Genomic DNA, 57,671 nt, shown 5'->3' with positions numbered 1-57,671 from the left:
GATGAATACAGAATTGCGGTTAATGCGCCCACATGATATTTATTTTAGAGCCCAAGTGTTATGTGATTATTAGTCCGACTAACGAAGATCTATAATCAATTCATGTAACCCTACTTTTTCATTAAATTCTTTGACGAGTAAATCATTTCCAATCAGAGGCAAGTCGCCTCCATTAAAAGCAACCTTGATCCGTAAATTGAAAGACATCGTTGAATCCTTTATTCTTCTCATAGAAAGAGCCTAGCCTTTAGTTCACTTTAACTCTACCAAAGGTTGGGCTCTTTTTTTTATAGAAAGATAAATGTACCTCCCAAATGTTTCTTTTAGTTCTTATTAACTGATTTGCTTCTTCTCTTGCTCACGTTTTGGCCACGCTTCTATACCTTTTAAACCTTCAATATCATCAGCATAGAAGACAGGGTCCTGACCTGCTTTACGTTGTTGCATGTAATGGTCCAATGCTTTAAAAGCAATTCTTCCAAGTATTCCAATGGCAATAAGGTTAGTTAATGCCATAAATGCCATTGCAAGATCTGCAAGATCCCAAACAATCTGTAAGCTTGCAACAGAACCAAATACAATCATACTAAGTACCAGTAAACGATAAACCAAAAGTGCTGTTTTGCTGGAATGAATAAACCCAATATTTGCTTCTCCATAGTAGTAGCTTCCAATGATAGAGCTAAAGGCAAATGTTAAGATCGCAAAGGATAAGAATATTCCAGCCCAAGGACCGAAATGTTCTCCCATAGCGGCTTGCGTTAGTGCAATTCCCTCTAAACCAGAACCATAAGAATCAGATAATAAAATGATAAACGCAGTCGCTGAACATACTAATATAGTATCAAAGAATACCCCTAATGCTTGGACAAAACCTTGCTTTACTGGATGGGACACGGATGCAGTTGCAGCTGCGACTGGCGCACTACCAATACCTGCTTCGTTAGAGAATAACCCACGTTTTACCCCCATCATGATGGCAGCGCCTATTCCACCACCAACAGCTTGCTCAAGTCCAAAAGCACTTTTTACAATTAAACCTATAACAGCTGGAATTTCTGTAATGTTTGTAATTGAAACATACAAAGCTAAACCAATATAAAAGAACGCCATGATTGGTACGATTACAGATGAGAAATTTGCAATGCGTTTAACTCCACCGAAAATAATGATGGCTGCTAATATGGCTAATACTATTCCTACTACTCCTCCTTTAATTCCGAACGAAGAATTGAATGCTTCAGCAATCGTATTACTCTGTACTGCATTAAAAGTTAAACCAAAGGATGCTATAATCGTAACTGCAAAAATAGTACTCATCCATTTCTTTCCTAATTGTTTTTTCATATAATAACCAGGTCCGCCCTTGAATCCTACTTTATCAGGCACCTTATAAATTTGCGCTAAAGTACTTTCGATGAAAGCGCTCGCGCCACCGAGCACGGCAACAACCCACATCCAGAAAACCGCACCAGGTCCACCTAAAGCAATGGCCATCGCAACTCCCGCAACGTTCCCTGTTCCAATACGAGTTGCAGCACCAATAAAGAATGCTTGAAGTGAAGAAATTTGTTTTTCGCCTTTCTGGGAAATCGTATTTTTATCTTTTAAAATACGGAACATTTCGCCAATATGACGTATTTGAACAAATTTACTTCCAATCGTAAAATAAATTCCTAAACCTATTAATAAAGCAATTAAAATATTCCCCCATAAAAGTGTATTGGCTTGTCCAACTAGAGTATTTAAGAAATCCATACTTAGCCCCCAAATATATTATTTAAAAATCTATTAACTTTTGTTACCGTAAAGTTCAAATTATTTTTCAATGAATAAAATGGTTTAGGGTTAAACAACTAGGACACTTCTTCCTAATGATTAAGACAATGGTTAACAATTAGAATCTCTTTAAAAATCCATTTTTCTTTATATGATATTTACCTAAATTATAAAACTTTTCTATTAAAGCTTAATTGAAAGCTTAGTTGGTTTATCAGATCTCATTTACCTATTTTGAAAGATCGATAAAAAAGCAGAGCACCTGAATGATTCATAGAGTTTCTATAATAGGGTTAATCTTTTACTTGCAATAATTGTGCCAAACATAATAAGTGTTGTTCTATGATATTAACTGTAATGCTAGACAAAAGTGTATTGAATTATGTCTACCTATTTAGAATATTGACACAAATGAAACAAGGTGGGAACTAGTCGTTCTCACCTTGTTTATTCTTTTAAATTACGCTTTTTAATTTTGTTATATAAAGTCGACCCTTGAGATACCCAAAATAACTATGCTGCTGCTGCTTTATTTCCAAACGTTATTTGTAATGCAGATTGAATTTCTTTTTCACTTTGACCGTTTACATGTATGTCTATGTTGGATTCATTATAGACGGAATTGACTAAAAATTGTATATATTATTCTTTACCTGACTGCTACTTAGTTGTTACAAAGTTAAAATAATCAGGTTTGTTTAGCATGACTTTTATTCTTTTTTTAAAAGATAGTTAGATCATTGATTTCTTTATTAATTTGGGCTAATTACAATATAATTGCGTTTACAAGTGTGTCTAAAATGGACATGTAATGAACAAATATGTGTGGGTAACTCTAGGCATTTCTATTTAATAAATACCCTGAACAACCTTATAAAATGAATTGGCATACGTTTTGCATATAGAAGGGTGGTAAGAAAAAATTCTAGGCTGAATATTGGAGTGATCAAAATGATTTTACATCAACCAATGAAAATCTTCTTTATGTTTCTTTCACAAAGTAAAGCAATGAACGTTGCTGCAAAAAAATGGGGGTTGAAAATAGGGGCATCTCAAGTAGTGGCAGGGAAAAACATTGAGAGTGCAATTGCTAGAGTAAACGAATTAAATAAACAAGGATTAACGTGTACACTTGACCATTTAGGGGAGTTTGTAGACAGTAAGGAAGAAGCACTAGAAGCGACGGAATATTGTATTAAGACCTTAGACTCCATTGCATCTTCAGGTGTTGACTGCAATCTATCGCTTAAAATGACACAGCTTGGTTTAGATATTAGTGAAGAGTTTTGTTTGGAAAATATGCGGCGTATTGTTGGCACTGCAAAACAGTATAACAACTTTGTAAGAATTGATATGGAGGATTACTCACACTGCCAACAGACATTGGATATTTTAAAAGAATTAAGAAAAGATTATGACAATGTTGGAACGGTTATACAAGCTTATTTAAAGAGAGCGAAAGAAGATATTAAAAACCTAAAGGGTACTTCGTTAAGACTAGTAAAAGGTGCGTATAAAGAATCTCACGAAGTAGCCTTTCAAGACAAATCCAAAATTGATGAAAATTATTTCAATATCATCAAAGCCCATTTACTAAGTGGGAGTTATACGGCGATTGCATCACATGATCATCAGATTATTGAAAAAGTAATAACGTTTGTAAAAGAGAACCAAATCGAAAACAGTCAATTTGAATTTCAGATGCTTTACGGCTTTAGGACTGATTTACAACAAGAATTAGTAAAAAAGGGATACACTATGCGTGTTTATGTACCATTTGGTCAGGATTGGTTTGGATATTTTATGAGACGTATGGCTGAACGTCCGCAAAATGTGGCATTTGCATTAAGAGGTTTACTTTCAAAATAGACAGCCAGAAATGCTTTTATTTGAGAATCGTTTTCTAGTAATCATTCGAGGTGAATAAAATGAGTCTGTCGATAAAAGAAGAAGATCAGTTAGAGGAAGTAAATCTACAGAAACCTTAATCATTTAGAGTCGACACAAATAATTATTAAAGAAGCTTTGAATACATTGGGGTATACGAGTGAAGTATTTGAACTGCTTAAAGAACCACTTCGGATGCTGAGTGTTCGCATACCTATTCGCATGGATAACGGCAAAATAAAAATATTTACCGGATATCGCTCTCAACATAATGACTCAGTAGGTCCGACTAAAGGAGGGGTTCGCTTTCATCCAGACGTAACAGAAGAAGAAGTGAAAGCGTTATCTATTTGGATGACTTTAAAATGCGGGATTGCCAATCTCCCATATGGGGGAGGAAAAGGCGGCATTATCTGTGATCCTAGGGTGATGTCTTTTGGTGAACTAGAACGATTAAGTCGAGGATATGTAAGAGCAATTAGTCAAATTGTTGGTCCGACAAAAGATATTCCCGCTCCCTATGTATTTACTAATGCACAAGTAATGGCTTGGATGATGGATGAGTATAGCCGGATACGCGAGTTTGATTCACCAGGATTTATTACGGGAAAACCTCTAGTTTTAGGGGGATCTCATGGCAGGGAAACAGCTACGGCAAGAGGAGTGGCAATTTGCATAGAAGAAGCAGCAAAGAGTAAAAATTTAGAATTGAAGCAAGCGAAGATAGTCATTCAGGGTTTTGGAAATGCGGGGAGTTACTTAGCCAAGTTTCTTATGGAGTCAGGAGCAAAAATAATAGGTATTTCTGACGCCTATGGAGCACTTTATGATGAAGATGGACTAGATATAAATTATTTATTAGATAAACGAGATTCTTTTGGAACCGTAACTAATTTATTTAAAAATACGATTACCAACCAGGAGCTACTTGAACTTCCATGTGATATCTTAGTGCCTGCAGCCATTTCAAATCAAATTACAGTTAAAAATGCAGCTAATATTAAGGCCTCCATTGTTGTTGAGGCTGCAAATGGTCCAACAACAATGGAAGCAACACAAATTCTTAGTCAACGAAACGTATTACTTATTCCTGATGTGTTAGCTAGTTCAGGAGGGGTTATTGTCTCTTACTTTGAATGGGTCCAAAACAATTTAGGGTATTATTGGTCGGAAGAAGAGGTTTCCATAAAATTAAAAACAAAATTAGTAGAAGCTTTTAACCATGTTATTGAAACAGCTGATCTATACAAAGTCGATAATCGGTTAGCCGCCTATATGGTTGGATCTAGAAAAATGGCTGAAGCTTCAAAATTTCGCGGATGGATTTAAGGAGGAGTTATTTGTGAATACTTACTGTGCAGTTGCAAGTGTGTATAATGGAACGATTGATAAAGTGTTCGTAAATGAAGGGGCCTATGTACATGAATGGGAGCCTTTATTTCTACTGAAGACGAATGAGGGTGTACTGAAAAAGGTAGAGATGGGGGTAGGTGGGAATATTATATCTCTAAATGTGAAGCCGGGTGATAGAGTCATACATGATATGACGTTAGCTATACTAAAAGAAGATGATCAACCTAGTGGTTGTGATTAACATTGGTACCTATATCTACGAGTATTCAGCGAAAGAATTAAAGAAGAACTGAATGAAAAAACAGATGACAGTATTAGATCGAATACGAAGATTAATATATCATTTGGTTTTTTAAAAAGAAGTCATCTTAATGAACAAATCTATACATCAATTAGTAGAATTAGATAAACAGCATTTTCTTCACCAGACATTACCGATTCAACAACAGCAACAATATAGTTTTCAGGTAACTCAAGCTGAAAAACAATTTAGTAGCCTGTGGTGTGTCACTGTAATCTTATGGAGCCTTTTATCAACGCCTCCAGTGGGAACGGATGGCCTACGAATGGACCAATCTGCAGCTCATATTCCCTTTTATTAATATGAACTTGTTTCAGGCTTCTTTCTTTCCTTACTATCTATTCTTATTTTTTCTGAAATTGACTCTACTCCAAGTAAAGAAATGATAGAAGAATTTGATTAGTTAAAACGAGTAATATCTAATAGAGATAGACAGAGAAATTGTGTTTTATCAACACTCTAATTTATGTTTTTTGAAAATTTTAATTTTTGGATTGGCTGCTTAAGTGCCTGCATTGCTTTAGAAATTACTTATATGTTTTAGGGAGATGTGCAAATTGGAAACAAAATACTGCAGAGAATCACGAGTTATACGAACAAGTCGTATATTCCCAAACGATGTAAACAATCATACATATGACTTAATGAATAGAAAAAATAAATGATAAATTGATAAATTGCCATTCTATCTGCGACAACTACTGAAGCCAGGTGGAATGTGTGGCGCAGATCATTTTAAAAGAAGAAGCAGGTTCCCGATAAGGGATTACCTGCTTCTATTCATTTGTTGGAGCCGAGAATCGGTAGTGAATTGTAAGGCTTCCATCTTCAACACATTAATAGAGTTTAATAATAATAATGTATGTCTTAAAAACCCTTACAATCAAAAACTTTTTATTTAGCAATTTGTTGGTTACTTGAAGAAATTAAAGTGTTTGGTATTACAATTTTCATAATAGAATCTTCAACAATCGAGCGCAATCATCAAATATAAATTAAATTTGACTCCCTTTATCATAATTCTACTTATTAACTGAATAAGATGACAGTAAGCCATATTTTTATCAGGTCTTGATCTATCGCCATTGTAGGGGGGAAGCAATGTTAAACTACGTATTTCCTGAGTTATCCTCTGATCAAATGCTTTCAATCATTAGAAATGGACTTGAAAAAACGAAAATTCCCAAGAAGATTATTATTGTTGGTGCTGGTATGGCTGGATTAGTCTCGGCCTCTTTACTTAAGCAAGCTGGGCACAATGTTACTGTCATTGAAGCTACCGATAGGGTGGGAGGGCGGGTCTATACGTTAAGAGGTGATTTTAGGGATGGACAATATCTGGAAGCTGGCGCAATGCGTATTCCTCATACTCATTTGTTGACTTTGGAATATATAAACAAATTCCAACTCCCGGTTAATAGGTTTATCAATTCAACTCCAAGTGACATCATCCATGTAAAAGGAATCAAAGCTCGTTTTAGAGTATATGAACAAAATCCTGATATGTTGCGTTTTCCTGTATACCCACATGAAAAAGGTAAAACCGCTACGGAATTGCTTCAATTAGCTATAAAACCGGTGACCGATTTAATTGAAGAAAACCCGAGAAGAAATTGGCCATGGGTCATACAAGAATTGGATAAATACTCGATGGACAGTTATTTGAGATACAATCGGTTTGGAGTAAGATTATCTCCGGGTGCGATCGAAATGATTAAAGTAATTCTTACGCTAGAAGGACTTACAGAGCTTTCTTTCTTAGAACTGTTACGTGAACTATTAGTTCTATTTACTCCTGATATCCGTTTTTATGAAATCACCGGTGGTAATGACCAACTTCCTAAAGCATTTACGACTCAATTAAAAGATGAAATATATTACGGGCATAAGGTGAAGAAAATTGTGCAGCACGATAACCAGGTAACGATTCATTCTGTCCATAAAATCTTAGAGCCATTTCAAATTACCGGCGATCTTGCGATTGTGACTATACCTTTTTCTGTTTTACAATTTGTAGAAATTGTACCGCGTCATTCTTTTTCCGAAAACAAGTGGAAGGCAATTCGGGAACTTAACTATGCTGGCTCTACGAAGACCGGCGTCCAGTTTAAAAACAGATTCTGGGAAAGACAAGGTTTGTATGGTGGTCAAACTGTTACTGATCTCCCTATTAAATATGTTCAATATCCGAGTCATGACCTCGGTGCACAAGGATCCGGTGTTATTTTGGGTAGTTATACATGGGATGATGATGCGGTACCTTGGGACAGTTTGGAAAATGAAGAGCGCTTAGAGTATGTATTAAAAAACTTGGCTACTATTCATGGTGAGCAAGTGTATCGTGATTTTCAAGGAGGAGTGAGCCACAGTTGGGTTCGATATCCGTATTCTGCTGGAGCTTTTACGATGTTTAAACCTGAACAAGTAAAAGAATTATCACCTTATATTTCCACTCCTGAAGGTCGGGTTCACTTTGCTGGTGAACATGCCTCAACTACCCACGCTTGGATCCAAGGTGCAATCGAGTCAGGAATACATGCTGCATATGAAGTCAATGACTTACCAAGAACATTTTTTCAGCGCTAATCAGAAATTAAAAGAGGGTATCGGTATAGAAATATTACATGATCATCAACCCTGAAGAGTTATTGAAAAAAGAAAGAAGTATTTTCAATTCAATAAGGAGAAGAAGCCCAATTTATAGTTGACCAGACTCGAAACATGTCGAGTGCTATGAGTTACTTGTAAGGGAAGATTTATAAAAGGTGTAACAGTAAGCGACACCTGAAAAAATTGTTTCATATAATCCAGCCAATAAAGATGAAGTGATTGGAATAGTTACAAAAGCAAATTCTGACATAGCTGAAAAGGCGATACAAGCTGCAAGTGAAGCTTTTGAATCATGGAAAAACGTATCGGCTGAAGAGCGTGCTAATATTATTATTCGTGCTGCATCTATTGTTCGTCGTCGTAAAAATGAGTTTTCCGCATTGCTTGTAAAAGAGGCAGGGAAACCTTGGAAAGAAGCGGATGCAGATACGGCAGAAGCCATTGATTTTATGGAGTACTATGCCCGTCAAATAATCGCTTTAAGATGGAAAACAGATTAATAGTCGTGAAGGCGAATAAAACAATTATATATATACACCAACAGGGGGGGCAGTCGTTATTTCTCCGTGGAATTTTGCCTTTGCTATTATGGGCAGGAACTACGGTGGTTGTCGATAAAGATGCTGATCTTGACCTTGCTGCTGAATCGATTGTTGTATCTGCGTTTGGTTTTTCTGGTCAAAAGTGTTCTGCTGGTTCTAGAGCAGTTATCCATCAGGATGTATATAATGAGGTGTTAGAACAAAGGAACTGACTGTGGGGGATCCTGCTTCTGGAGAAAACTATATGGGTCCTGTTGTTGATCAAAAAGCCTTTGATAAGATAATGGAATATATCAATATCGGAAACGAAGAAGGCCGTTTAGTAACAGGTGGTGAAGGAGGTGGCTCAAAAGGTTATTTTATTCAGCCAACGATCATTGTTGATTTAGATCCAAAGGCGCGTATTCTGCAGGAAGAAATCTTTGGTCCAGTAGTATTACTCAAGGAAGAGCAACTAAGAAAAGAAGGTTGCGCCGTTTTTCTTAGAAGTTAGATGACCTATAGAAAAGCATTTGCCAATACACCTATGTTTAAATGATTTCAGACCTCCTTAGAGAACGGCAAAGAATTCACAACAGGATCAGAAAAAGGTAGACGGACGTGAGGAAAATCACGGTCCATCTACCTTGATGTTTATATCGAAAGAGCTAAACATAGCCCATTTCTATCTTTATTGTTCTATACAGATTTGTTATACTCTTGTTGTTGCTTACTTGAATGGCTAACTGCTAGATTAAATTCCTCTTTAATTTCAAAGGACGGATCTTTATCAATAAGGCTAACGATGACAATGGCAATCCAAGCTAGGATGAATCCAGGAACAAGTTCATATAGGCCTATGCTATTTAATACATTAATATTTCCCCATAGAATAACAGTTAAAGCACCAGATAGTATACCAGCAAGAGCTCCATTTTTCGTCATTCGTCTCCAGAAAAGAGAGAGGATAATAACGGGGCCAAATGCTGCTCCAAAACCAGCCCATGCATAAGAGACAAGCTCTAATACATTTCCTCCACTTTTAGCTAATATAACAGCAAGAATTGAAATGAAAATAACAGAACCTCGACTGACCCATAGAAGTTCTTTTTCACTAGCATTCTTTCTGAAAATCTGCTTATAAAAATCTTCAGCGACTGCACTTGAAGAAACTAATAATTGTGAATCGATTGTACTCATAATGGCTGCTAGAATGGCAGCGAGTAAGATACCTGCTATCCAAGGATTAAACAAGGTTTGTACTAGGAGTATAAATACACTTTCAGGATTTTCTAATGGCACATTGAATTGTGTGATTGCAACGAGTCCTACAAATCCTGCGCCAATAAGGGAGAGGACAACCCATATGACAGCAATAAGCCTAGCCTTCGGAATTTCAGCAACACTTCTAATACTCATAAATCGAGTAAGAATATGAGGTTGTCCAAAATATCCAAGTCCCCATGCTAGTAATGAAATGGTTCCAACCATACTAAATGAAGTTGCGTTAGTTATCCATGTGCTATCTTCAATTCCAACAGATTTCATAATATCTAGTAAATCAACGTTGACTTGTCCGATGCTGTTCCATAGTCCTGTTAAGCCTCCGAGTGAAACAAGAATTAAAGCAGGCACAAATATTAAAGCACATAACATTAAAATTCCTTGAACAAAATCTGTTAAACTTACAGCTAGAAACCCACCGAGAAAGGTATAAGAAACGATGACGATAGCTCCTATAAATAATGCCAAGTCATAGTCAATACCAAAAGCTTGTTCAAACAAGACAGCTCCCGCAACCATACCAGAGGATGCATAGAATAAAAAGAAGACAATAATCGTTACCGCAGAAATAACACGTAACGTCTTAGTCGAATCTTTGAATCTATTTTCAAAATAGTCTGGTATAGTAATTGAATTTACAACTTCAGTGTATTTTCGTAATCGTTTTGCAACGAACTGCCAATTTAAATAGGTACCAACCGCTAATCCGATGGCGATCCACATTCCATTTAAGCCCGATACATAGATAGCACCAGGAAGTCCTAAAAGCAACCAACCACTCATATCAGAGGCCTGTGCACTCATGGCTGCTACCCAACTATTTAAACTTCTTCCTCCTAAGAAATAATCAGAAATGGTATTTGTTTTTCTGTAGGTCCATAAACCAATTCCTAACATTCCGATTAAATAAACAATAAATGTAATAATAGTGGCTGTATTCATTCAGTTCTTCACTCCTTTTCGAAAATAATTGTTAAAATAGATAGACCGATGATTCCTACAAATGGAATAAAGATCCAAAGCCATGTGGCAACTGAAAGGCTATAATCCATCAGTATACACTCCTTTCCCTTGAAAGCGTTTTCTTGGTGATGGTGTTTACCTCTTACTTGCAATAATTATGCCAATAATTATAAGGGCGTTTTACAATAGTTGCTGCATAACATAGACAAAAGTGTTTTAAAAAAATGTCTAAACTGTTTAGAAAATTGACACAAATGAAAAAGGTGAGAACCGGCCGTTCTCACCTAATCTATTTTTAAATCATACTTCTTAAGTTTGTTATATAAAGTGGCTCTTGAAATACCTAATAACTTCGCTGCGGCTGCTTTATTTCCAAACGTTTTTTGTAGTGCATACTGAATCTCTTCTTCACCTTGACCGTTATGTTTCTTTATTTCTTCGAATTGAATGTTTAGAGTAGGAGGATTATTTTCCTTAACAAAATTCTTAGGAAGATGATGGGGCTTAATCACTTCGTTATCGCTTGCTAAAATGATCATGCGTTCGATAATATTACGAAGCTGCCGGATGTTTCCTTGCCATGGGTGTTGAAGAAAGGTATACATCACTTCTGGATCGATCTTGGGAATCGGCATCGTGTATTTAAGAGAGAATTCCTTTAAGAATAATTGGATCAACTCAGGAATGTCTTCGATACGATCCCGTAACGGAGGAATAGATATTGAAATGACATTTAAACGGTAATATAAATCCTCCCGAAAACTTCCTTCATCGATCATCTTTTCTAGATCTCGATTGGTAGCAGCAATGATCCGTACGTCGGTTGGAATTGCTTCATTTCCACTAACGCGATAATAATGCTTTTCTTGTAATACACGTAATAACTTAACTTGTAATTCAAGAGGCATTTCCCCAACTTCATCAAGGAAGATTGTACCTCCTTTTGCAGCATCAAATTTCCCCTTTTTACCTCCTTTTACCGCTCCGGTAAAGGCTCCTTGTTCATACCCGAAAAGTTCGCTTTCAAATAGCGCGGCAGGGATAGCACCACAGTTAATCGCAACAAAGGGATGGTTAGATCGTTTTCCGGCATTATGAATTCCTTCAGCAAACAATTCCTTCCCAACCCCGCTATCTCCAGTAATTAATACCGGGGCATCTGTTTTGGCTACTTTATTGGCTAGATTAATAGCGTCTTTTAAAACAGGGCTTCTGCCTTTAATTTTGTTAAAAGGAGAAAGATTTTGTTGGCTTTGATTTGTGCTTTCTAAATCATGTAAATAGGCGGTCGTTGAAGACAACTCATCATTTAATTTAACCATCTCCGTGATATCTCTTTCAATTGAAATTCCTCCAACAACTTCTTTATCAACATAGACAGGAGATGTATTAATTAACACATGAACATTAGGGTGAGGCTGGTTGTATTTGTTTGTAACTCCTTGTCGTTCTTTCATCGTTGACATTAAAACAATGGCCTCTTTTTCGAAAAATTTTGTAATAGACTGGCCATACACCTTGTTTAGTGAAAGCCCGTACATTTCTTCTGAGTTAGGATTCAAAAATGTGATATTCCCTTTATAATCAACAGTTGTTACAGCGGCTTCAACCGAGTTAAGAACAGCATTATAATAAGCTTTTGTAAGTTTCCACTGTTTGAAAATTTCTCTCATAAGTGTTGAATAAGGAATCCATCCGCAAACTTCATCATTTGCCCCTTTTAAAGCAATATCTCTACCTTCTTCGATATTGTTAATGTCCGATAAAAGATTGGTAGGACTGTATATTTCCATTTTTTTAATATCTAGATCGCATTTCCATGGCATTGCTAGTGTTTCAAGAGTCATATGGTGTTGCAAATTGAAGACCTCCCAACAAAAATAAGATTCTGTAAAAAAGTTTACATTTATGTCTATGTTGGTTTTATTATAGACGGAATTGACTAAAAATTGTATATATTTTTTCTTTATCTTTATTAGACTGTTATTTAATAGTTACAAAGTTAAAATAATCAGAATTGTTTAGCATGACTTTTATTCTTTTTTTAAGATAGTTAGATCATTGATTTCTTTATTAGTTTGGGCTAATTACAAATGTGATAGCGTTTACAGATGTGTCTAAAATGGACATGTATTGAACAAATATGTGTGGGTAACTAGGCATTTCTATTTAATAAATACCCTGAACAATCTTATAAAATGAATTGGCATGCGTTTTGCATATAGAAGGGTAGTAAGAAAAAATTCTAGGCTGAATACTGGAGTGATCAAAATGATTTTACATCAACCAATGAAAATCTTCTTTATGTTTCTTTCACAAAATAAAGCAATGAATGTTGCTGCAAAAAAATGGGGGTTGAAAATAGGGGCATCTCAAGTAGTAGCAGGAAAAAACATTGAGAGTGCAATTGCTAGAGTAAACGAATTAAATAAACAAGGATTAACGTGTACACTTGACCATTTAGGGGAGTTTGTAGACAGTAAGGAAGAAGCACTAGAAGCGACGGAATATTGTATTAAGACACTAGACTCTATTGCTTCTTCAGGTGTTGACTGCAATCTATCGCTTAAAATGACACAGCTTGGTTTAGATATTAGTGAAGAGTTTTGTTTGGAAAATATGCGGCGTATTGTTGGCACTGCAAAACAGTATAACAATTTTGTAAGAATTGATATGGAGGATTACTCACATTGTCAACAGACATTGGATATTTTACAAAAGCTGAGAAAAGATTACGACAATGTTGGAACGGTAGTTCAAGCTTATTTAAATAGAGCTGAAGAAGATATTAGAAACCTAAAAGGCGTATCTCTAAGACTAGTAAAAGGTGCGTATAAAGAGTCACCTGAAGTGGCCTTACAAGACAAAGAAAAAATAGATGAAAATTACTTCAACATTATTAAAGCCCATTTACTAAGTGGGAGTTATACGGCGATTGCATCACATGATCATCATATTATTGAAAAAGTGATAACGTTTGTAAAAGAAAACCAAATCGAAAACAGTCAATTTGAATTTCAGATGCTTTACGGCTTTAGGACAGATTTACAGTTAGAATTAGTGAAAAAAGGCTACAAAATGCGTGTCTATGTACCATTTGGTCAGGATTGGTTTGGATATTTTATGAGACGTATGGCTGAACGTCCGCAAAATGTGGCATTTGCATTAAGAGGGTTACTTTCAAAATAGACAGCCAGAAATGCTTTTATTTGAGAATCGTTTTCTAGTAATCATTCGAGGTGAATAAAATGAAGCTGTCCATAAAAGAAGAAGACCAATTAGAGGAACTGCATCTAAAGCATTCGAAACATCTTAATCAACTAGAGTCAACACAATTAATTATTAAAGAAGCTTTGAATACATTGGGGTATACGAGAGAAATTTTTGAACTGCTTAAAGAGCCACTTCGGACGCTGACCGTTCGTATTCCTATACGCATGGATAACGGTAACGTAAAAATATTTACCGGATATCGCTCTCAACATAATGACTCAGTAGGGCCGACTAAAGGAGGAGTTCGCTTTCATCCAGACGTAACAGAAGAAGAAGTGAAAGCACTATCTATTTGGATGACTTTAAAATGCGGCATTGCCAATATTCCATATGGGGGTGGAAAAGGCGGCATTATTTGTGATCCCAGGGAAATGTCCTTTGGTGAAATAGAACGATTAAGTCGAGGGTATGTAAGAGCGATTAGCCAAATTGTTGGTCCAACAAAGGATATTCCCGCTCCCGATGTATTTACTAATTCACAGGTAATGGCTTGGATGATGGATGAATATAGCCGAATACGTGAGTTTGATTCACCAGGATTTATTACGGGAAAACCTCTTGTTTTAGGTGGGTCTCATGGCAGAGAAACGGCTACGGCAAGAGGAGTGGCAATTTGTATAGAAGAAGCAGCAAAGCACAAAAATATAGAATTAAAAAAAGCGAAGGTTGTGATTCAGGGTTTTGGAAATGCGGGAAGTTACTTAGCCAAGTTTCTTAATGAGTCAGGAGCAAAAATAATAGGTATTTCTGACGCCTATGGAGCACTTTATGATGAAGATGGACTAGATATAAATTCTTTATTAGATAAACGAGATTCTTTTGGAACCGTAACTAATTTATTTAAAAATACGATTACCAACCAGGAGTTACTTGAACTCCCATGTGATATCTTAGTGCCTGCAGCCATTTCAAATCAAATTACTGTTAAAAATGCAGCTAAAATTAAGGCGGAAATTGTGGTTGAGGCTGCAAATGGTCCAACAACAATGGAAGCAACACAAATTCTTAGTCAACGAAACGTATTACTTATTCCTGACGTGTTAGCTAGTTCAGGAGGGGTTATTGTCTCTTACTTTGAATGGGTCCAAAACAATTTAGGGTATTATTGGTCGGAAGAAGAGGTTTCCAGCAAATTAAGAACAAAATTAATAGAAGCTTTTAACCATGTCATTGAAACAGCGGCTCTTCACAAAATTGATAATCGGTTAGCCGCCTATATGGTAGGATCCAGAAAAATGGCTGAAGCTTCAAAGTTTCGAGGCTGGGTTTGAGGAGGGAGGAGTTAATTGTGAATACTTACCGTACAGTTGTTAGTGTGTGTAATGGAACGATTGATAAAGTGTTCGTAAATGAAGGGGCCTATGTACATGAATGGGAGCCTTTATTTCTACTGAAGACGAACGAGGGTGTATTGAAAAAGATAGAGTTAGGGGTAGGTGGGAACGTTTTTTCTCTGAATGTGAAGCCGGGTGATAGAGTCATACATGATATGGCTCTAGCTATATTAAAAGAAGATGTTCTTCCGAGTGGTTGTGATTAATATTTTGTTCTTAATCTTACTAACTCACCTTTGAAAATTAACCTTTGTGTAATTCTTCCTAAGCTTTAGATTTATAAACGGTGTTGCATAATGAGTGTTTATAAACAAAGAAAAAGCACCTCCTTCTTTGGTAAAGTGCAATAGTCAAAAAAACAATGCCACTACAAGAAGAGGTGCTTTTACTAAAATAAAAAAAACACTCAAATGAGCAATTACCCACTGAACTTTCAGCTGCAGTTTCTGTATTGAATTTTTCGCAACACCTGAGAAATGAATGTATAAAATTTTTCCATTGATTATAGCAGCACCTGTAAACGTAACTCTAATGAATGAAGGCAAATAAGGGTAAACATTATCTACATATCAAAATGACATGCTGATCGGCCAACGATCAGCATGTCATTTTTAAACTTGAAAATCTAAGAACAGGCCAACCTACAGAGGGTACAATAATTAGCATAAGCAATCCTTTTAGGATAAAATGGTTGTTAGTCGATCTAGAAGATTACGTATTAAATAAGGAGAAAATAATGAACAATTATAAATTAACCATTCAGTACGACGGCGCACGCTATAAAGGTTGGCAGAGACTCGGGAACGGTGAAACGACCATTCAAGGGAAAATAGAAAATGTTTTGTCGGAAATGGTAGGAAAACCAATTGAAATTATTGGCTCTAGTCGAACCGACGCTGGGGTACACGCTCTCGCTCAAATAGCCAATGTGAGACTAGGTGGTGACCTGACTGAATCAGAAGTCCAAACATACCTGAATAAATATCTCCCTCATGATATTAGCATTACCGCTGTCCAATTAGTTCCTGAACGGTTTCATGCTCGTTATAACGCCAAGGATAAAACGTATTTATATAAAATTTGGAATGAGGCATATACCAACCCATTTATGCGAAAGTACAGTACGCATGTGGAAAAGAAATTGAGTGTTTCAATGATGGAAAAAGCAGCTAAGCACTTTCTCGGAGAACATGATTTCACCGCTTTTTCAAATGCGAAATCAAAGAAAAAATCAATGGTTCGGACGATCTATGCGATTGATATTGAAGAGAATGCGGGCTTTATCGAGATCAGAGTCAGGGGAAATGGTTTTCTTTATAATATGGTGAGAAAAATGGTGGGGACGTTGATTGAAATCGGATTAGGTGAAAAAGAGGTAGATCAAGTGCCAAGCATCTTGCAATCAAAGGATCGAAGTCAAGTCGGTTTTGCGGATGCAACAGGGCTTTACTTGGAAAAAATTGATTTCTAACACTCGCACTTTTATAAAAAAGGACAAGAGATATGACATTTGTCATATCTCTTTGTTGACGTTCATGACTTCTTGGTATCCTCAAGTTCCATTATCATAGAGTTAATTAGTTTTTTACAAATGATAAATTCGGATCCTTTCAAGGAGGAAATTATGAGTAATCAAAAATTAGCTCAACTTAAAAAAAGTGTGGCACCATTTGAAAAGTCAGATGTTAAAGCGAGCATAAAGCAAATTATAAATACAATCCCACCATTTTTCTTATTATGGTTTCTAGCGTACCAGAGCTTAACGGTCTCAGTCTGGTTAACTCTTGCCTTAGCCGTAGTAGCAGCTGGGTTTGTAGTTCGAATCTTTATTATTTTCCATGATTGTACACATGGATCGTTCTTTAAAAACAAAAAGGCAAATAGTATCCTTGGTACAATTACGGGGATTATTACATTATTTCCATATGAAAAGTGGAAGCGTGAGCACTCGATTCACCATGCAACAAGTGGTAACTTAGATAAGCGTGGTGTTGGTGATGTATGGATCATGACGGTAGATGAATATGCGAAAGCACCTTTTAAAGAAAGATTGGCTTATCGCATTTATCGTAATCCAATTGTGATGTTTGGACTTGGACCGCTTTATTTATTTTTAATTACAGGTCGCTGCAATCGTAAAGACGCAAGAAAAAAAGAAAGATTAAATACGTATTTCATTAATGTTTCTGTTGTAGTCCTTTACTCTTTAGTCATCTGGATTATAGGTTGGCAAGCATTCTTGCTCATCCAAGCACCGATTCTATTCGTAGCGGGTGCTTTGGGCATTTGGTTATTTTATGTGCAGCATCAGTTTGAAGACTCTTATTTTGAAGATGAAAAAGAGTGGGATTATGTGAAGGCTGCTGTGGATGGTAGCTCGTTTTATAAACTACCAAAACTTTTACAATGGGTGACAGGGAATATAGGGTATCATCATGTTCATCACTTAAGTCCAAGAGTTCCAAATTATAACTTGGAAAAAGCACATGATACGACACCACCATTACAAAAAGCGACAACGATCACAATGGGTACTAGCCTACAGTCGATTCGTTTCCGCCTATATGATGAGAATAGAAAAACGTTTGTTACTTTTAATGACGCGAAGGCGCTTATTTCAAAATCAAAACCTGGCGTAGAGCTTAAGAGTAGACGAACGAGCTTGCAAGGAAAATAAAGAAATAATTAAATAAAAAACGAAAAACCGTTCAACTTTGGATTGAAGGGTTTTTCGTTGCAAAGAGGGGCTTTTTTTAATGAGGTATAGGAAGATAATGGATAAAAGTGTATGATAAAGAAAAATGGGCTCATTTTAAGATTATAAAAAAAGAGAGGAGGCTATTATGCAAAGTTGGTATAATATCTTTCCCAAAAATACAGGGTTAAGCATTTATGTCTGGATTATATTTTGTTTATTGCCCTTCTATTTTATATTTAGATCCTCTTCCGCTATGGAAATTATTTTTGGGATTATCATGATTTTGATATTTTTTGTTGCCTATCGATTATCCTTTATTTCCAAAGGGTGGCTCGTTTACTTATGGGTAGGAATTGAGATGGCTATTAGCATAGGAATGACTTTATTTTACGGATATGTCTATTTTGCCCTTTTCCTAGCTTTTTTCATTGGAAACATCCAAAGTAGAATTGGTTATTTTACGTTATATGTAGTTCATCTGCTTACAACGATTATTGCAGTAAGTTTGAGTTTCTTCACACAAAACGATTTATTTTTTGCTCAGTTTCCTTTTATTATTATTTCTGTAATAGGTGTCATTCTGTTGCCATTTAACACGTATAATCGGAACAAACGTGAAAAGTTAGAAGGGCAATTAGAAGATGCCAATAATAGAATTTCACAGCTAATGGTGATGGAAGAACGTCAGCGTATTGCGCGTGATTTACATGATACTCTCGGTCAAAAATTATCACTAATTGGGTTGAAAAGTGATTTAGCTAGAAAGCTAATTGAGATCAATCCTGATTCTGCAAAAGTAGAACTTAGTGACATCAACCAGACGGCACGAACCGCTTTAAAAGAAGTAAGAGAAATGGTGTCTGATATGAGGGGCGCCAAATTAGAAGATGAAATGATCCATGTACATCAAATTCTTAAAGCAGCTGAAATGGAATTCATCTTTGAAGGGAATGCCAAGCTAAGAAACACTCCTTTATATGTTGAAAATGTAGTAAGTATGTGTTTAAAAGAGGCTGTAACCAATATTATAAAGCATAGTCAAGCTACTATTTGTAGAGTGAGTATCCACGAATCGCCCGCTGAGTTACAAATCCTTGTACAAGACAATGGGGTAGGGATTTCGAATATCAATGAACCTCCTAAAGGACATGGCCTAAGAGGAATGAGAGAGCGGTTGGAGTTTGTTAATGGTAGTTTAGACATTGTCACATCAGAGGGAACCATTCTTGATATTCGTGTACCGAATATTGTCTTAGCAAATGAACAGGGGGGATTGAAGTGATTCGAATTGTTATTGCCGAAGATCAGCGGATGTTGCTTGGTGCTCTTGGCTCTTTACTGGATTTGGAAGAGGATATGGAAGTGGTCGGTAAGGCGAGGAACGGGGAAGAGGCATTATCTTTAGTGAAGCAACTCCAGCCTGATATTTGCATCATGGATATTGAGATGCCTGTAAAAAGTGGACTTGATGCGGCGGAAGAAATGGTCGATCAACCTTGTAAGGTCATTATTCTAACAACGTTTGCTCGTGCTGGATATTTTGAACGTGCTCGCAATGCAGAAGTGAGTGGATATTTGCTAAAAGACAGCCCAAGCGAAGAATTAGCGAACTCTATTCGTACGATTATGGATGGCAGGCGTATTTACGCACCAGAATTAGTCGACCTTGCTTTTGAGAATAAAAATCCACTTACTGAGCGAGAAAAGCAGGTAATGGAATTAATTGCAGATGGAAAAAGCACAAATGAGATTGCGAAGGAGCTCTACCTTACTAATGGTACGGTCCGTAATTATATTTCTGTTATTCTCGATAAACTAGATGTTGGTAATCGAATAGAGGCCATTTCTAGATTTAAGGAAAAAGGCTGGTTTAAATGAAAGTTTTAATAGCAAATAGGCAACGGTCTTTTGAAAGGATCGTTGCCTGTTTACTTTACCTACATGATTTGATAGTAATAGAAATACATAACAAAAAATTATAACAAAATGAGGATCTCAAGTTTTAAGAGGACGTCACAAAAAGAAGTGTGGAGCCCTTGAGAGCTGAAAAAGGAAAAGGAAGGTCGTCAAACTGAAACTGAATCTGAAAAAAATTGTGCCAACAACAGATAGTGTTTCATAAACAGAAAAACAAGAATATTAAGAATAAAATAGGGGAAGTCAAATGGATGCATATCAAGCAAAAATGGAAGATTTAGAAGGTTTGTCAAAATTATTCAATTCATATCGCATGTTTTATCAGCAAACACCAGATTTGGATGGGGCAATCACTTACATAAAGAGACGCTTGGAAAACAAAGATTCTGTCATTTTTGTTGTGAAAAATGAACAGGATTATGTAGGTTTTACTCAACTGTACCCTACCTTTTCATCCATCTCTATGAAAAAAGCCTGGATTCTGAATGATTTATATGTAGATGTTCAAGACAGAAAAAAAGGAATAGGAGAAAGACTCCTACAAAAAGCTAGAGAATACGCGATTGAAACAGGGGCTATAAGCATTAGTTTGAGTACAGCCCAAACGAATAATGCTGCTCAGAGATTATATGAAAGGAACGGATACCAATTAGATTCGAAGTTTTATCAATATGAGTTAAGCTTGAGATGATTTTCTAATCTCTTAACCCGAAAAGAATGAGTTTCTATTCTATAATGTGTATATGAAAAAGCTTGGAATCACCCACCAAGCTTTTTTTGTATGTTGATTTCTACTATTTTTACCATTTTCTCGTTAGTAAGGCTTGAGCAAAATGTTCAATAATAACTGCTAACCTATTATTCCTTTTATATAAGACATTTACTATACCCCAATCTACAAATCACTCCCTGCCTGACTTTGTTCCATTCAAATAGAAACAAACACAAATTCCTAATATAAATAGACAGATAACGTTCCAACTATTTTACAAATCTATATAAATAATAAGAAGGAAACAATCAAGCTATTACTAGAGTAAATATGGATTCTAAAAAATAACTGATTGGTGTCTGAAAAAATAAAGGAAGAGGTGGCGACGAAATGAGTAAGATTAACTGTAAAAAAATTAAAAAGCAGGTTAAAAAAATTCAAGTAGAAAATTACGAAGACGAAGATGTTTCAGTCATTAATGAATCTGATTTAGAAATGATAGGGAAAGGAAGACAAGGGGCTGTTTTTAAAATTTCTGATGAAGTTTGTATGAAAGTATACGGGGACGTGGCCGACTGTGAACGAGAACGTTACGCGATGTCACTAGGTCAACATACATCACTATTGCCAAAGATCTATTGTGAAGGAGATAATTTTTTAGTAATGGAAATGGTGTATGGTGTTGATTTACGTGAATATATGTAATCCCAGCCATTAACTGAACAACTTTCTCATGAGCTTATTAAAATGTTGATCACGTTTAAAGAAATTGGCTATGAGCGTATCGATCATCATAAAAGACAAATCTATCTTCAGGATGATGGTTCATTAAAAGTAATTGATGTTGGTAGAACAGTTTGGAGAAATAGAACGTATCCGTATCCACGCAAGCTTTTGCAAAGTTTAGGAGTTGAATATAGAAATGTCTTTGTAGAGCATGTGAAGGAACTTGCTCCAGAGCTTTATGCGGAGTGGGAGTATTATATGAAAATGGAGGAGAGATCTAAAAATTTATATAATGTACTCGAAAATAAAGAAAAAGTTGATACAGAACAGCTTAAGTATGAGACAGATAAACTGTTAACAACAAAAGACTCTACTATGCATTATAAGAGTTTAGAAAATCTTGTTCGTAAAGTTGTGAAAGAACAAAGAAAGAGAGAAATAGCAAAGCAAGAAAAACGCAGACAAAATAATAAAGGTAAAAAGAAGATAGATTAAAAGTCAAAAGGTTGAGCACAAAGGATGTGAAATTGATGAAAATCTTAGTCATTTGGCGTCTCCTGACAGTCGGGGGGGTAAATGCTGGTTGGAGGAACCGAGCGATTTATTTTAAGAAACAAGGGATTACAACTGACTTCCTTTACACTAAGGATCTTGGCGGTATGCATATGATGGAGGATGTTGCTCAAGTATTTTTAACAAAGGACAAAGATAAGATTCATCAAATTATTCAAGAGAATCAATATGATGCGATTATCGTTGTCGATACAAGTCAAGCCTATACGTGGCTTAAGGAAACGAATTATAAAGGACCGATTATTATTGAAGCACGCACGCCTGAAATTACAAAATTAAAACAAAATTTGCAAGGGAAAGAAAAGGTTAATCCGGAGAAATTTATTGTCCCCTCTGATTACCAAAAAAGAGTTCTTTCAATACTATTAGATCAGTCAAAACCAATTGAAGTCATCCACAACTCTACGGATACTTTGTTTTTTCGACCACTTGACCTAGAGGAAGTGAATCGAAGCAATGAACCTAAAGTACCAGAGGGTAAAAAGATAGTTGCTTATATTGGTAGATTAGATCACCGAAAAAATTGGCGTTTATTTCTAAAGATTGCTGAAATGGTGTCTAAAGAAAGAAGGGATATTGAGTTTTGGGTAATTGGTGGAGATAGAAGTGTTGACAAGGATTTGTTCGAAGAGGAGTGGAAGAAGAAACAATTAACCGATGTGGTCAAATGGTTTCCTGTTATTCCATACCATCAAATGCCAACGATTTATGCCAAAATAAAGCACTCAGGTGGTTGTACCATTGCCACAACTCGGGCAGAGTCTTTCGGAAATACATTTATTGAATCCATGGCCTGTGGAGTTCCTGTTATTGCCCCTGATATATCTTCGATTCCAGAGATTGTCGTAAATGGTGAAACTGGTTATTTATATCGAGAGAATTATATAAGGGGAGCAGCTGAGCATATCTACCGAATTGTCGATCAACCACACAAATATGAAAAGCTTTCGAATTCAGCAAGAGAACGAGTTGAGAAATGGTTTTCTCTATCCCAATGTGCAAATAAATATATTGAAACTTTAAAAGACGTAACAAAAGGGGAGGGTGAATAAATGAAACCCATCTCTTACAAAAAACTCTTTGAAAGTAAAACGAATAATGCTCACCTTATTTCTTTCGATGATGGCAATGATTACGTCGTTAAATTGTACAAAGAATCTGAAAGCAAGGCTCTCATAAATGAGTGGATTGCCTATTGTATTGCACGTTTCTTAATGCTACCAATTCCATATTCATATCTAGTAGAAATCCCAATGGAGTTTTTTGAGGCAATGCCAAAGAGTGCAGACACCCAATTTACTTCTAAACAGTTTGCAAGTAAGTATATAGACAATTGTAAAAATGGACATGAAGTAAATGTAACGGACATCACGAACAACGCTAATCTTGCAAGCATTATCGTTTTTGATTATTGGTTATATAATATAGATAGAACACGGAAGAATATCCTGCTACAGGAAAGTACGCCTGGGAGTCATTATTGCTGGATTATTGACAATGCTGATAGCTTTGGATCATTATCTTGGACAACAAATGACCTCGAGAATCGTCCTCAAACGCTTATTGAGAGTGCGACTCATGAAATGCTCGCAAAACATGTGAAAAAAGAAGAAGACTTTAAGAAGGCCATTCAATTAATTCAAGTGATGCCAACGCAGTTACTCGAAGAAGTTGTCTCCCATATTCCGGAAGATTGGAATTTAACAACGGTTGATAAAAAAGAAATCATCAAAACGCTAAACTACAGACGTTACTTTACACTGCACCTGATCATTGAAAAATTTCTTCGCAAGGTATATCGTCCTCTTCATCGTAAGAATAGTTAAATACCTGCTAAGTAAGCAACTCTGAGTCCCATACTTAGAGTTTTTTGTTTTCACTCATAAAAAATTCATTAAATCCTCACTCTTTTGTAACTGAATCGTTTAATTTGTGATGTATTTCACATACATTTTGCATATACAATAACTATATCTCCATTAGAAACATATGTAGAGGAGGAAGAAGATGGAGTCTGTAGAATTGAGTCGCTATTTAACCATGTTAACCCTATCAGTACATGTTATTTTCGCTACTGTAGGTGTTGGGGTTCCAATTATGATTACAATTGCTCACTGGTTAGGTTTAAAGAGACAAGATGAGCATTATTTGTTGTTAGCTAAACGCTGGGCACGTGGCTACGTCATTAGTGTAGCTGTTGGGGTTGTTACGGGGACTGCGATTGCCTTGCAGTTAGCTCTGTTATGGCCACGATTTATGGAGTTTGCAGGTCAACTTGTAGCACTTCCTTTGTTTATGGAGACATTTGCCTTTTTCTTTGAAGCCATTTTTCTTGGTATTTACTTATATACATGGAATCGTTTCAAAAATCCGAAACACCATTTTTATTTGCTAGCCCCGGTCGTTTTAGGGTCAGCAATGTCTGCTTTATTTATTACATCAGTTAATGCGTTTATGAATGTACCGCAAGGATTTACGCTAATTGGTGGTCAGTTAACCAATATTCAGCCGTTGGTAGCAATGTTTAATCCAGCGATGCCGACGAAGGTAGCTCACGTCTTAACTTCTGCTTACATGACTACCGCTTTTATCTTAGCATCGATTGCGGCTTATCATTTATTGAAGGGGAATCGTCATGAGTATCATCGTAAGGCACTTGCTTTAACGATGAAGATCGCCCTTATCTTTTCCATTGCAACAGCACTTGTTGGTGATCTGTCTGGGAAGTATCTAGCAGAATATCAACCTGAAAAACTAGCTGCTGCGGAATGGCATTTTGAAACAGAAGGAGAGGCACCGCTTGTTCTTTACGGGGTGCTAACCGAAAAGAATGAAGTGAAATATGCGTTTAAGATTCCTTATGCCCTTAGTATTCTTGTACACAGTAACCCATTTGGTGTCGTAACAGGGTTAAATGATATTCCAAAGGAATACCATCCGCCATATGAAATTCATTATTTCTTTGACATCATGGTGACGATTGGAATTTGGCTTACTTTTCTTTCATTAGTGTATTTTATTGCGCTTTGGCGTAATTGGTCGTTTATCAAAACAAAAATTTTCCGTATTCTCCTTGTCACTTCTGGCCCACTTGCGATGATTGCGATTGAGGCAGGTTGGTGGTTTACAGAGGTTGGGCGACAGCCATGGATTATGAGAGGGTTTATGCAAACGGCTGAAGGAGCAACAGACTCTCCTCACGTAGGGATCATGTTCGTCGCTTTTGCTGTACTTTATCTCATTCTATTAATTGGAACAGCTGTCGTGTTAACGCGTATGTTCAAAAAGAATCCTGTTGAACTAGAGCTGGAGAAAGATTCTATTGAACAAAGGAGTGTAGCGAAATGACGCTTGAAGTGATCGGAATATCAGTATTATGGTTATTTCTGTTTGGCTACGTGATTGTAGCGTCGATTGATTTTGGAGCTGGCTTTTTTAATGCTTCAACAATCGTTACAAGAAAGCATCATATCGTAAACTCTGTAATCCAGAGGTATTTGTCTCCGGTATGGGAGATCACAAATGTTTTTCTTGTGTTTTTCTTTGTGGGGATGATCGGCTTTTTCCCAAAGACGGCTTACTATTTCGGTACAGTGTTACTTGTACCAATTAGCATCTCTATCATTTTGTTAGCTTTGCGTGGAAGTTATTATGCCTTTGGAACCTATGGGACAAAGGGGCATGTAGGGTATACGCTCATGTATGGTGTAACAGGTGTCCTTATCCCGGCTTCCTTATCAACTGCTTTAATTGTTTCACAAGGAGGCTTTATTCGTGAAACACCGACTGGTGGAATTGAGTTAGACTTCCTGTCTTTATTTACAAGTCCGTTTGCTTGGTCGATTGTTGCACTTAGTCTCGTTAGTGTGTTGTTTATTTCTGCTAGTTTTTTAGCTTACTATTCTTCTGTTGCTGAAGATATAGAGGCATTAAACTTGTTTCGTCGTTACACATGGATTTGGAGCTTTCCAACGATCGTGACAGCAATGGGAATTATTATTGAAATGAAATGGCATAACCCAACCCATTATGAGGGCATGCTTTCACTTTGGTGGCTGTTTGCTTTATCATTGGTTTGTTTTATTGCAAGCTTGTGGCTGTTGAAAAAGAGACATTATGGTAGGTCGTTTATTTTCGTCGTTTTACAGTTTGCTATAGCCTTTTATGCGTATGGGGTATCACGATATCCTTACTTACTCTATCCAAACTTAACGATTTATGATGGGTTTACAAATGAAACAATGGCTTACGCGCTAATTACGGCGTTTGTCTTTGGGTTTATGTTATTAATTCCGTCTCTTTATTTAGTGTTTAAATTATTTATTATGAATAAGCCTTATATTCAGAAAAGGAATTCTTAAAGGAGGAAGCGAACATGCACAATTTTTTACTGTTTTACGCACCGCTCCTTATCGTTGTAATGGCTATGACCGTTTCTTTTTTCGTTGCTGTAAAAAGCACGAAATATGAGGATTGATCATGAAGTCACTTCAAAAACTCGCTACAGCCCAAAAAGGAAAGTATTATGGTTTGCTTCTTTTGGCTTTTCTTTTAGGTAGTGTGATTCTCATACAGGCCTATCTGATTGTTTCGATTGTGGATGGACTTTTTATTGGTAAACAAACGTTTAATCAAGTATTTCCTCTTTTACTTGTTTTGTTGGGGGTTTTACTTCTCAGGTCGTTCATCTCTTATTGGACTGGTCAGATCGGTGTGAAAATGGCTGTGAATGTGAAAACTTCCTATCGAAAAAAGCTTATTAATGCTTTTTCCGGTCAGTCATTAACAGGGTCTTATCAAGGGCAATCTGGTCAAAAAGTGAGTGTGCTTTTGGATGCAGTGGATGAGTTAGACAGCTTTTTTAGTAAGTATGTTCCACAGAGAATGGTGACAACGATCGTTCCCATTATGATTTTGGTCGTTGTCTTTAGCCAACATCTGTATTCTGGGTTAATCATTGTCTTAACGGCACCATTTATCCCTATCTTTATGATCATTATTGGTCAATCAACGCAGCGTAAATCAGAAGAACAGCTCGATCGTTTGGCTGCTTTCTCGGGCCGTTTTCTTGATACCCTTCAAGGACTCGTTAGCTTGAAGTTATACGGACGCTCGAAACAATATAAAGATGTCATTAAGCAAAGCAGCTTGAATTTTCGTGATGCGACGATGAATATTTTAAAAGTGGCTTTCACTTCTTCTTTAATGCTCGAGTTTATCTCGATGCTGAGTATTGGTCTCGTTGCGCTAGAGCTTGGGCTGAGACTGGTGGTATTCAATCAAATGAGTTTTTTTACTGCCTTCTTTATTCTTTTATTAATACCAGAATTCTACGCTTCGCTTAAGGAACTAGGCAGTGCATTCCATGCTGGGAGAAGCAGTATGGGTGCTGCTGCCAAGATCGAAAAGGAGCTTGCGGTGAACGAACATATACCTGAATGGGGAGAGCGTGCTCTTCCTACAAAACCTGAATCGATAGCGTTGAAAGATGTACAGTTTCAATATGGTGAAAAAGGATTTATGCTAAAGGATCTCAACATCCATATTCCCTCATATGGTCAGGTAGCAATTGTAGGAAAGAGTGGATCAGGTAAAACCACTTTATTACATGTAATAGCAGGTCTTCTGCCACTTTCAGTAGGTAAAGTATTTGTAGGGAGCGAGGATCGTTCTGTTTATAAGGAAGAAGAATGGTTTAGGCACATCAGTTATATAACGCAGCATCCTTTTTTATTTTCTGGTACGATTGCTGAAAATATAGCTTTTGGTGTCGATGCGACAATGGACGAGGTTGAGAGTGCAGCAAAGAAAGCAGGTATTGAGGATCTAATACAATCCTTGAGATATGGCTATGACACACAAATCGGTGAAGGGGGAAGAGGGCTTTCTGGTGGTGAAAAACAAAGGATTGCGTTGGCACGAGCCTTCTTAAAGAAACCATCGATTATTCTTTTCGACGAGCCGACAACAGGTCTTGATATATTCACTGAGCAGATTCTTCAAAGGTCCATCCAACAATTAGCTCAAAACTCAATGGTGATTACAGTTGCCCATCGGCTGCAAACGATTCAACAAGCTAATCACATTTTATTTATGGAAAACGGAGCCCTATTAGCACAAGGAACACATAAAGAATTAAAGGCTTCTCATTCACCATATCGAGAGCTTTTCTCTTTGCATGAGGAGGGGCAAAATGAGTGAGCTTCTGACCATCGTTCGTTTGATGATTAGTCAAAAAAAAGATGTGATTTTATCAGTAGTGTTTGGGTATATAGCTGGAATAGCCGCTGTTGGTTTATTCGCGGCGAACGGCTACTTAATTTCGCGGGCGGCACTTGAACCACCTCTTTATGTTCTCATTACAATGGTTGCCGTCGTGAAAATAGGAAGCTTTATACGAGCAATCAGCCGATATGCGGAACGTTACTATTCCCACCGGGCTACATTTACGATGCTAAGTGAGTTACGTGTCTATTTCTATGAGAAAGTAGAGCAGCATGCGCCGAGTCTTTTTCATAAGTATCGTAGCGGAGATTTATTAGCACGCATTGTTGGAGATGTGGAAAGCCTTCAACACTTATTTCTTCGGGTTTTTTATCCACCAATTATTATGATTACCGTTTTTGTAAGTACGATTTTATTTGTTTCTTTCTATTCGATGAAGATTGTGGTGTTACTAGTAGTTGGCTTGGCTTTAACAGGCTTGATTATTCCGGCATGGTTTGCTAAGAAACAGAAGAAAGTAAGCAATCGCCTCCGTGAAGAACGAGCTTCTTTGTCTACTGAAGTAACGGAGTGGTTTTATGGATTTCGGGAACTGAAGATTCACCAAAAATTGGAGGATAAAGAACAACAACTCGTGAATGCTTCAAATCAGTATATTTTTGAACAGCAACGAGAAGGGACTCAAGGAAACGTTAATCAAGCAACGAATGTGGCTATAGCGTTAGTAATATCGTGGGCTGTGTTAGCTATGGGTGCTTTTTTAGTCGCTCATGGGAATTTGGACGGCGTTTTCTTAGCCATGCTCGTTATGGTTAGTCTAACCGTGTTTGAACATTCAACACCAATGGCGGTGTTTCCCATTCACTATGAAGATAGTGAAAGAGCAGCGAAAAGGTTGAATGCGGTAATTGAGAGTGAAGATGAAGAGCAAGAGCAAGTTCAAACGAAGGAGATCACAAGTGGGCCTCCGACCGTTAAGCTCAATGAAGTGTCCTTCTCATTTCCTAATGACGATCGTAACATATTAAGTGACGTCAATGTGGTGTTACCAGCAGGTTCAAAAACAGCCATTGTCGGTCCAAGTGGATCAGGGAAATCGACATTGTTGCAGTTACTGTTAAAATTATACCCTGCTACTGCAGGTGAAATAAGCTTAAGTGGAGTACCAGTTACTCACATTGATCAAGAGAACCTATGGCAAAAAACCAATGTCGTACTTCAAGAAAATCACTTCTTTTTTGGTACGATTAAAGATAACTTGTTGCTACAGACAGATAATTGGTCAGATGACGAGTTACAACAGGTATTAGATGCGGTTCAGTTAAAGGGATTCTCATTAAAAGATACAGTGTTGGAAAAAGGACAAAATTTGTCTGGCGGTGAAAAGCAGCGACTCGCCATGGCTCGCGCGCTTGTAAAAAATGCTTCGTTTTGGATTTTAGATGAGCCAACCTCCTCTTTAGATTCTTGGACGGAACAACAAATTTATGAACTTTTGTATCGTCAGGCAAAAAACGATACGGTGGTTCTGGTCAGCCACCGCCTTGCAGGGTTAGAGCGAATGGATCAGATTATCGTAATGGATCAAGGGAAGATTGTTGAGAGTGGAACTTTTAACGATTTGATCAAGATGAAAGGTTATTTTTACAAGCTTAAGCAGGTGGAGAAAAGCATTCTCCTATCATAGCTATGCTATTGGGTTGCGAGTGCTGTTGGTATAAAAACACTTTAAACCGAAAAGGAATTAGCGACAAGATTTAAGAGTAAGGTGAAGGGAGGGAGCAACTTATGTGGTTGTTCCCTATTTTCAATATCACACTATTTTGCCTCTTAATGGCTAAAAGAGTAAAATGTTAAACTGAGTAAAGAATATTTGAAAAGGAATGTTAGGTTGAAAGAGGAGGAGAGTTTTTGTTTGATCCAACGATCTTCGAAAATTTAAAAGTGGCGTTTGAAAATCACATTTATGATTTAGATAATATTACAGGTCAAATAGAAGTTATCAACAGAAAAGATTATTTAGATATGGCTGTTATGTCGAGAGAACTGGCACTAGAATTCAAGTTAATGAGTCAAAATAAAGTCAGTGCTGAAGTCGTTTTAAAAGCTGGATTAAAAGATTTATCTGCAGAAATATTGGAAACGCCAGGCACTGACCCTGGTTGTACATTACTTATCTACTTTTATAAAAAAGTAAGGAATGTAACGTTAGAATGTCAACAAATAGATACAATCATCGAGAAAATTTGGAAGCCTGTATTAAAGCCAACACAAACATTGAGCTTTACATATAAAGAAATGCCTAATCTGTATTTAAATAAAATAGAATTAACATTTAACCGACTCATCAATGAAGAGCAGATCGGTGATATTCCTGAACTGATCGATCATGTGATGCAAACTCTTTTAGCTCTAAATAAAGTAGGGTGAGAAATTTATAATGGAATAAGTCCTTTCAAAATGAATAGGGCTTTTTGTCGTATAGAAATTTGTATTTGTATGGCTTATGAAACAAATACTAAAACCAAATAAGTGTACGAAGGTGGTGTGGGGATTGCCGGAGTTACCTGAAATGGAAAATTATAGACGATTGTTAAATGAAAAGCTTAATGGTAAACGGATTACTCAAATTACGATTACAAGAGAGAAAACGATTAACACATCTGTGGAAGAGTTCACGAATGCAGTAGAAGGAAGAACCGTTGTAGCCATTGAACGCCGCGCAAAGCACCTTGTCTTTCATCTAGACTCAGGCAAAGGATTATTGCTGCATCTTATGTTAGGTGGTCTTGTGTATCTAGGGAATGTTAATGATAGTCCAGAACGTACGAAACAAGTAACGCTTTCCTTCGGTGAGACTCAACTATTCTTTATTGGTCTGCGCTTGGGCTATCTACACTTACTTTCAAAAGAGGAGTTAGAAGAACAGTTTAGAGATCTAGGCCCTGAACCGTTAGCTCCTTCTTTTACAGTAAATGAATATCACACGATTATGGCGAAGAGGAGAGGGGTTATAAAAACGACCTTAGTGAATCAAAAGATCGTGTCAGGCATTGGGAACCTCTACTCTGATGAAATTTGTTTTACAGCTCAATTACTCCCAAATAGACCAATGAATGAGTTGACTAAAGAAGAAAAAACGATGCTTTATACGAGTATTCAATCGGTGCTAAAAAGAGGTATTTCTCTTGGAGGGTATATCGATTTACCGGTTTATAAGGGTGATGTGCTCTAACGGGTGGGTATAATGACCATTGCTATGTATATGACCGGGAAGGTAAACCGTGTCCTCGTTGTCAGTCACCAATCGTCAAAGATACGATATCTTCTCGTAAAACCTTTTATTGTATTAAGTGTCAGCATTAAAATCGTTTAGGAAGAAAGAGGTAGAAATTATGAATAGAAACGGGCATCCTTTAACATGGATAATTGGAGCTTTGTAATAATAAATAATAGCGATACATGAACTCAAAATGCCTATTTATGGATTCCTTTAATCACTACTAGAAGTTACAGAGTCAATCGTATACTACTTTAACTGATCTTGAAAATAAACCTGCATAGAAAATGAGGTGTAACCCATGAAGCTTGACCGCCAAAAAAGAAAATATCCGTTTCTTTTTTTAGTTTTTGTACATAGCTTATTGGTGCTATACACCTTTTACAAAAAGAAAGATAGAAAGAGTTTATCTATCGTTTTATCGTCTTTTATTGGAATTGCTTATATTTTTGATTATGTGATTATAGCTATTTTTGGTGGTTATACATATAAGCCCAATATATTTAAAAAGAAGCCGCTAGACAAATATTTAGGATCGCTTTTCTCTCAGGGAGTGTATGTTCCTTTTACAGCATTGTTTATTACTGCTTTTCAGCTAGGTTGGAAGGTAAAGATTTTATTTGGTCTTTACTTCTCCATTATAGAAAACTTGTTTTTACGTTTAAATATATACAAACATCATTGGTGGCGTACGATTTATACATTTGTATTAATCGTACTCTCTTTTAAAGGAAATGATATTTGGTATGAGCAGCTAAAAAAGAAAAATCGAGCTGTCCTGTTTCTTTCACTTTATTTTATGATCCAAACGACTTGGCAGAACACCATGTTTGTTTTTACCATTTTTAGAAAGATCTTATACGGGAAAGGAAAGGTTAAAGATTTAAAAGAACACTTTAAACTAGCGCCACTCCATGGGATGATTCTTTCACTATATCTTGCCTGGCAAGTTAGAAGCCACCGTGCTTGGTCAAAAGGAAAAATGCTTCTTACCATGCTTATCGTAGATGTTTATTTAATGAGAAAAGGGGTAATGAGGGTCCAATCTGTTTCTCTGTTATTTATTAAATACACCATTATCTTCGTCTCTGCATCCATTTATCAACGTTTAATCTATACAGACATAGGTCCAGATGATAAACAACAAAGCTAGAATCAACAGGGATTCTAGCCTGAAATACGTTATAAATTTGAAGTAATATTTGTTAATTGATCAGAAGCTGCGGCAACATGTTCAGCAGCTTGGTTGATTTCCTCGAAAATTTCAGCTAGATTCTTCATCTCACCCGCAATTAGTACATTTTGATGTTTCATATCTTCCATCGATTTTAAAATGTCATCAAAGAAATGATTTGTTTGACTTGACTCAACCGTTCCTTTTTCAATGGATTTATTGTTTTCTGTGATTAATTCAGACATCGTGTTCGTATAGCGATTAATTTCGTGTACTAGGCTGGATACTTCTGCTACGGTATCCTTTGTGTTCTCTGCTAATTTTCGCACTTCACTTGCTACTACGGCAAATCCTTTACCATGTTCACCAGCTCGTGCCGCTTCAATTGAAGCGTTAAGAGCGAGTAAGTTGGTTTGGTCAGCTATTGAGGTAACGATTTGTGAGATTTGCTCTATTTTTTTAGAGGTTAAGATCAACTGTTCCATCTCATTTGAGATATTCTTCATATTGGCTTGTGTATGAATCATGATCTTCTCTAAGCTAATTAAACGATTCTTTCCATCTTTTGATTTAGCCTCTGTTAAAACAGCTATATTTGAACTCGATTCAGTCAGCTTTTTAATTTCATCTGTCTTAACTGAGATTTCTTGTAAGGAAGAACTTGTTTCTTCACTCACCGCGGCTAAGTCTTCTGCGTTTTTATTAACTGTAATTTTGATTTCATTCGTATGAGCTTCAGCTTCATTTCGAATTCTCTCGGTCTCAAGTTCGTAAGCTTCTAAAACAAGTTGCTGTTCTAAGTTTAAAATTTTTGTGACAGCGGATAGGGCCTTTTTAAATTCATCTTTGTTGATTGTATGTTGGTCAATAATTTCTACTAAAGAGAGCAACAAATCTTGAAATGCGCACATATACCATTTAGGTTGTAGGCCAATGCGGACATGAACGTGAGCAATAACATTACGTTGTTTAATGAATTCTTGGTTAATCCGACCACTAAACATTTCATAAATGTGACGGTTTAATGTTTTCTTCAGACGATCAATAGAGCTATTGTCATTGATAATTTTCATAAGGGAAGGCTCATTCGCTAAATTACTGTAAAATTGATTGACGATCTGTTCAAGATGTTCTTCAATTATAGGTTGAAACGTCCTAATGATCATTAAATCTTCCGTTTTCAATCCGATTATTTCCATTTGTTTTGTCACTGTACTATTTGTATCTACACGAATCTCTACTTGGTTGAGTTGAGTTTCTACAGAAGAAAGTAGACTATCTTTATTTTTCTCTGTTTTAAATGTAAAGAAATTACCCATTCTATGCACATCCTCATTCATGATTAGTTAGGAAAAAGCCCTCTTTGTGTTCAACTAAAAAAAGATCTAAAGCTGTTTCTGGCAATGGCTTACTAAATAGATATCCTTGTATTTCATTGCACTTTCTTTCTTTTAAAAGGGTTAATTGGTCCTGGCTTTCAACCCCCTCAGCTATGACTGAATAACCTAACGTCTGACTAACAGAAATAATCGCTTCAATAATCGCCAAATCCACAGGTTTATCATGAATATCTTTAACAAAAGCACGGTCAATTTTAACGGTGTTAATGGGCAAGTCTTTTAGATAATTTAATGATGAATAGCCTGTACCAAAATCATCGATGGCTATGTGTATGCCAATATCCTGCAAAGAGCGCAATACTTCAATAATATGTTCTGTATGTGTCATGGCTGTAGTTTCGGTTATTTCTAACTCTAGTAATGTAGCTGGCAAATTTATTTCAACCAAAATATCTTTTAAATGTTTTACAAAATTCGACTGTAATAATTGAATAACTGAAACATTTACAGAGATCCGGAGATTAAAACCTTGAGCATGTATATCTTTTGCTTTTAAACAAGCTGTTCTTAACACCCAATCACCAACAGTGTGAATGGCTCCAACCTGTTCCGCGATGGGAATAAAGGAAGCTGGTGATATCATTCCCTCATGAGGATGATGCCAACGAATAAGAGCCTCTAAACCGACGATTTCACCTGTTTGGATATTTACCTTTGGCTGGTAGTATAGCTCAAACTCATCCTTTTCAATAGCTTTTCTCAAACCGTACTCTATTTTAAGTCTCTCAACAATAATATCTTGTTGTTGCTCTCTATAAAATATATATCGGCTACCCGCCGTCTTTTTTGCACTAAACATAGCAATATCTGATTGCTTAAGTAATTCTTCGACACTTTGACCGTCCTTTGGATATAGGCTAATGCCAATACTTGAAGAAAGATAAATTTCTTTACCATGCAGTTGAAAAGGAGTAGAAATTTCTTGGATAATTTGTTCGGCAAGTTGTTGAACTTCCTCAATGCTTTCATAAGGATGAATGAAAGCAAATTCATCTCCACCAGTTCTAAAAATAAGTAGATTTTCTATGGTTTTGTCGCGTAGTCTTGTTGCAATTTCCTTTAACAATAGATCACCGAATGTGTGCCCGTATGTCTCATTGATCAGTTTAAAACGATCTAAATCTAGGTATAAAATCGCTACCTTTGGGTGCGTTTTCAATAAATATTTAGCTGTTTTATGTAATTTCAGGCTATTAGGTAATTTCGTTAATTGATCATGATAGGCAAGAAAGCGATAACGCTTTTTGCTTCGTAGTAAATCTTCCTCGATTTGTTTCTTAGTAGTGATATCAGTACGAATTGAAACATATTGATAGGGTTTTTGTTCTGAGTCTAAAAAGGGGACAATTGTGGTGTCCACCCAATAAAGTTCCCCATCCTTTGCTTGATTTCTTATTTCACCCTTCCATACTAATCCATGTTTAATTGTAGTCCACATCTCCTTAAAAAATTCTTTTGAATGAAGACCAGAATTAATGATAGCGTGGGATTGGCCAATAAGTTCATCTCTACTATATTTGGAAATATCACAAAATTTATCATTTACAAAAATAATAATTCCATTAGCGTCCGTGAAAGCTAGTATGGAAGATTGATCTAAAGCATACTTAGTGTCTATTAATTCTTTAGAGATTGAGGAATACTCGCGCAATGTATTTTGAGCTTCTGTCATAAAGTAATCTCTCCCGTTACATGCTAATTACAAACTTTATGGTTAATTAAACGTTTGTTTAGTACACGATTTTTTTGTATATGTCAATTATCGCACACTACATATTAGAGGAACTACTTCTTTTTTTTATGTCGATCCTTATCACCGTTGTAACTATTTTTATAGGGGAAACGTTTGTAAAAACTGTTCGAATATCATAAGAATTTACAGAAAATTCATTTTTTGTGGAATCTAATCTAACAAACTCGATGTATGGTTTAGTGAAATCATACAAAATAGATAAAACTAGCTACGTTATTTGGTTTTGGGGAGCGATGGAGTTGAAACAACTGTTAATTAGAGACGGAATGATTTTTACAAGCGATGGTTTTAAAAAAGGATCAATTGTAATTAATGATGGATTAATTGAAGAAATAGTACAGCAGGTAAAGATAAACGAACATCATTTTAGTAAGGTGATAGATGCAACTGATTCATGGATTTTACCAGGTTTTATTGATGCACATGTTCATTTTAATGACCCGGGAAGGGAAGAGTGGGAAGGCTTTAAGACGGGCAGTAGGGCTGCAGCTGCAGGAGGAATAACAACGGTTATTGATATGCCTCTAAATAGTAGTCCGTCTGCGGTGACGGCTCAGTTGCTACTTAATAAGCAAATACATCTTCAAGTACGGTCTGTTATTGATTATGGTTTATGGGCTGGGATCACATCAGATAATGTTGAGCACTTTGATGAACTCAAGAAGATGAATGATCAAGGCATTGTTGGGTTTAAAGCTTTTTTGTCAAACAGCGGAATCGAGGACTTTCCTGCCATTAAAAAAAATCAGTTACAGCAGGCTATGGGGACGGTAAAGAAGTTAAATTCGATTTTAGCTTTACATGCTGAGGATCAAGACCTAACAGAAGAAAGAACGAAGAAGTTAAAGGTTAATCGCCATGATCGACTTGCTTTTTTAGAAAGTCGCCCACAGCAGGCGGAGTATGTAGCTATTGAGCATGCATTAGGTCTAGCTGAAAAAACAGGAGCAGCTGTTCACTTCGTCCATGTTAGTTGTCCTGAAGCAATTGAATTAATTAATCATTATAAACAAAAAGGGGTAGATGTCACAGTTGAAATTTGTCCACACTATTTATTATTTACAGATGAGGACTTTATTAAAGTAGGTCCAATATTGAAATGCGCCCCCCCTTTACGTTCGGTTAATACAGTGGAAGAACTTTGGGAATGTATAGCTAAAGGTTGGGTTGATACGATTGGGTCTGATCATTCTCCGTGCCCGCTTGATATGAAAACGGTAGGAAATGACGACATTTGGAAAGCGTGGGGAGGAATTCAAGGTGTCCAATTTGCTTTTCCATTTTTATTAAGTGCAGCTTTGGAACGTGGGTTTTCTATAGAAGAGATTCTACCTTTAATGACCTCTAACGTAGCAAAACGGTTTCATTTACAATCTAAACAAGGAAAAATTGAAGTGGGACAACAAGCAGATCTGACTCTTTATCAACCAACAAATAAAAATAAGGTTAATAAATCTGACATCTTAACAAAGAACGATTACAGTCCTTATGAACAACTAGAAGCAAATGGGAAAATTCAAGCGACACTCGTTCGAGGAGAGCTTGTGTATGAAAGAAATAGCGAGTTTGATCCATCACTTTACGGACTTGGAATAAAACTAAATTAGTCGATGTTAACAAAATATTTGTTTGAATTTAGATGTTATAACCAATGACTCATAGCTCAACTCTCTTTACAATTATAAGAATATTTAGACTATATAGACTATCTAAAAGATAGAAAGAGGTGGCTGACTTGTTATCTATGCCGAAAATTTGGAGACCGGTTGATTTAAAGGAAGCCTGGGAGATTCAAAATGAACTCGGTCTAGGGAATTATTGTTACGTTGCAGGGGGTACTTGGTTACGAACACAGTGGGAAGCTAATCTATGTTCAATGTCACTGAATTTAATTAGCCTTGAAAACGTTAGTGAAATGACTGAGATACAAGAGCAAGTTTCAAATGGTAAGCATGAGATAATGATCGGATCTTCAGTAAGTCTTTATCGCTGCTTGAAAAGTACTTTATTGAATCAATATTTTCCGCCACTAGTTGCTGCCTGTAAAAAAATTGCTGCGCCATCGATACGTAACCAGGCTACGATTGGAGGAAATATCTATACTACAGCGGGAGACACGATTCCTTCGTTATTAATTGTTAAGGCTGAGTTGCTTTGGTTTAATGGGGTGGATATTGTAGCTGAACCGTTAGAACAATGGCTCATTACGCTTCAAGCTAACCAATTTAAGCGAGATAATCGAATATTAGTTGGTTTAAAAATGGCGACAGAAGAGGATGTAAAAGGGGCTTTTTTATTTTTTACGAAGGTAGGAAGAAGGGAAACGTTTACTTCCTCACTTGTATCGGTTGCTGGGAAGGGAACCTTAACGAGCGCTGGTTTTTTTCAAAATGTAACGCTCGCTGCTGGTGGAGGAGGGTATCCAATTAGGCTTTCAGAGGCTGAGTTAGAACTTGAGAATCAGTGCTTTTCTCCAACTTTGTTTCAACAAATTTACAAGTCAATTGTAGTCGAGTTTCAAGCAACAGCCGATCCATTTGCATCTGCAGATTATAAAAAGGCAGTTGCGGCAAATTTGATTACCAGTGAGTTATATAAAATAAGTGGTCAGCCAGGAGGTGAGCAGCGTGTGGTTGGATCGTAATTCAAGTAAAGAAAATTGGAAGGTTAGGCCAGATGGAAAAGAGAAAGTAACGGGCCAACTTCGCTATTTAACTGATTTGGCTTTTCCCGATATGCTTTTTGGGAGAGTGTTAAGAAGCGGAATTCCGCATGCGCGAATAAAGTCAGTGGATGTAAGTGGAGCGCTCCAATTCCCTGGTGTATTGGCTGTATTGACACATCATGATATACCTGGTTTGAATGGATTTGGTATAAGCAACCCAGATCAGCCAGTTTTCACTGAAGAATGGGTTCGTTATGAAGGGGATGCCATTGCGGCTGTTGCAGCTATTTCAAAAGAAGTGGCCGAGAAAGCATTGGAGCTCATTCAAGTTGATTACGAGGAACTACCGATCGTAGATACACCAGAAAAAGCATTAGAACCTGAAGCACCCTCTTTGCATGTGGACGGGAACATTCTCCATCAAACCATTTTTAAGAAGGGAAGCATTGATAAAGGTTTTGCTGAAGCGAGCCTTATTATTGAAGAGACGTATACGACACCTCGACAAATGCACACGTATTTAGAGACAGAAGGTGGAGTCTTTGTCCCGAATGAAGACGGAAGATTAACTGTGTATGCCCCTACTCAACACGGGTATAAAGACCGAATGCAACTAGCTCGTATCCTAGGTCAACCGGAGGAAACTATTCGTATTATCTCAAGTCCTATTGGAGGCTCGTTTGGTGGAAAGGACGAACTGAATGTTCAGCCATACGGAGCCTTGTTAGCTTTACAGTGCGGTAGGCCTGTAAAAATGCATTTCTCAAGGTGGGAATCTGTTACAGCTGGTTTAAAACGTCATCCAATGAAGATAAAAATGAAAACAGGTGTGGACCAAAGAGGGAAAATACTTGCACACAAAGTGGAAATACTTTCTGATACCGGTGCGTATTCAACCCTCGGTGGGCCGGTACTAAACTTTGCAACGGAGCATTCAGTTGGTCCTTACTTGATTCCTCATGTCGACATAAATGGAAAAGCTGTTTATACAAATAACGGGGTATCTGGCGAATTTCGCGGATTCGGAGGCAATCAAGTCATTTTTGCTTTAGAAGGTCAACTCGATCGAATCGCTGAGAAATTAAAAGTGGATCCATGGGAGCTAAGAAAAATCAATTTGCGTAGAAAGAACGATCTCGGTCCGCTCGGTCAACGGATTGTGCCTACTGAAGGGCCGAACCAAGTCTTTGAAACTATTAAACAATCTTCATTATGGAAAGAAAGAGGGAAAAAACAAACCGAACATCCGTGGATAAAAAAGGGGATTGGGCTAGCTTTGGCCATGCATGGTTCTGGTTTAGGTTACGGCATTCCTGACCATGCAGGGGGAACGATTCGCTTAAACAAGTATGGGGAAATTGAGGTCGCCTTTGGTCATGAAGAGTTTGGGCAAGGGCTTCTAGCGACATTAGAAATTTTACTTTTAGATCATTTTCAGTGCAACAAAGAAGACATTAATATCATTATTGGTGATACGGATTTAGTACCTAAAAGTGGTTCATCGACAGCGTCCAGAACAACGAATATGGTTTGGCAAGCTTTAAACCGGTTGAAGGAGCCGTTTTTAACATTACTATTTGCCAAAGTTAGTGCTTTAACAGGATATGAAAAAGATGCCCTGAAAACAGGGAGGGAAGGAATTTGGACACAGAGTACAGAGAAAGTAAATGAAAGATTAGTAATGACTTATGCAGAACTCGCCCAAATGGGGGAAACGTTTGAATGTTCAACTGAGTTTCATTACCCGGTTACACCTGACCCGATTATGGGAGGGCATTACCTTTATACGAGTACAGCTGTCATTGCCGAAGTAGAAGTAAATCAGCTTACTGGAACGGTCGTCGTGAAGCAAATGGATCATACTATTGCGGCGGGGCCGGTCGTGAATCCAATGGGTTATTTAGGACAGATTGAGGGTGGTAGTATTATGGCTTTAGGTTTTACACTCACGGAAGATGCGGTGATGAGTGCAGGAAAATATGTAACGAAAAACCTAGATACGTATTTAATTCCTACCATTTTTGATGTGCCTGAACAGAACGGAGTCATGGCCATAGAGGAGCTACCGACAGATGATCAGTTTGGTCCACGTGGAGTGGGGGAAATTGGCTCCGTTGCTTTGGCTCCTGCCATTGTCGCTGCCATCAAAGAAGCGACAGGTATATGGGTAACAGAATTACCTATTAAACCAGAACGTTTAATGAAGCCATTTATGAATGAGGTTGTTCTAGGATAGGGGAGAAGATCATGAACGAAAAAAGCAATGTTCAAGAGGCCTCTAAGTTTCTTTTATCGATGGAGTTAAATGGAAATTCGATAAATGTAGAGGTGGATCCTTCACGGCGGTTAATAGATATTATCCGAACCGATATGGATTTGACGGGAACAAAAGTATCCTGTGAAGTGGGAAGGTGTGGGGCTTGTATGGTTTTAATTAATGGTAAGCAACACAATTCCTGCTTAACGATGGCCTATCAGTGTGAGGGGAAAAAAGTGACTACGATTGAAGGAATAAGTGAAGAGAAAATAGACCCGATTCAGCAAGCTTTCTTGGAGGAGGGTGGCTTTCAATGTGGTTACTGTACACCAGGAATGGTCGTCTCCTTAAAAGCGCTACTAGAAGAAAATCCAAACTCAAGTTTTGAAGAATTAAAAGAGGGGGTATCTGGAAACCTCTGCCGTTGTACAGGGTACGGTGGCATTTACCGAGTATTAAGACGCTTGACAACTTAACTGTTAAAGGAAAGGAGAAAAGTATCATGAGAGAGTTTTATAACTACCTTAAGATATTAAAAAGTAATCAAAAGAGCTCTGGAGTAATAGCGACAGTGATTGAGGTTATAGGTTCTAGTTATCGCCATGAAGGGGCTAAGATGCTCTTTTTACAGGATGGCTCTCAACATGGACTCATAAGTGGTGGTTGTCTGGAAGAAGACTTAAAGATTCAAGCAGAAGAAGTAAAAACGCATCAGATCTCGAAAACAATAACGTATGATTTGCAGTCAGAGGATGATATGGGCTGGGGCCAGGGGGCGGGCTGTAATGGGAGAATTACTGTGCTACTTGAGCCTTTTCAATGGCAGTCTATATTTTTAGAGATTATGAGTGAACTAGAGAATGGGCATGATGTGATTTCAATACGAGGGATGACGGGTGAATTTGCGGCTGTTCGTCTATTTATTACGATGGAAGGAAACTGGGTTGATTCAAGTAATCTGGTAGATCTCTCATCGATGGAAAAATATATTCGTGAATTTAAATTAAATAATCAATCTGTAGCAATTCGATATGTTGATGAATATCAATCATCCTTTATAATGGAGCTTTTTGAAGCTAAAGAGAAATTATTCATATTTGGTGCAGGTCCTGATGTTGAACCAATTGTTAGAAGAGCGGCTGAATTTGACTTTTTACCTGTTGTCATTGATCCAAGGGAGAGTAGGTGTAATGCGGTCAACTTTCCTGATGCCGCATGGTTAGTTAATGAGCATCCTGAAAGGTTTCTAGACGATAATCAGGTTGAGGTGAATAGCTATGTGTTGATTATGACTCACAGTTTTACAAGAGACCAACAGCTAGTTACCTATTTTTCAGAAAACAAACCGAAATATCTAGGTGTCTTAGGACCTAAACGAAGAACAGAAAGATTGCTTTTCCCCAAAAAAGTGCCTGAATGGTTTCATTCTCCTATTGGAGTGGATATTGATGCTGAAGGAGCAGAAGAAATTAGTGTTAGTATCTTAGCGGAGTTAATTCAAGTTCGAAATCGGCAGAGAGCGCTGAATAAGAAGAGGAAAAGAGTGAAATCAGAAGCTGTTTAATAGGGTGTGAGTAAATGGAGAAACAAAAAATAAGTGCCGTTATACTAGCAGCTGGTCAATCTACACGGATGGGACAGACGAAGCAACTATTAAAGCTAGGAGATAAGTGTATTCTCGAGCATGTCATCGACCAATTACTTAAACAAAAATTTGATCAAATTATCGTTGTACTTGGTCATGAAGCTGAAAAAATTAGAAAAAGCATACCCAAAAAACACACAAAACATTTATATTACCTCTTCAATCACCAATACCGGCTTGGACAGAGTACTTCTTTCTTAACCGCCATTCGTAATGTGCTACCTAGTGTTAACTCAGCGATGTTTTTTCTAGGGGACCAACCGTTTATCAAAGAAATAACGATAGAAACTCTATTGAAAAAAGGAAATAAAATGATGCAAGTGGATGGCTCTCCATTTGTCATTCGTCCTTACCATCATGATTTACCGGGTCATCCTATTTTCATCGGGAACTTTAGAAAATGTGACTTTTCAACAGTTGTAGGTGATGAGGGAGGCAGGTCGTTGTTTAAATCAACAAAAAAAGAAGCGATTTTAATAGAGGACCCAGGTATTTTGTTTGATATTGATACACCTGCAGATTACTTGGAAGCCCTTAGGAAGGTAGAGCGGTTAAAGCGAGTCAGTTATGGAGGCTACTAACAAGGCGAACATTTACCTTTTCTAGTAGCCTCTTTTTTAAAGGGTTTGTTTTTCGATACGATTATTGAAAAAAGAACGTATAAATAAAGCAATTCGAAGTCTAAGGGTTTCGTCAGACCCCTTTAGTTCAATTCCAAGAAGCTCTTCACATTTTTTGATGCGGTAAATAACTGTATTTCGATGAATAAATAAAAGCTTTGACGTTTCTGAGATTTGACAGTTGTTGTTTAGAAAAACAGAAAGAGTTTGGACGAGATCTTCTTTTTCTTTATCTTTTGGATAAGCTAAATCTCTTAAAGTAGACTTATAAAACTCTTTTAATTTTTGAGTGGGAATGGTTTTGAAAATCTCGGCTAATTCCTTTATGCGATACGTTTTGATAAACCGTTTTTTATTCTCACGATATCCAGCTCTTAAGGCATCAACTGCTTCTTGGAAAGAGGTAGGGATTTCCTTAAGGCTTTCCGTATAATTACTTATTCCGAAAGAGAGAGGACAGTCAATTGAATGGTATAAGTCTGTTTGGAGTTCTGTAACTGCTTCTAAGACCGTTTGCTCCATTGCCTCGTTATAAAAATCAAACCCAATTAAAATGGTGAATAGGTCACCCTTTGTAAAGACATTTGAGCTTTCAAATTGTTTGGTTAAAATCGATTCTAGCATTTCATATATTCGATCTCTTCTTAGGTTTATTTCTTTTTCTGTTTGTAGTGGATGCGTATCTTGGTAGAAATCAGAAGAGTCATCGACTTTACACGTTATACAAATGTATTGAAGGGCTTTGTTTAGATGAAAGGATTTACCTCGATTGATAATCTCTTCTTCACTTGGAATAACTCCGTCTACTAAATCCGTAAAAAATTCATTTTTTAATCGTCTTGAATGTTGCTCAAGTGCATGAAGTTTCATGAATTCAAACGAGATCACGTTGGCGGCTTGCTCTACAGCTAGTGTGAAAGGAGATACATTTGCTAACGTTGATCCAAGTAGGATAATGTAGCCTTTTTGTTGATTAGTCGTGTTAATCGGGTAAATCGAGAACTCTGTGAATTCATTACCCTTTCCTTCCCGTGGTAAAGTTAATACTTTGTAAGTGTCTAGGTCCTCGTGGTGGATTTTCTCATGAATGTACCAATAAATCTCAAAGAAAGCTTCTTTGTCTATATCATGAGAGTAAGCCATGATATCCAGACGATAATTTAATAGAATAACTGGAAGTTTTAAAATAGAGGCTAAGCTTTCAATAATATTAGAAAAGCCACCCCCTGAGATCACAATATTCGTAAATTCTCTATGGATGTTCAGTGCGTAATTCAACTCATGTGTTCGTTCTTTTAAAATGCAGCCTAACGCTTCATTCAACATTTCGCCTAAAGAATAATCTAGAGGAATCTCAAAGATTGGGAAATTTAACTCGTTTGCTTTTTGAAGGACATTCTCTGGGATTTCATTTATAAAACGTTTTGTCTTCAGCCCTAATCCTGCGCAACCTTGTTCAGCCATTTGCTTAACGAGTTTCATAAGGGCATGTGGTGTATTTTTAATTGAATAGGCCGTTGTAAGTAGTAGCTGTTCATTATTTAAATAATGAATAATATCGGGAGCATCCATTAGGTTAACGGACTGTACGTTATTTGTTAGACCACCTTTTCCAGCTACGATAACTGCATCTTTAAATGTAGGCAGTTCTAAAATCTCAAGTAATCTCAACATCCTCACTCCTCTAGCAGCGTCTAATTGTCTTGTGACAAATGTACAAGAAAAAACAGGACTCTGTAACTTTTTTGTAAGAAAATGTAACGGCAATTATCAAATCTTTAGTTAATTCGTACAAAATATAAGAAGAGGCTACAAGTCATTTGAATGAATCATAAAGCTAAGGGATCCTCCTTAAAAGTTAAATAATAAGTCAATTAATCTTACAATCTTTGTTTGGTTAAAATTTCACTACCGTAACCAATGCGTACAACTAGTTTTAACAAATTTATATCACGATTGTCGGACATTAAAATGTCTGGTCTGAGCGCCGTTTTAACACTAGTTAGTCTAATTAACTAATGTTTGCTTTTTCTTTTGTGTAATGCGAACAATGACTGCTAAGTGGCTTAATCTTATGATGTGATTATCAGAACAAGATAACAGACATGTAAATGAGAGAAGGTAGGTGGTTCATATGAATCTAACAATGAAAGATGTAAATACAATGAGTAAACAAGAGTTTGTTGATTCGGTGGGGTCTGTATTTGAACATTCTCCCTGGGTGGCAGAGCATTCATGGGAGTTGCATCCATTCTCTAATTTAGCAAGGATGTACGAGGTAATGATACAAAAGATGTATGAGGCAGAGGACTCGTTGAAGCTTTCTTTGTTAAGAGCGCACCCAGACTTAGGTACCAAGCTTGAGATTTCAGAGTCATCCCAAAATGAACAGATGAATGCGGGTTTAAGTCAATTGACTGAAGAAGAGTATAAAGAGTTCTCTTCTATGAATCAGCGTTATATTGAAAAATTTAGCTTTCCTTTTATCATGGCGGTTAAAGGACAAAATAAAACCAAAATCAAAGCTTGTATGGAACAAAGAGTTGAAAATAGATATGATCTAGAATTTAAAACAGCTTTAAAAGAGGTAAGTAAAATAGCCAAATTCAGGTTGTGGGATAAAATTGATGAGCAAGTAAAAACACATTAATCTATCTTTTATGGACCTTAAATAGGTTGAAAGATAGGGAATTAAAGGAAGGGATAAACATGTCAGGTCGATTAACAACCCATGTACTAGACATAAGTACAGGTAAGCCCGCTCGTGATGTTCATATAGAACTTTGGGCGTTTAATGCGTCTAACCAGTTGGAAAAGCGAATAGAAAGCAAAACGAATCAAGATGGAAGAGTAGATAGCCCCTTGTTAGAAGGAGAAACGATGAAAATGGGAGTCTATCAACTGCAATTTCATATAGGGGACTACTTTCGTGTAACGGAACAAAAGGAATGGGCTTCCTTTTTAAATGTGGTCCCCATTCAATTTACGATCTCTAATGATCAAGAGCATTATCATGTACCTTTACTAATTGCACCAGGTGGTTACAGCACATATCGAGGAAGCTAATAAAATATAAAAGTAGGAGTGGGGTCGAAATGAAAAAAGATTTTATGAGGAAAATAGGGAAGGGCATTGTCAGTTCTGCACTTGTTTTAATGCTTGCTGCATGTGGGGGAGAAGAAACAGATGGTGAGTCAACTGATGTAGAGGAGACAAGTGATGATGTGAAGCTTGTATTAAATTGGTTTCCAAAGAGTCAGCATGGTGGTGTGTTTGCAGCGCAAGAACAAGAGTTATTTACGAATCATGACTTAAACGTGCAGATTGAAGCAGGTGGACCACAAGTGTCCTCCATTCAAATTGTCGCTTCAGGTAATGCGGATTTTGGATTAGCGCATGCTGATCAAATTGTTATTGCAAGAAATGAAGGGATTGAACTTGTCACACTTGCTGCTACTATGCAAAATAGTCCAGCAGCCTTAATGTTTCATGAAGGAGAAGCAATTAGTGACTTTGAAGAACTAAATGGAAGAACAGCCTTTATTCAACCTGGAATTCCATATTGGGATTACTTAAATAGCAAATATGACTTGAGTGGGGTAACGGAGCTTGGTTATACAGGTCAACATGTGAATTTCATTGAGGATCTTGAGTCTGTTAGTCAGGCGTTTGTAACGTCAGAACCGTTCTTCTTAGACAAAGAAGGTATTAAGACAGAGACAATCTTAGTGTCAGAATCAGGTTTTGATCCATATAACGTTGTTTTGTTTACGACAAAGGACTATATTGCTGAAAACAAAGAAGTGGTTCAACGTTTTGTGACTTCATTTGTTGAGGGGTGGAATTACTATGAAGAATCACCTTATGAGATCAACGAGATTATACACGAAGTGAACCCTAACTTAGCTGTTGAAGATCTTGAGTTTGAAACGGATGCACAAAAAGAATTTGTGTATGGTGGGGATGCGGCTGAACATGGATTTGGTTATATGACTGAGGAACGTTGGGCATTACTCATTTCTCAATTATTAGAACTAGGTTTACTAGAAGAAGATTTTGACGCCAATGAGATCTTCACAACCGAATTTTTACCAGCACATTAGGAACTGACAGGTCAACCATTTGGTTGACCTTTTTTGTTAAACAATCGTTTGTTTAAGATAAAAGGGAAATTTTCTAACATAGGAGAACGGCGTTATCACTATTTATTTGTGTGGCTTCATAAAAATAGGCTTTTGTTTTAGTTAACATATATAATCCTTGTTATGGTTATTAGCTAGTTTGAATAATGACTATTCATGTTCAATTACCTACAATAGTAAAAAATGAAAAAGAGTCTGTTTTAGGGAGGAGTGACGAGTTTGATCGCTACACATCAGATTAATCATCAACGATTATGGAAAACGTTAATGGAGTTAGGTGAAATAGGATCTAATCCGAATAGGCCTGAAGAAGGAGTCACACGGCTATCGCTTAGCTTAGAAGACTTAAAAGCGAGACAATATACGATGGACGTCATGAGAGAAGCTGGATTAGAAGTCCGAGTTGATTCTGTAGGTAACGTTATCGGTAAGTTAGTAGGGACGGATCCACTTGCTCCTGTAGTAATAACGGGTTCTCATGTTGACACTGTCATTCAAGGAGGAAAGTTTGATGGTGCTCTTGGGGTTTTGGGGGCAATAGAGGCGGTTCGCTCAATCATAGAATCTGGACTGAAGTTAACTCATTCCATTGAAGTGATTTCATTTACGGATGAAGAAGGGACGCGTTTTGGTACTGGGTATATTGGCAGTAAAGCAATGGTTGGTTGCTTAGAAGAAGACACGTTTGAGTTGAAAGATGAAAATGGAATCACCTATGCTGAGGCCTTTAAACAAGCACACTTAGATCCGGCGAATTATAAATTAGCACAAAGAAGTGAAGAAGAAGTAAAAGCCTATATTGAAATGCACATAGAGCAAGGAAGAGTGCTCGAGGATCACCAGTTGTCAGTGGGCGTTGTTACAGACATTCAAGGGCCTATTTGGATGGAGGTTCAGTTTCAAGGACATCCGGATCATGCAGGAGCGACTCCGATGAATATGAGAAGAGACGCTGGTCTTGCTATGGCCGAGCTCATGATAGAAGTGGAAAAAACGGCGAAGAAGCATGGTGGTGTTGGTACGGTTGGTAAGGTCCATATCGAGCCAGGCGGGGTGAATATTATCCCAGGGAAATCCACTCTCTCGATAGATTTAAGACATGTTAATATAGAGCTTCGTGCAAACATGGTGAAGGAATTGCATCAATCTATTTCGGGAATTTGTGAGAAGAGGAATCTTACAGTTAATGTTGAATTGAAGAAAGAAGTAGATCCAACATCTTGTTCAAAAGAGATTGCCCGACTCATTGAGGAAAGTTGCGCTGAACTGCAAGTGCCAACGATGAAATTACAATGTGGGGCAGGGCATGATTCTTTAATAATGACGAAATTGACAAAAATGGGCATGATCTTTGTTCGTTCGATAGATGGTCTGAGTCATAATCCTAAGGAATGGACAGAAAAAGAAGATTGTATGATTGGAACGCAGGTTTTACTAAATACGTTAGTAAAACTAGCTAAATAATGAAGCGATGGGGGCGTATAGATGCAGCTGGTAAATCGATTACAAGTGCCTGCAAGAACGATTATGACACCAGGACCTGTGGAGGTTGACCCAAGAGTTTTACAAACGATGTCATCATCCATTCTTGGACAATTTGATCCTAGCTTTACCTCTTTAATGAACGAAACGATGAACCAATTACGCCAAGTACTACAAACAAAAAATCACTGGGCATACCCTGTAGATGGAACGTCTAGAGCTGGGATTGAGGCGATGTTATGCAGTGTGATTGAAGAAGAAGATAAAGTTCTGATTCCTTCTTTTGGACGTTTTGGAGGCTTACTAACGGAAATTGCCGAGCGGTGTGGGGCTGAGGTTTATCTGATGAGTTGTGAGTGGGGGAGTGTATTTGATCCTGAAGATGTCATTAAGGAATTAAAGAAAGTTCAGCCTAAAGTACTTGCGATGGTTCATGGTGACACTTCAACTGGAAGGATGCAACCGTTACAAGAAATCGGCTATGCATGCAGGGAACTAGATGTTCTACTCATTGTTGATGCAGTTGCAACAGTTGCAGGTACTGAAGTCAAAACAGATGATTGGAAAATTGACGGGTTAATTACAGGGACACAGAAATGTTTGTCCGTTCCTGCAGGAATGGCACCATTAACGTATAACAACCGAATCGAGAAAATCTTATTAGAACGTAAATCGATTGAAAAAGGACTTATCTCACCTAGCCTTACGTTATCGGGAAGTGAAAGAAGAATACGAAGCAATTACCTAGACTTAAGTCAATTGCAAGATTATTGGAGCCCGGCAAGATTAAACCATCATACTGAAGCAACAACGATGCTCTATGGATTATATGAAGGACTACGAATTATTTTAGAAGAGGGTTTAGAAGTCCGTTATGCAAGGCATCGTCTAAATGAAAGAGCATTAGTTGCGGGAATCGAAGCGATGGGGCTTTCTTTGTTTGGTGATCATCAATTTAAATTGCCAACGGTTACGTGTGTGAACATTCCTGATGGGGTAGATGGTGACTCTGTTCGAATGATGCTATTAGATGAATTTGGTATCGAGATAGCCAGCTCATTTGGCCCATTGCACGGAAAGATATGGAGAATTGGAACGATGGGATATAGTTGCCAGCAGCGAAATGTCCTGCTTACATTAGCCGCGCTAGAAGCAGTTTTGCTTAGACATAAGGTGAAAGTAAATACAGGAGAGGGTGTTCAGGCTGCGCTAGATATTTACCAAAATACGAGTGTGACCGTTTAAAAGGGTGGGGAATTTAATGAGCAACCAATTTAATGTATACATCAACGAAACACTTGAGGTGGAACCCCTTCAAGAAGGGGAGTTATCAGGCTATACGTTTGCGGTAAAAGACGTCTTTGCAATCAAAGGAATCACAGCAAGTGCAGGCAATCCAGATTGGTTAAAGACACATGAACCAGCTAAGTTGCATGCTACGGCTGTTCATAGATTGTTATCTGCAGGGGCAAAACTTCACGGTACAACAATTACTGATGAATTAATGTATAGCTTAAATGGGGAGAATTTTCATTATGGAACACCGGTAAACCCAAAAGCGAAAGGACGGATCCCTGGTGGATCATCTAGTGGGTCCGCGGTAGCCGTCTCAGCACATTTAGTTGATTTTGCTTTAGGTACAGATACGGGAGGATCTGTCCGCGTCCCTTCAGCCTACTGTGGTCTTTTTGGTTTTCGACCTACGCACGGACTTGTTGCAATTGATGGTGTGATTCCACTTGCCGAAAGTTTTGATACAGTAGGGTGGATGGCGCGAGACGCTAAGGTACTGATGGATGTAGGAAATCAATTAATGAGTGAGACCGTTTCTGCTGACGAAGATTCTTTCTCGACTTTATTATTGGGAAAAGATGCTTGGCGGTTGGCCGACTATGAAAGCAGGTCGACACTTTCCACATATATAGATGCTTTAATTACAGATGCCGAAATAAGTAAGTGGCTAGATATATCAGAAGAAGGCTTAGAAGAATGGGCGAAGAGCTTTAGGATTTTACAAGGGATTGAAATTTGGAAAACACATGGAGAGTGGATTGAGAAATACAAGCCAGTTTTTGGTCCGGATATAGAAGCGAGATTTAAGTGGGCAAGTACGCTTACAGACGCAGAAGGAAAACTAGAGCAAAAGGTAAGAGACCTTGTTCGAATCAGGATGAAAGAGATGATCGGTGAAGATAAGTTATTAATTATTCCTACAACACCAGGTAAAGCGCCATTATGCCAATTATCAGGTGGGGAGATTGAGAAAAGAAGATCACAAACGATGCAGCTATCTTGTATAGCTGGATTAGTTGGATTGCCTCAGGTGACTATCCCTTTTAGAGGGGGCGATGGAATTCCAATCTCTCTTTCAATCATAGCGGGCTTGAATCAAGATAAAAAATTACTTCGATGGGTATATGAAAATAAAGAGATATGGAAACAAGATTGAAAACGAGACGACTAGGTGATGAAGATGAAACTTGTAACGGTAAACATAATGGATATCGAAAAGCTAGCAATCTTAACGAGTAAAGGAGTCATTGTACTCGATCAACTGGAGGAGTTTGAGCTTAAAGATATCTCTTTTTTAGATCTCCTTTTAAATGGAAAACTAAAAGAGGTTGAGGAATGGTTAAAAGGTGGAAACGACAAAGCACTGAATCTGATTCCTATAGAAGAAGTAGATTTTGCTCCACTCTATCGAAATCCTCGTAAAATTTGGGGAATGGGCATGAATTATAAGTCGGTAAAAACAGAGCTAGGAGCTATAGAAGAATCCGACCCCATTTTTTTTATGAAGCCATATTCAAGCCTAATAGGACCAAATGATTCGATTATTATACCGGATCAATCGAATAGGACGACAGCAGAAGCAGAACTCGCCATCATTATTGGGAAGACATGCAAAAATATAGAGGAAAATGAGGTCATGGATGTCATTGCTGGTTTCACTCCTGCTATCGATGTAACCGCAGCGGATATTCATGCGGCAAATCCACGTTATTTGCAGCGGTCTAAAAGCTTTGACACGTTCTTTAGCTTTGGACCTGTTTTCTTATCTAAGAGTGAGGTTGAAAATGTCGATAGCTTATCAGTGGCTACGGTTTTAAACGGTCAGATTATTCATCAAAACAAAGTCTCAAATATGATTTACAGCCCAGAAAACATTGTTTCATTTCTATCAAAGGTGAGTACTCTCCACCCTGGAGATATTATTATCACGGGCACGCCTGGAGCAACAGTGATTCAAAAGGGAGACCGTGTCGAGTGTCAAATAGAGGGGTTTGAAATACTCTGCAATTCAGTTATCTGATTGTTTGAAAAAAGGATGAAACTCGAAGTATCAGGTTTGGTTGAGGGGGAGGGAATTCAAATTAATACCTCAATTAACAAATCGTTTGACCAGTATTTTGGAGTGGGAATAATAACCATATTAGCAATAAAAAAGCGATGGAGTTCAGTCCATTGCTTTTTTATTTTATAATTGTCTTCTTCTAGTGCTTAAATACCCATTTAAGACTGTTAAATACTAGATATGAATAATACGGTTAATCACCATTTAAACAAGGGTGGAAATAAGGCCAAAATAAGCATCACCTTTTTCTCATCCTCTTATTTTAATTTTTTTAATTAATAGTGGTGATGTTCTTCAGCTGCTATTGCAATGTCTTTCGTTTCATGAACGGTTCCATATGGATGCTCGGGCGGGGCATAGATGGAGTAAAGTTTAATAGGTTTATTACCCGTATTGGTTAGGTTGTGCCATTTGCCAGCAGGTATCACGAACGCATAGTCATCAAAGACTTCTGCTTCAAAATCTAATGTATCTTTGCTATCACCCATTTGAACGATTCCTTGCCCTTCTTCAAGACGTATGAATTGATCAAGTGTCGGATGTACTTCTAAGCCGATGTCTTCTCCAACATTGATACTCATCAAGGTCACTTGCAAATGAGTTCCTGTCCATAAAGCGGTACGGTACGTATGGTTTTGCTTTGTAACCTCGTCGATATTAACGACAAACGGATCTGGCCCATAATCCGTTAATCGATTTAAAACTTCCTCATTTAAAAAACTAAAACGAGTAGCATTCTCTTGATCACCAGTTAAAGCCCATAAAAATACATTTTGAACGTGTGGTTGCCCCGTCAGTAAACTACTTTTTTGATAGTGTTCATACCCCTCTACTTCTGCTTCGTAAGCCCTTTGTAACCCATCTTGATAACTATGAAAAGGGGCATTCTCAATTTGGTACATGGGCTGACTTCCAGTAAGATTCATGAAAAGATTAGTAAACTGTGTCAAATGAGCTTTTTTTCTTTCTAAAGCATAAAGAATGTCACTTTTATGCTTTTCATTTGGGGCTACACTTGCTAACCGCCTATAAAGAGCAACGGCAGAAGCCTCTCTTTTTATTCCTGCTAATAAAGCTTCAACTACTTGTTGCTCCTGTCCGTTTTGCTTCCTTGTCATAGAGTCTGGATTATAAATGGGTGTGTTAACATTTGCATAATAAGGATATGGATACTTTTTAGGATCATACATGTTGCTCATTCCCTTCAGAGGTTTTATCAAATTTATCATATGCCTATGTTTAAAGAAGGTACTTAGTTGCGATGACTTTTTAAAAATAGGCGCTTATTCAGAAAAGACTAGAAGAAGTTAGAGAAATAAGAATTAATTTAATTTTACATATTTTCCGTTAAATTTATTGACAGAATGTTTATAAGAGATTAAAGTGAATATATTAATTTGACTGATAATTTAATAGAAACTCTTATCAAGAGTGGCAGAGGGACTGGCCCTATGACGCCCAGCAACCGTTCTATCTAGAATTGGTGCTAAATCCTGCAAAGCATCTTTAATGCTTTGAAAGATAAGAGAGGAACCTTAATTTATTTATGATGAACCTCTCTTTTATTAGAGAGGTTCTTTTTGTTTACTAGGGTGATTAAATAATCAAATAGAAAAAAGGGGAGAGATAGAAATGAAAAAAGAATTTTTAAAAAGAGCATTAGTACCAGCGCTAGGACTAGGTTTACTTTTAACTGGTTGTTCAGCAGGAGGGAATGCAGCCGAAGAAGCGGCGGCCCCAGTGTCATTTGAAAATGTACCAGAGCGTTTTGCAAATGGAGAAGGAGCAAACATTAAAGTCATTCGTAAAATTGGTGGTGATGACCATACTGCTCAATTTTTAGCAGGAGCGAAGGAAGAAGGGGAAAGTTTTGGATTTAACGTGGATGTCTTTACGGCAAATGGTGATACAGCTAAGTTCCATGATGCAATTGCTCAAGCATTAGAAGAAGACTATGACGGATTTATTATCTCTCACGGAGATGATACAGCTACGGTTGATAGTGTAAAGGCATTAACTGAAAAAGGAAAAAGCGTCGTTACGTTTGATTCAACTGGAGATCTAGCAGATGTTGCTGGGGTTACGTTAACTTCACAAGATGATGAAGCGTTAGCTACATTAGCGTTGGATCAATTAGTTCAAGATTCCAATGGTGAAGCAAATATCGTTTATCTTTGGGTAGATGGATTCCTACCAATGGTAAGAAGAAATAATGTATATCAAGATGTTCTAGCTAAAAACCCGGGCATTAATGAAGTAGAAAGATTTGGAGTTGCCGCTGCTGATACATCGGTTCAAACGCAAAATGCAGTTGCTGCTATGCTAACGAAGCATCCAGAAGGAGAAATTGATGCGATTTTCGCAACGTGGGATGCATTTGCCATTGGAGCTGCTCGTGCGATCAAAGAAGCCGGTAGAGATGAGATTAAAATCTATGGAATTGACGTATCTAATGCTGATTTACTAGAAATTCAAGAAGAGGGCAATCCTTGGAAGTATACAGCCGCTGTTGATCCTAAATTAATTGGTGCGGTTAACATGAGAATTGTAGCCAAGAAATTAGCCGGAGAAGACACGCCTGATTCATACGATCTTGAAGCATCACTTATTTCTCAAGAACAGTTATTACAAGCAGATGAAGCAGTAAATATGGTAAACCTTGCTAATTTAGTTGACGGTTGGGGACAATCCACTGCATTTGAAGAAGAATGGATGGACGTTTTGAAGGAGTACTACAATAAATAGAACAATGGTCAAAAAGGATAATTCCTGACTTCACGGTCTGTTTCTTAAAAAGCAGATCCTTGGGTGTTATCCTTTTTTATTATGACCAAAAGGAGGGAATGAACGGTGGAAAAAGGATTACTAGAAATGAAAAACATTTCGATTGAATTTCCTGGTGTTAAGGCGCTGAATCAGGTTGACTTTGAAGCTGAAACAGGAAGGACTCACGCATTACTTGGGGCAAATGGTGCAGGGAAATCGACCTTAATGAAAGTTCTTTCAGGAGCATATGGTCATTACACGGGAGAAATTTTCATTAATGGAAAAGCGGTTTTCATTCGAACTCCGAAAGATGCGCAGACTCATGGCATTCAAATTGTGTATCAAGAAGTAGATACGGCTCTTATCCCTTATTTATCTGTTGCTGAAAATATTATGTTAAATGAAACGGTGACAAATATGGGAAAGAAACAATTTATGAAATGGAAAGTGCTCCATACGAAAGCTACGGACATTTTAGAAAAGATGAAAATCAATGTATCGTCTAAGAAACTAGTAAGTGAGTTGACTCTAGCTGAAAAGCAAATGGTTTTAATTGCTAGAGCTGTATCGACAAAATGCAAATTCCTTATTTTAGATGAACCGACAGCACCATTAAGTCATGCTGAAACAACAGAGTTTTTTAGAATTGTTCAGCAATTGAAAGAAAATCAGGTCGGAATTATTTTTATCTCACACCGCCTGCCAGAAATATTTGAAATTGCCGATGAGATCACGGTAATGAGAAATGGGAAGTTCGTAGTGAAAGAACAAACTGCAGCTACGAGTCAAAGTAAAGTGATAGAGAATATGTTAGGGGAAAAGTTAGAAGAACAATTTCCAGACCATACATTTGACATTGGACATTCAGTTCTGCAAGTAAAAGGACTTTCGGATAAAGGAAAATTAACGGACTTCAATTTATATGTAAAGGAAGGAGAAATTGTTGGCGTAGCAGGTTTAGTTGGTGCTGGTAAAACAGAGCTTTGTAAAGTGCTTTTTGGTTATGAAAAGAAAACAACAGGAACGATCAATCTTAGAGGAAAAGAATTAAAGCTAAAAAGTCCCTATGATGCTGTGAAAAAGGGAATCGCTTTAGTACCAGAAGAACGTCGAAAGGAAGGGGTTCTCATTGCGGAGTCTGTCGCAACGAATCTTAGTGCAGCTAGTCTGAGCGAATTCTCAAATCGCTTTCATTTTTTAAATAGAAAAGCTGAAAAGGAAAAATCCCTTGAGATTATCAAACGATTAGGAATTAAGACACCTTCTGAGACAGCAAAGGTCGAAAATCTTTCTGGTGGAAACCAACAAAAAATAGCGATTGGAAAATGGCTCATTGCCGACGCTGAAGTTTATTTATTTGACGAACCTACTAAAGGAGTAGATGTAGGTGCAAAGAAAGATATTTTTGAATTGATTGTAGCGCTATCAAAACGTGGAAAAGCGGTAATTTACGCATCAGCAGAGCTCTCAGAAGTAATGGGAATTTCGAATCGGATCTACGTCCTTTATGATGGACAAGTAGCAAAGGAATTTGAAACGAAAAATACAACGGAAGAAGAGTTATTGCACTATTCGACGGGAGGAAAATAAAATGCCAACGAACGAGACTACACAGAAGAATACGTTTGATCTTTTTGATTTTTTATACAAGTATGGAACCTTATTAACTATTTTCATTCTAATCGTTGTATTTGCGCTTTCTAATCCGGCCTTTATTCAAAGTAATAATCTCATTAATATATTGCGATCGATTTCAATCGTAACAATCATAGCCATTGGGATTACCATTTCATTATCGGTTAATGGGTTTGATCTCTCCGTGGGATCGGTAGCTTCCCTATCAAACGCTATCGTTATTTCTATGTTTGTATGGTTTTCTCAAGACACGGTAGTGGCGATATTCTCTGCTATCGTTGCAGCATTGCTTGTGGGAGCCTTTAATGCGTTCATGATTGTAAAAGTGAAGATTCCTGATATGCTTTTAACATTGGCAACTATGTTTATTGTTCAAGGAATTGCGCTAACGTATACAAAAGGAGCAACAGTCTCACAAAATATGGTGATGGCTGATGGATCATTTGCAACAGGAACGATCAGCCCTTTATTCGCTAAACTAGGACAATTACCGTGGATTATTATCATTATGGTGGTGGTTGTGGTCACGGTTCATATCTTCCTTACCTATACAAAACATGGTAGATATATGTATGTGATTGGTGGCAATCAAGAAGCGGCAAGGCTTTCCGGAATTCCAGTTAATAAGTATAAAGTCATTGCTTACTTATTATCTGCTTTTTTTGCATCGGTAGGAGGAATCGTGCTTGCTTCTCGAGTCATGACAGCCGAAATTGGTGCAGGAACACCTTATTTAATGGACGCTGTAGCGGCAGCGTTTATTGGGTTTTCGGTATTAGGGGCGGGGAAACCAAACGCATTTGGGACGTTTATTGGTGCTGTGCTTATTGGGATTTTATCAAATGGATTAGTCATGATGTCGGTTCCGTATTACGCAATGGATATTGTAAAGGGAACGGTACTAGCATTTGCGTTAGGACTAACTTATTATAAGCTTAAATCTTAATAGGTTTCATTTTCATGGTGGAAATCATTTGAATAATAGAGGGCAATATGGTAGAGTTATATTTGATATAAGTCAAAGGCAAATGTCATTTTAAATGTGACTGCCAAACAGCAAATTAAATAGCCCTTGGTAAATGAAAGAATAATATACACCGTATAGAAGTCTTATTCATGGCCTAACTTCTCACACATATGTGAAGTTAGGCCATTTTTTGTGTTTTTTTGGTATGAGGAGGAGATTAAGTAATAATGATCAGAGAAGGAAAGCAAGAACAAGATTTAACTTATCTAAGTAGTTATATATCTAAAGTGATGAAGCATCACTAGTGTTGCATAAAAACTAACTGAATTTTCAGTTTTAAAGTTCTTCCTGTTTAGAGCCAAAAAAGTAAATAC

Annotated in this window: 48 protein-coding genes, 2 pseudogenes and 1 riboswitch; of the genes and pseudogenes, 42 read left to right on the top strand and 8 right to left on the bottom strand. The window is 37.3% G+C overall.

The genetic code is table 11. From position 1 onward, the window contains the following. Nucleotides 1-78: 78 nt before the first annotated feature. Complete coding sequence (locus tag PQ474_RS15395; RefSeq protein ID WP_273845023.1) at nt 79-207, bottom strand: hypothetical protein; 129 nt, start codon at nt 205-207, stop codon at nt 79-81. Between the two features lie 126 nt (nt 208-333). Beyond that, nucleotides 334-1,758, bottom strand: a complete 1,425-nt coding sequence (locus PQ474_RS15390; RefSeq protein WP_273845021.1) for an alanine/glycine:cation symporter family protein — start codon at nt 1,756-1,758, stop codon at nt 334-336. 972 nt (nt 1,759-2,730) lie between these two features. On the opposite strand from PQ474_RS15390, the gene PQ474_RS15385 reads away from it, so the two are divergent. The 6 genes and pseudogenes from PQ474_RS15385 to PQ474_RS15360 form a co-directional block, all read left to right on the top strand. Further along, complete coding sequence (locus PQ474_RS15385; protein WP_273845018.1) at nt 2,731-3,648, top strand: proline dehydrogenase; 918 nt, start codon at nt 2,731-2,733, stop codon at nt 3,646-3,648. 102 nt (nt 3,649-3,750) lie between these two features. Next, a complete protein-coding gene (locus PQ474_RS15380; protein ID WP_273845104.1) occupies nt 3,751-4,995 on the top strand; it encodes a Glu/Leu/Phe/Val family dehydrogenase in 1,245 nt (414 codons plus the stop codon). 13 nt (nt 4,996-5,008) lie between these two features. Then, nucleotides 5,009-5,260 (top strand): biotin/lipoyl attachment domain-containing protein, encoded by a 252-nt coding sequence (locus tag PQ474_RS15375; RefSeq protein ID WP_273845016.1) that lies wholly within the window; start codon nt 5,009-5,011, stop codon nt 5,258-5,260. Between the two features lie 130 nt (nt 5,261-5,390). Next, on the top strand, nt 5,391-5,621 hold the full coding sequence (locus PQ474_RS15370) for a hypothetical protein (RefSeq protein WP_273845013.1): 231 nt from the start codon (nt 5,391-5,393) through the stop codon (nt 5,619-5,621). Nucleotides 5,622-6,421: 800 nt separating this feature from the next. After that, complete coding sequence (locus PQ474_RS15365; RefSeq protein ID WP_273845010.1) at nt 6,422-7,906, top strand: flavin monoamine oxidase family protein; 1,485 nt, start codon at nt 6,422-6,424, stop codon at nt 7,904-7,906. 194 nt (nt 7,907-8,100) lie between these two features. After that, nucleotides 8,101-8,908: pseudogene (locus PQ474_RS15360) on the top strand (aldehyde dehydrogenase family protein); the annotation flags it as partial. 242 nt (nt 8,909-9,150) lie between these two features. On the opposite strand, the gene putP reads toward PQ474_RS15360, so the two are convergent. Together putP and PQ474_RS15350 are read right to left on the bottom strand one after the other, a co-directional pair. Next, the gene (putP, locus tag PQ474_RS15355; RefSeq protein WP_273845008.1) at nt 9,151-10,677 is read right to left on the bottom strand and encodes a sodium/proline symporter PutP; all 1,527 of its coding nucleotides are present in this window, start codon (nt 10,675-10,677) and stop codon (nt 9,151-9,153) included. A 305-nt stretch (nt 10,678-10,982) separates the two neighbouring features. After that, nucleotides 10,983-12,557, bottom strand: coding sequence for a sigma-54 interaction domain-containing protein (locus PQ474_RS15350; RefSeq protein ID WP_273845005.1), 1,575 nt, complete (start codon nt 12,555-12,557; stop codon nt 10,983-10,985). A 412-nt stretch (nt 12,558-12,969) separates the two neighbouring features. Between PQ474_RS15350 and PQ474_RS15345 the strand changes: the two genes are divergently transcribed. The 20 genes and pseudogenes from PQ474_RS15345 (at nt 12,970) to PQ474_RS15255 (ending at nt 32,589) form a co-directional block, all read left to right on the top strand. Next, on the top strand, nt 12,970-13,887 hold the full coding sequence (locus PQ474_RS15345; RefSeq protein WP_273845003.1) for a proline dehydrogenase: 918 nt from the start codon (nt 12,970-12,972) through the stop codon (nt 13,885-13,887). A 59-nt stretch (nt 13,888-13,946) separates the two neighbouring features. Beyond that, a complete protein-coding gene (locus PQ474_RS15340; protein ID WP_273845001.1) occupies nt 13,947-15,242 on the top strand; it encodes a Glu/Leu/Phe/Val family dehydrogenase in 1,296 nt (431 codons plus the stop codon). Between the two features lie 17 nt (nt 15,243-15,259). After that, a complete protein-coding gene (locus tag PQ474_RS15335; protein WP_273844999.1) occupies nt 15,260-15,511 on the top strand; it encodes a biotin/lipoyl attachment domain-containing protein in 252 nt (83 codons plus the stop codon). 530 nt (nt 15,512-16,041) lie between these two features. Beyond that, nucleotides 16,042-16,776 (top strand): tRNA pseudouridine(38-40) synthase TruA, encoded by a 735-nt coding sequence (gene truA, locus PQ474_RS15330; RefSeq protein WP_273844996.1) that lies wholly within the window; start codon nt 16,042-16,044, stop codon nt 16,774-16,776. Nucleotides 16,777-16,929: 153 nt separating this feature from the next. Next, nucleotides 16,930-17,982, top strand: a complete 1,053-nt coding sequence (desA, locus tag PQ474_RS15325; protein WP_273844994.1) for a Delta(5) desaturase DesA — start codon at nt 16,930-16,932, stop codon at nt 17,980-17,982. Nucleotides 17,983-18,148: 166 nt separating this feature from the next. After that, on the top strand, nt 18,149-19,285 hold the full coding sequence (locus tag PQ474_RS15320; protein ID WP_273844992.1) for a sensor histidine kinase: 1,137 nt from the start codon (nt 18,149-18,151) through the stop codon (nt 19,283-19,285). Then, nucleotides 19,282-19,881 carry a response regulator transcription factor gene (locus PQ474_RS15315; protein WP_273844988.1) on the top strand — a complete coding sequence of 200 codons (600 nt, stop codon included), beginning with the start codon at nt 19,282-19,284 and terminating at the stop codon, nt 19,879-19,881. Before PQ474_RS15320 ends, PQ474_RS15315 begins: the two co-directional genes overlap by 4 nt. Nucleotides 19,882-20,167: 286 nt before the next feature. After that, on the top strand, nt 20,168-20,611 hold the full coding sequence (locus tag PQ474_RS15310) for a GNAT family N-acetyltransferase (RefSeq protein ID WP_273844984.1): 444 nt from the start codon (nt 20,168-20,170) through the stop codon (nt 20,609-20,611). A gap of 411 nt (nt 20,612-21,022) precedes the next feature. Beyond that, complete coding sequence (locus PQ474_RS15305) at nt 21,023-21,337, top strand: hypothetical protein (protein ID WP_273844982.1); 315 nt, start codon at nt 21,023-21,025, stop codon at nt 21,335-21,337. A 42-nt stretch (nt 21,338-21,379) separates the two neighbouring features. Continuing rightward, complete coding sequence (locus PQ474_RS15300; protein ID WP_273844979.1) at nt 21,380-21,853, top strand: hypothetical protein; 474 nt, start codon at nt 21,380-21,382, stop codon at nt 21,851-21,853. Nucleotides 21,854-21,888: 35 nt separating this feature from the next. Beyond that, nucleotides 21,889-22,983, top strand: a complete 1,095-nt coding sequence (locus tag PQ474_RS15295; RefSeq protein WP_273844976.1) for a glycosyltransferase family 4 protein — start codon at nt 21,889-21,891, stop codon at nt 22,981-22,983. Then, nucleotides 22,984-23,757 carry a HipA family kinase gene (locus tag PQ474_RS15290; RefSeq protein ID WP_273844975.1) on the top strand — a complete coding sequence of 258 codons (774 nt, stop codon included), beginning with the start codon at nt 22,984-22,986 and terminating at the stop codon, nt 23,755-23,757. A 181-nt stretch (nt 23,758-23,938) separates the two neighbouring features. Continuing rightward, complete coding sequence (locus PQ474_RS15285; protein ID WP_273844973.1) at nt 23,939-25,279, top strand: cytochrome ubiquinol oxidase subunit I; 1,341 nt, start codon at nt 23,939-23,941, stop codon at nt 25,277-25,279. After that, nucleotides 25,276-26,292, top strand: a complete 1,017-nt coding sequence (locus tag PQ474_RS15280; protein ID WP_273844972.1) for a cytochrome d ubiquinol oxidase subunit II — start codon at nt 25,276-25,278, stop codon at nt 26,290-26,292. Before PQ474_RS15285 ends, PQ474_RS15280 begins: the two co-directional genes overlap by 4 nt. Nucleotides 26,293-26,306: 14 nt before the next feature. Beyond that, nucleotides 26,307-26,408, top strand: a complete 102-nt coding sequence (cydS, locus tag PQ474_RS26645; RefSeq protein ID WP_390186174.1) for a cytochrome bd oxidase small subunit CydS family protein — start codon at nt 26,307-26,309, stop codon at nt 26,406-26,408. Nucleotides 26,409-26,410: 2 nt separating this feature from the next. Beyond that, entirely contained in the window at nt 26,411-28,132 is a 1,722-nt protein-coding gene (gene cydD / locus PQ474_RS15275; protein WP_273844969.1) for a thiol reductant ABC exporter subunit CydD, read from the top strand. Further along, on the top strand, nt 28,125-29,843 hold the full coding sequence (gene cydC, locus PQ474_RS15270; RefSeq protein WP_273844967.1) for a thiol reductant ABC exporter subunit CydC: 1,719 nt from the start codon (nt 28,125-28,127) through the stop codon (nt 29,841-29,843). The genes cydD and cydC overlap by 8 nt, the downstream gene beginning before the upstream one ends. Nucleotides 29,844-30,067: 224 nt before the next feature. After that, nucleotides 30,068-30,586 (top strand): hypothetical protein, encoded by a 519-nt coding sequence (locus PQ474_RS15265; RefSeq protein WP_273844965.1) that lies wholly within the window; start codon nt 30,068-30,070, stop codon nt 30,584-30,586. A 124-nt stretch (nt 30,587-30,710) separates the two neighbouring features. After that, nucleotides 30,711-31,522 (top strand): annotated as a pseudogene (gene mutM / locus PQ474_RS15260) (bifunctional DNA-formamidopyrimidine glycosylase/DNA-(apurinic or apyrimidinic site) lyase). Nucleotides 31,523-31,737: 215 nt separating this feature from the next. Next, entirely contained in the window at nt 31,738-32,589 is an 852-nt protein-coding gene (locus PQ474_RS15255; RefSeq protein ID WP_273844964.1) for a hypothetical protein, read from the top strand. 29 nt (nt 32,590-32,618) lie between these two features. Here PQ474_RS15255 and PQ474_RS15250 read toward each other — a convergent pair whose 3' ends face one another. Together PQ474_RS15250 and PQ474_RS15245 are read right to left on the bottom strand one after the other, a co-directional pair. Then, nucleotides 32,619-33,929, bottom strand: a complete 1,311-nt coding sequence (locus PQ474_RS15250; protein ID WP_273844962.1) for a globin-coupled sensor protein — start codon at nt 33,927-33,929, stop codon at nt 32,619-32,621. 13 nt (nt 33,930-33,942) lie between these two features. Further along, entirely contained in the window at nt 33,943-35,682 is a 1,740-nt protein-coding gene (locus tag PQ474_RS15245; protein ID WP_273844958.1) for a putative bifunctional diguanylate cyclase/phosphodiesterase, read from the bottom strand. Nucleotides 35,683-36,002: 320 nt separating this feature from the next. Between PQ474_RS15245 and allB the strand changes: the two genes are divergently transcribed. The 6 genes from allB to PQ474_RS15215 all read left to right on the top strand — a co-directional run bounded on the left by allB (nt 36,003) and on the right by PQ474_RS15215 (nt 42,911). Further along, on the top strand, nt 36,003-37,370 hold the full coding sequence (gene allB, locus PQ474_RS15240) for an allantoinase AllB (protein ID WP_273844955.1): 1,368 nt from the start codon (nt 36,003-36,005) through the stop codon (nt 37,368-37,370). A gap of 137 nt (nt 37,371-37,507) precedes the next feature. Further along, nucleotides 37,508-38,407 (top strand): FAD binding domain-containing protein, encoded by a 900-nt coding sequence (locus PQ474_RS15235; protein WP_273844954.1) that lies wholly within the window; start codon nt 37,508-37,510, stop codon nt 38,405-38,407. Next, nucleotides 38,391-40,664: a xanthine dehydrogenase subunit D gene (pucD, locus tag PQ474_RS15230; RefSeq protein WP_273844952.1), complete on the top strand. Its 2,274-nt coding sequence runs from the start codon at nt 38,391-38,393 to the stop codon at nt 40,662-40,664. The genes PQ474_RS15235 and pucD overlap by 17 nt, the downstream gene beginning before the upstream one ends. A gap of 11 nt (nt 40,665-40,675) precedes the next feature. Continuing rightward, nucleotides 40,676-41,161 carry a 2Fe-2S iron-sulfur cluster-binding protein gene (locus PQ474_RS15225; RefSeq protein WP_390186167.1) on the top strand — a complete coding sequence of 162 codons (486 nt, stop codon included), beginning with the start codon at nt 40,676-40,678 and terminating at the stop codon, nt 41,159-41,161. Nucleotides 41,162-41,187: 26 nt separating this feature from the next. After that, nucleotides 41,188-42,249, top strand: a complete 1,062-nt coding sequence (locus PQ474_RS15220) for an XdhC family protein (protein WP_273844950.1) — start codon at nt 41,188-41,190, stop codon at nt 42,247-42,249. 14 nt (nt 42,250-42,263) lie between these two features. Next, entirely contained in the window at nt 42,264-42,911 is a 648-nt protein-coding gene (locus PQ474_RS15215; RefSeq protein WP_273844946.1) for a nucleotidyltransferase family protein, read from the top strand. 36 nt (nt 42,912-42,947) lie between these two features. Here PQ474_RS15215 and PQ474_RS15210 read toward each other — a convergent pair whose 3' ends face one another. After that, the gene (locus tag PQ474_RS15210; protein ID WP_390186163.1) at nt 42,948-44,624 is read right to left on the bottom strand and encodes a PucR family transcriptional regulator; all 1,677 of its coding nucleotides are present in this window, start codon (nt 44,622-44,624) and stop codon (nt 42,948-42,950) included. Between the two features lie 460 nt (nt 44,625-45,084). Here PQ474_RS15210 and uraD point away from each other — a divergent pair, with 460 nt between their 5' ends. From uraD to PQ474_RS15175, 7 genes are all read left to right on the top strand, one after another. Further along, nucleotides 45,085-45,600: a 2-oxo-4-hydroxy-4-carboxy-5-ureidoimidazoline decarboxylase gene (gene uraD / locus PQ474_RS15205; protein WP_273844941.1), complete on the top strand. Its 516-nt coding sequence runs from the start codon at nt 45,085-45,087 to the stop codon at nt 45,598-45,600. A 59-nt stretch (nt 45,601-45,659) separates the two neighbouring features. Beyond that, on the top strand, nt 45,660-46,016 hold the full coding sequence (gene uraH / locus PQ474_RS15200; protein ID WP_273844938.1) for a hydroxyisourate hydrolase: 357 nt from the start codon (nt 45,660-45,662) through the stop codon (nt 46,014-46,016). A gap of 29 nt (nt 46,017-46,045) precedes the next feature. Further along, entirely contained in the window at nt 46,046-47,053 is a 1,008-nt protein-coding gene (locus tag PQ474_RS15195; RefSeq protein ID WP_273844936.1) for an ABC transporter substrate-binding protein, read from the top strand. A gap of 258 nt (nt 47,054-47,311) precedes the next feature. Continuing rightward, the gene (locus tag PQ474_RS15190; RefSeq protein ID WP_273844934.1) at nt 47,312-48,556 is read left to right on the top strand and encodes a Zn-dependent hydrolase; all 1,245 of its coding nucleotides are present in this window, start codon (nt 47,312-47,314) and stop codon (nt 48,554-48,556) included. A gap of 21 nt (nt 48,557-48,577) precedes the next feature. Then, a complete protein-coding gene (locus tag PQ474_RS15185; RefSeq protein ID WP_273844933.1) occupies nt 48,578-49,819 on the top strand; it encodes a pyridoxal-phosphate-dependent aminotransferase family protein in 1,242 nt (413 codons plus the stop codon). A gap of 16 nt (nt 49,820-49,835) precedes the next feature. Beyond that, nucleotides 49,836-51,023: an amidase gene (locus tag PQ474_RS15180; RefSeq protein ID WP_273844931.1), complete on the top strand. Its 1,188-nt coding sequence runs from the start codon at nt 49,836-49,838 to the stop codon at nt 51,021-51,023. Between the two features lie 24 nt (nt 51,024-51,047). Continuing rightward, complete coding sequence (locus PQ474_RS15175) at nt 51,048-51,887, top strand: fumarylacetoacetate hydrolase family protein (RefSeq protein ID WP_273844930.1); 840 nt, start codon at nt 51,048-51,050, stop codon at nt 51,885-51,887. 317 nt (nt 51,888-52,204) lie between these two features. On the opposite strand, the gene PQ474_RS15170 is transcribed toward PQ474_RS15175, so the two are convergent. After that, entirely contained in the window at nt 52,205-53,119 is a 915-nt protein-coding gene (locus PQ474_RS15170) for a cupin domain-containing protein (RefSeq protein ID WP_273844928.1), read from the bottom strand. A gap of 229 nt (nt 53,120-53,348) precedes the next feature. Further along, a riboswitch (SAM riboswitch) is annotated at nt 53,349-53,457 on the top strand. Between the two features lie 104 nt (nt 53,458-53,561). Between PQ474_RS15170 and PQ474_RS15165 the strand changes: the two genes are divergently transcribed. The 3 genes from PQ474_RS15165 (at nt 53,562) to PQ474_RS15155 (ending at nt 57,276) form a co-directional block, all read left to right on the top strand. Beyond that, nucleotides 53,562-54,674, top strand: a complete 1,113-nt coding sequence (locus PQ474_RS15165; RefSeq protein WP_273844919.1) for a sugar ABC transporter substrate-binding protein — start codon at nt 53,562-53,564, stop codon at nt 54,672-54,674. A 126-nt stretch (nt 54,675-54,800) separates the two neighbouring features. Next, complete coding sequence (locus PQ474_RS15160) at nt 54,801-56,285, top strand: sugar ABC transporter ATP-binding protein (protein ID WP_390186192.1); 1,485 nt, start codon at nt 54,801-54,803, stop codon at nt 56,283-56,285. 1 nt (nt 56,286) lies between these two features. Further along, nucleotides 56,287-57,276, top strand: a complete 990-nt coding sequence (locus PQ474_RS15155; protein WP_273844915.1) for an ABC transporter permease — start codon at nt 56,287-56,289, stop codon at nt 57,274-57,276. Nucleotides 57,277-57,671 lie beyond the last annotated feature (395 nt).

This window comes from Halalkalibacter alkalisediminis (assembly GCF_028610705.1).
GTDB classification, from domain to species: Bacteria; Bacillota; Bacilli; order Bacillales; family Bacillaceae_D; genus Halalkalibacter; species Halalkalibacter alkalisediminis.
Note: the sequence above shows the minus strand (reverse complement) of the source record. Positions and strands in the feature narration are given on the sequence as shown.

Bases quoted from the DNA above. Each gene is read 5' to 3' on its own strand.
- PQ474_RS15295 (WP_273844976.1), top strand. From the start codon at position 21,889: ATGAAAATCTTAGTCATTTGGCGTCTCCTGACAGTCGGGGGGGTAAAT.
- PQ474_RS15320 (WP_273844992.1), top strand. From the start codon at position 18,149: ATGCAAAGTTGGTATAATATCTTTCCCAAAAATACAGGGTTAAGCATT.
- PQ474_RS15215 (WP_273844946.1), top strand. From the start codon at position 42,264: ATGGAGAAACAAAAAATAAGTGCCGTTATACTAGCAGCTGGTCAATCT.
- PQ474_RS15180 (WP_273844931.1), top strand. From the start codon at position 49,836: ATGAGCAACCAATTTAATGTATACATCAACGAAACACTTGAGGTGGAA.
- PQ474_RS15290 (WP_273844975.1), top strand. From the start codon at position 22,984: ATGAAACCCATCTCTTACAAAAAACTCTTTGAAAGTAAAACGAATAAT.
- PQ474_RS15365 (WP_273845010.1), top strand. From the start codon at position 6,422: ATGTTAAACTACGTATTTCCTGAGTTATCCTCTGATCAAATGCTTTCA.
- uraH (WP_273844938.1), top strand. From the start codon at position 45,660: ATGTCAGGTCGATTAACAACCCATGTACTAGACATAAGTACAGGTAAG.
- cydD (WP_273844969.1), top strand. From the start codon at position 26,411: ATGAAGTCACTTCAAAAACTCGCTACAGCCCAAAAAGGAAAGTATTAT.
- PQ474_RS15300 (WP_273844979.1), top strand. From the start codon at position 21,380: ATGTTGATCACGTTTAAAGAAATTGGCTATGAGCGTATCGATCATCAT.
- PQ474_RS15340 (WP_273845001.1), top strand. From the start codon at position 13,947: ATGAAGCTGTCCATAAAAGAAGAAGACCAATTAGAGGAACTGCATCTA.
- PQ474_RS15395 (WP_273845023.1), bottom strand. From the start codon at position 207: ATGTCTTTCAATTTACGGATCAAGGTTGCTTTTAATGGAGGCGACTTG.
- PQ474_RS15225 (WP_390186167.1), top strand. From the start codon at position 40,676: ATGAACGAAAAAAGCAATGTTCAAGAGGCCTCTAAGTTTCTTTTATCG.
- PQ474_RS15310 (WP_273844984.1), top strand. From the start codon at position 20,168: ATGGATGCATATCAAGCAAAAATGGAAGATTTAGAAGGTTTGTCAAAA.
- PQ474_RS15370 (WP_273845013.1), top strand. From the start codon at position 5,391: ATGAACAAATCTATACATCAATTAGTAGAATTAGATAAACAGCATTTT.
- PQ474_RS15345 (WP_273845003.1), top strand. From the start codon at position 12,970: ATGATTTTACATCAACCAATGAAAATCTTCTTTATGTTTCTTTCACAA.
- PQ474_RS15305 (WP_273844982.1), top strand. From the start codon at position 21,023: ATGAGTAAGATTAACTGTAAAAAAATTAAAAAGCAGGTTAAAAAAATT.
- PQ474_RS15250 (WP_273844962.1), bottom strand. From the start codon at position 33,929: ATGGGTAATTTCTTTACATTTAAAACAGAGAAAAATAAAGATAGTCTA.
- PQ474_RS15280 (WP_273844972.1), top strand. From the start codon at position 25,276: ATGACGCTTGAAGTGATCGGAATATCAGTATTATGGTTATTTCTGTTT.
- PQ474_RS15185 (WP_273844933.1), top strand. From the start codon at position 48,578: ATGCAGCTGGTAAATCGATTACAAGTGCCTGCAAGAACGATTATGACA.
- desA (WP_273844994.1), top strand. From the start codon at position 16,930: ATGAGTAATCAAAAATTAGCTCAACTTAAAAAAAGTGTGGCACCATTT.
- PQ474_RS15155 (WP_273844915.1), top strand. From the start codon at position 56,287: ATGCCAACGAACGAGACTACACAGAAGAATACGTTTGATCTTTTTGAT.
- PQ474_RS15390 (WP_273845021.1), bottom strand. From the start codon at position 1,758: ATGGATTTCTTAAATACTCTAGTTGGACAAGCCAATACACTTTTATGG.
- cydC (WP_273844967.1), top strand. From the start codon at position 28,125: ATGAGTGAGCTTCTGACCATCGTTCGTTTGATGATTAGTCAAAAAAAA.
- PQ474_RS15210 (WP_390186163.1), bottom strand. From the start codon at position 44,624: ATGTTGAGATTACTTGAGATTTTAGAACTGCCTACATTTAAAGATGCA.
- truA (WP_273844996.1), top strand. From the start codon at position 16,042: ATGAACAATTATAAATTAACCATTCAGTACGACGGCGCACGCTATAAA.
- PQ474_RS15160 (WP_390186192.1), top strand. From the start codon at position 54,801: ATGAAAAACATTTCGATTGAATTTCCTGGTGTTAAGGCGCTGAATCAG.
- PQ474_RS15255 (WP_273844964.1), top strand. From the start codon at position 31,738: ATGAAGCTTGACCGCCAAAAAAGAAAATATCCGTTTCTTTTTTTAGTT.
- putP (WP_273845008.1), bottom strand. From the start codon at position 10,677: ATGAATACAGCCACTATTATTACATTTATTGTTTATTTAATCGGAATG.
- PQ474_RS15175 (WP_273844930.1), top strand. From the start codon at position 51,048: ATGAAACTTGTAACGGTAAACATAATGGATATCGAAAAGCTAGCAATC.
- PQ474_RS15285 (WP_273844973.1), top strand. From the start codon at position 23,939: ATGGAGTCTGTAGAATTGAGTCGCTATTTAACCATGTTAACCCTATCA.
- uraD (WP_273844941.1), top strand. From the start codon at position 45,085: ATGAATCTAACAATGAAAGATGTAAATACAATGAGTAAACAAGAGTTT.
- PQ474_RS15165 (WP_273844919.1), top strand. From the start codon at position 53,562: ATGAAAAAAGAATTTTTAAAAAGAGCATTAGTACCAGCGCTAGGACTA.
- PQ474_RS15195 (WP_273844936.1), top strand. From the start codon at position 46,046: ATGAAAAAAGATTTTATGAGGAAAATAGGGAAGGGCATTGTCAGTTCT.
- cydS (WP_390186174.1), top strand. From the start codon at position 26,307: ATGCACAATTTTTTACTGTTTTACGCACCGCTCCTTATCGTTGTAATG.
- PQ474_RS15220 (WP_273844950.1), top strand. From the start codon at position 41,188: ATGAGAGAGTTTTATAACTACCTTAAGATATTAAAAAGTAATCAAAAG.
- PQ474_RS15245 (WP_273844958.1), bottom strand. From the start codon at position 35,682: ATGACAGAAGCTCAAAATACATTGCGCGAGTATTCCTCAATCTCTAAA.
- PQ474_RS15235 (WP_273844954.1), top strand. From the start codon at position 37,508: ATGCCGAAAATTTGGAGACCGGTTGATTTAAAGGAAGCCTGGGAGATT.
- PQ474_RS15385 (WP_273845018.1), top strand. From the start codon at position 2,731: ATGATTTTACATCAACCAATGAAAATCTTCTTTATGTTTCTTTCACAA.
- PQ474_RS15170 (WP_273844928.1), bottom strand. From the start codon at position 53,119: ATGTATGATCCTAAAAAGTATCCATATCCTTATTATGCAAATGTTAAC.